Here is a 57284-nt window from a genome sequence, read left to right as displayed (position 1 = left end):
GGGCTCAGCCCGGACGTCGCGCTCAACCTGTCCAGCGCCGACTACTACGCCGCCATCGACGCCGCGCTGCCCGACGGGCTGGGCCCCGGCGCGTACACGATCACCGTGCAGGGGCTGATCGACGAGCACTTCGCCGCGCTGCGCACCGCCGAGGGCCAGCCGCCGCTGGTGGCGAAACTGCACCTGTACTGGCGCGACGCCAACACCTCCGTCGGCGCGTTCTTCACCAACCTGGTCGGCGTCAACGCCGGCCCGACCCCGGCCGAGCTGACCCAGGCGCTCGTCGCCGTGCTGCGGGTGACGAAGGTACGCCGACGCACCGGCGAGCGGACCTACGACACCGAGCTGACCCTCGTCGAGCAGGCGTACGCCCGGCTCGGACAGCGGGTCGCCGAACGGTTCGAGGCGGCCACCTTCAGCGCCGCGATCCGGGCCGTCGCCGAACGGACCAGGGTGGACATCGCCACCTGGGGCGCCAACCCGGACGGCACGATGACCTCCGGCGCCACCGAGGCGGCCGGTGACGAACGGGTCGCCTTCGGCGCCGGGCTGCTCTACCGCACCGCGCTGGAACGCATCGGCGGCGCGGTGCAGCAGTCGCTCAACGCGTACGGGCGGGGGATGCTGCTGATCCGCGACGGCACCGTGCACGTCGGTAGGCGGCCCATCCCGTATCCGGAGGGGGAACCGAAGCCGCTGACCCTCGCCACCGGCCTGCTGGAGTGCACCGAGAACGGCAGCCAGGACACCGACCCGTACGCGGCCACCGAGTCCGGTGGCACCGCCGCGCCACGCCGTCGGGCGTGGACGCTGACGCTCAAGGGCCGCCCCGACCTGAAGCCCGGCGACCTGGTGTGCTTCGACCCGCCGGCGGTGGACGAGGCCACCACGCTGGGCAGTGTCGGCGCGGCACTGCTCGGCTCGTTCGCGGCGCCGTTCGCCCCGTCGACCGGGGAGTTGGGCGCGGGGGCGAAACTGCTCTACCTCAGCGCCGCGCGGCACACCCTGTCGCGTACCGCCGGTTTCGTCACCGTGGTGCAGGGCGTCGAGGTCACCTCGGGCGACCAGGCGTGGGACAGCTGGAGTGACGCCTCCGGCGTGGGCACCGCCGAGCCGGCCGGCCCGGCGTCCTCACCCGGGGTGGCCGCCGCCGAGGCGGTGCGTCGCGCGGCCCGCGCCGCCCGGGGCGAGACCCGTGGGCTGGAGATCGGTGAGGTACGTGCGGCGGCCACCAACGCCAGCGGTGCCGTCGAGCCGCCAGCCCAGACCGAGACGGTGTGGGAGGGCCTCGCCCGCCCGGACGGCCGCCCCAACGGCGCCCGCCGCCTGCCGGTACGCCGGGAGCAGCCCGCGCCGCTGCCCGGGGTGACCTACCTGACCCCGTTCGCCTGGGGTGGCTGCGGGCTCATCCTGCCCCGCTACCCGGGCACCCGGGTGGCGCTCGCCTACCGCAACGGCGCACCCGACGACCCGGTGGAGGTGGGCGCGCTCTGGCCCACCGGGCACGCCCCGGTGTCCCAGCCGGGGGACTGGTGGCTGTCCCTGCCGGTCGGGGTGGCCAGCAACAGTCGCTCGTCGGTCGGCGACGCGGTGGTGCCCGCCGACCACGACGGCAAGGTGGCGCACGACCTCACCGACGGCGACGGCAACCGGGTCATCGAGCTCGGTGAGCTGACCGTGCGGGTGGGCCGGGCCCAGTTGCAGGGGCGGGGTCAGCGCCCGGCCCGCGCCGACGAGGCCGACAGCATCACCATCGAGCACGCCGCCGGCGGGTCGTCGATCGTCATGAAGCAGGACGGCTCGATCACCATCACCGGCACCCGAATCGACCTGGACGCGGGCAACGGCGCGGTGAACATCAGCGGCGGCACCGTGACCATCGCCGCCGACGACGTCGACGTGCAGGTCGACAACGCGATGAACGTCCACTGAGGGGAACGCTATGGCCTTCGTGCTCACCACGTCGAGCGACGTGCACTGCCCCAGCCAGGGAAAGGTCACCCCGGGCGGGCAGAGCAAGCTGACCGTCGACCACGTCGCGGTGACCCGCCCGGACGGGATCAGCGGCAGGTCGGTGGCCGGGTGCACCATCACCACCAGCAACTCCACGAAGCAGTGCAGCACGGTGACCACGGCGACCGGAGCCGCCAGCAAGCTCAAGGTCGGCGGGGTCGGGGTGGCCCTGGACTCGCTCAACGGCGCCACCGACGGCAGCACCCCCGGTCTGGCCGCCACCGCCGGGCAGAGCAAGCTGAAGGCGGTCTGAGATGGACCGCACCGAACGGGAACGGCAGGCCGCCCAGCGCCGCTACCTCGGCTGGGGCCTCGCCTTCGAACCCACCATGCCCGGCGTCGACCTGGCCCGCGACATCGTCTTCGACGACGGCCCGAACGGCCGGGTGCTGGCCCTCGTCGCCGGCACCGACAACGTCGCCCAGAGCCTCGCGGTCGCGCTGACCACGCTGCGCGGCTCGAACGTCTTCGACGCCACCTTCGGCTTCGACGGGCTCAACGCCCTCGCCGAGCAGATCGAGCCGAACCTGATTCGTGAGCAGGTACGCATCGGCATCATCACCCTGCTCGACCGCGACCCCCGCGTCCGCAAGATCGTCGACGTGAACCTCGACGACGGTCGGCTCGGCGCGGGCCGGGCCGACGACGCGGCGGCAGCCGCGCTGCGCTCCGCCCGCACCCTGCAGGTGCAGGTCCAGTTCGAAACCATCACCGACGACCGGCTCTCGGTGCATCTCGGGGAGCTGCCCAGTGTCTGATCCCACCCTCCCGGCCGAGCTGGCCGACGTCCTGGCCGTCGATGCCGCCGCGCTGCGGGCCACCGGCTCGACCGGCTTCGGCATCGTCGAGAGCGGCTTCGTTCCCAAGTCCTTCGCCCGGCTGCTCGCCGAGAAACTGGCCACCGCCCGGCTGCTCTTCGGCGACGACGTCGACCTGACCAGCGGCGCCGTGCTGCGCAAGGTCCTCGAACTGGCCGCGCTGGAGGACGCCCGGCTGTGGGCGGCGCTCGGTGCCGTCTACGACAACTCGTACGTGGTGTCGGCCACCGCCGACGCGCTGACCCGCCTCGGCGAGGAACTCGGCATCCCCCGCCCGTACCTGCCGGCGAGGGGCACGGTGAAGCTGAAACTGAAGGCCGCCCTGCCCACCGGGCGCACCCAGCTCACGCTGCCCCGGGGCGCCCGGCTGTCCACACCCGGCGGGCACCACGTGGCCCTGGACGAGACGGTGGTGCTGTCGGCCGCCGTGGGCGAACGGGTGCCGGCCGTCGCCGCGTTCCATCCCGGCCCGGCACACAACCTCGACCCCGCCCAGCCCAGCCAGAAGATCGACAGGTGGAACCGGGCCGACACCCTGCTGGCCGACCTGGACGACGCCGAGCAGGCCGCCGGCAAGGAGCTGGTGGAGATCACCCACACCGTCGCGCTGACCGGGGGTGAACAGCAGGTCCCCGACGCCCGCTACCGGCAACTGCTGCTGGCCGCACCCCGCTCCATCTGGACGGCCGAGGCGATCGGCCTGGCCGTGGCGACAGTCCCCGGCGTACGCCAGGTGCAGGTCTTCGACGGTCGCGGCGGGCTGGACCTCAACCAGTCCATCTTCGGCAACTTCTCCTTCATCGAGCGGGTCTTCAGCACCGAACGCGACCTGGGCAACCCGTACTACGTCACGGTCCTGGTCGCGCCGACCGCCGCGGCCATCTGGGACGGCCCGGACGGGCTGCACGCCGCCGTCGAGTCGGTCATCGAGGACCTGCGCCCGGTGGGCATCTTCGCCTCCGTGGACCGGGCCGACGAGGTCGGCATCGGTGTCGAGGCGGACCTGGTGATCCGGGGCCTGCCCCTGCCCACCGGCTCCAAGGAGACGGTGAACGCGTCCACCGCCGCCACCGAGCTGCGCGCCCGACTGCACGCCCGACTGCGCCGCTACGTCGACGAGCTGCCCTTCGGCGAGCCCGTCCGCGCCGCCGAGGTGATCTGGACGCTGATGAACGAGCCCGGCGTCGCGGACGTCCGCGCCCTGCGGCTGGTCCGCTTCCCGGCCGACTCGGCGGTGGTCGTGACCGGCAGCGCGCCCACCGGCGACGGGGTGCAGCGGCTACCGGTCGGCGACAACGCGGTGCTCGCCGCGAACCAGGTGCCCGTCTACGTCGACCGGGACGATCCCCGGCCGTTCCGGATCGTCTGAGCGGGGGACCGATGACCGACCTCCGGGTACCCGTGGACGGCGCCGACCCGTCCGTCGAACGCAACCTCGTCGACCAGTTGGAGGGCCCGTACCCGGGGACCGTCCGGCGGGTGGTGGTGCCGGTCGCCGCCACCGGCGCGGCGGTGGTGGACTGGACCAGCCGGCACCCGCTGCTCACCGTGGTGCTGCGCCGCGACCTGGTCGAGGAGACCGTCCGGGTGACCGTCACGGTGGACCCGGGCGGGACCGGCGAGCGGGTGTTGCCGCCGGTGCTCTTCGCGCCCTGGTCGGCCGCTGGCGCGTCGGTGCCCGCGTACGTGCCGGACACCGTCGACGAACCGCTTGTCGCGTCGTTCGCCGTCGCCGTGACGGCCGAGCGGACCATCGAGGGCGCCGCCGCCACGGCGGTCACCGGTACGGCGCTGACCGGGTTGGTCGAGCTGGCTGTGCTGGAGGGCAACCTGGGTCGGCTGCTCTACCTGGTGTCGTACGAGAAGCACCGGCTGCGTCGCGCGGCCCGGGAGGTGCACGCGTACCGGACCCTCGCACACGCCCGACGCGACGCGCTGGACCGCATCGGCGCGGACGTCGGGGTGGCCCGCTTCGTCGACGAGCTGGTGCACGAGCCGGCCAGCGGTGAGGTGTACGCCCGCCGGCTCGCCCCGCCGGCCCGCGAGCCGGACGCCGCGTACGCCCACCGGCTCGGGCTCTACCGGAGGTTCCTGCTGCCCACCCCGGGCGCGGTACGCCACCTGCTCAACGGCCCCGGCGCGGACACCGACCCGAACGCCGGGCTCTTCGCCGACCTGCCCGGCGGCGCCCGGTTCACGCTGCGCGAGGACGACGACCGGTTCGCCGTGGCGATCCGGCTGGTCGCGGCCGGCGACCCGCAGCACCGCACGAACTTCCTCGCCCACCTGCGCCGCGACCGACTGGTGCTGCCCGCCAACACCCCGCCGAACAACACCGTGCACGCCGGCCGGGCGCTGCCGAGCAACCGACTGACCGAGGTCACCGCGCTGCGGGCCAGCCTGCGCCAGTCGTACGCCTTCGACAGCGCGCATGCCATCGCGCCGCCGCTGGCCGCCGCCCTGGACCGGGCCGGGCGGGTCTGTCGGGCGCTCGGCTCGACGATCGTGTGGCAGGTGACCCGGGCCCAGGACGACGCCGGTGGCAGCCGCTACGAGCTGGGTCTCGGCGTCGACGTGAGCTGGCCGACCCCCGCACAGGCCACCGACCTGCGCAACCGGGTGCTGGACACCACTCGGGCGGTCACCGACGACCGGACCGCCGAGGCGCTGATCGCCGCCGCCCGCGCGGCCGGGGTACCCACCGTGGCGGCCGACGGCGAGCTGGCGTGGCTGTGGCGGGTGTGCGGGTTGGCCACGACGCACCGGGTCAGCACCACCCGGATGTACCTGTCACACCTGCCCACCCGAGGCCTGGCGGTGACCGCGCCGCTGAGCGCGGCGATCGGCGCGGACGCCGCGATCGAGGCACAGTTCCACGCCCCGGGTGATCCGGGCGGTAACGCGTTGCTGCTGGCCGGGCTGACCGCGGCCGGGGCGGCCTGGACCACCGCCGGGGAACCGGCGTGGACGCCGCTGACCGACGCGGCGGCCCGGACGCGGTGGGCGGCGGTACCGACCCGACCGGCCGGGCAGCCGGTCGACCAGCTGCTGGCCGCCGCCGGCCTGCCGGCGGTACGGGACCCGGCACCGGTGGTGGCCGCGCTGAACCGGCTCCCCGACGAGCTGGTGGAGACCATCGAACTGCCGGCCGCGCTGGCCACCGCACTGATCGCCGGTCAACCCGCCGCCGGTGACCGGCTGGCCCGGTTGGTCGGGCTGCTGCGCGACCAGCACCTCGCCGCCGCGCTGCCGCTCGTCGAGACGGGCAACCGGATCCTGCTGGTGTGCAGCGTGATCGGCCTGCCACAGGCCGGGCTGAACCTGGCCGAGCGCCGGGCCACCGGGTTCCGCTGGTACACCGTGGGGCTCGGCGGCGGCACCGCGGAGATCAAGGCGGTCGGTGCGCGGACCGCGCTACGGCCCACCCACGCCGGGCTGGTCGCGGTGGTGGCGCTCTCCTACGTGCGGACCGGCCGGACCGACCCGTACGAGTTCCGGGTGGAGCTGCCCGACGGGGTCACGTTGACCCTGGAGCAGTACGAGCGGCTGATGAACGCGCTGACCCGGGTCTGTCCGCTCGGCGTGGAGATCAACACGTTCGGCATTCGCCGCGACCACGTCGACCTCGACGCCGACGGCACCGCCGAGCCGCTGCGCCCGGCGGTGGCCCGGACCTTCCGCACGTTCCAGCAGCGCCGGCACCGCGGCGTGTACGACCAGCTCTGAGAGGGACACCACCATGGCGAGTGAGATCAATTACGACGGGGTGACCGTCACCGAGCTGTACGAGGCGTTCACCAAGCACGGCATTCCGGCCTCGGACGCCAGCGTGCTGGTCTCGTCCTGGATCTACGAGAACGTGGGCACCGCGAAGCGCGTGTTCAGCTACGCCGAGTCGTTCCCCGCCGTGGAGCCGGGCTGCGCGCCGCCGCCGTTCGCCCGGACCTTCGCCCACACCGACTGGGTCGACGGCGAGGACGTGGTGCAGGCCGGCGAGACCCCGGGGGAGCAGGGCTTCAACGAGCGGTTCCACCGCATCGAGCACGACCTGGACCACCTCGGCACCGATCTGGCCAAGGCGTTCTCCTGCATGGCGGCGATGCGGGTGAGCCTGCGCCGGCTGCTCGACGAGATCCGTGCGGAGATCAACCGGCTGCACTCGACGGTGCACGAGACCAAGGTCAGCCCCGGTCCGTACCAGCTCGAACAGATCCCCAATTACATCGGCACGCTGGACTTCGGCAGGTACATGGGCACCACGATGTTCATGGACAAGAAGGTCAGCATCTGGCAGACCAAGGCCGGCACCATCGTGCTGCCCGCCGTGGAGACCCTCGGCGTGGACGTGGTCGTCGGCCCGAAGGTCCGGGGCGCCGCCTACCTGGAACGCTACGCCGCCGAGAACGGTGACGTCCGGCAGCGCTTCCCGCGCGAGGTGGAGCTTGTGGAGTTCATCCGCTTCTTCGGCGAGGACGAGTTGGCCGACGGCCGGACGGTCCGCGACGTGCTCAAGGTGCTGCCGGCGGACACCGCCTACCCGAGTGTGGACGCCATGTTCGGCGAGGTGAGCGAACGGGAGGCGGTGATCGTCCGGACCACTGTCGGCGCCCAGTCGGCGGTGGCCGCCGCACTCGGCATCGAGGCCGAGTTGGAGAACGTCGCCGACGCCGACATCGCGATGCTCGCCGGGGTGCCGACCAAGGCCCGCGCGGCCCTGACCCGCGCCGGGATCAGCACACTGGGCAAGCTGGCCGACGCGAAGCCCGAACAGGTGCTCGGCATCATGAGGGAGGCCGGGGTACGCGCCGAGGTCGGCGACGCCGCCGAGTGGACCGGGTACGCCCGGACGCTGAGCAAGCTGCGCTGATCGGCCGGAACCGAATCCGGCGAACGGTTGATCTCCGCCGCGCGCCGGGTCGGTGTGACGACACTGCGCTGGCGTGCCGACCGTCCACACCCGAGCGTGGAACTGCCACGGGGATCGGGTGCGAAAGGCGCGGGCATGGTTGTTCACGAGGTGACGCACGACCTGCACGCCGGGGGGTACGAGGCCACGGCCGAGCAGCCGGCCCGGTACGCGTTGCGGCTGCTCGGCGGCTTCGGCCTGGAACGCGACGGGCGGGTGGTGGCGGTGCCCCAGGGCGCCCGCCGACTGCTGGCCTACCTCGGCGTACGCCAGCGCTGTGCCCGCTCGGAGGCCGCCGGGACGCTCTGGCCCGGCTCTCACGAGGACCGAGCCCGGGCCAACCTGCGCACCATGCTCTGGCGGCTACACCGGGTCACGCCGGAGCCCCTCGTCGAGGAGGACGACCGGCTGGCCCTGGCCACCGGGGTGACAAGTGACGTGGCCGCCCTGAGCGCGGCGGCTGCCGTCCTGCTGGGCGGCGGTTCACCGGTGGGCACCGTGCTGACGGTGGCGACGGGCGAGTTGCTGCCCGGCTGGTACGACGACTGGGTCCTGACCGAGCGGGAACGGCTGCGCCAAACCCGGCTGTACGCGTTGGAGGCCCTCGCCGAGCGGCTCACCACGCAGGGCCGGTACGGCGAGGCGGTGCAGGTGGCGTTGACCGCCGTGCACCTGGAGCCGCTGCGGGAGAGCGCCACCCGTGCGTTGATCGCCGTGCACCTGGCCGAGCGCAACATCAACGAGGCGGTACGGCGCTTCGAGCTGTTCCGCGCCGACCTCGGCCGGGAGCTGGGCGTCGCCCCGACACCCTGGCTGGAGCGCCTGGTGCAGGCCGGCAGGTCCGGAACCGCAGTCCCGCATCCCTGAGCGGCCCCGCCACCCATCCCGGCGTCCCGCCCTGCCCCGACTGCCCTGCCCCCGCTCCGTCCGGCCGGCCTCGCCCCGTCCGGCTCGCCCGCTCCGTCCGGCCCGCCTCGGCCCGCCTCGGCCCGCTCCATCCGGCTTGCCCCGCGCGGCCCGGCGACGGTCAGCGGTCCCCACGTCCTTTGCTCTGCACCCGCGGAGGCACCAGCTACAGACCGTGAGTGTCGCCTCCGCGGGTGCAGAGCAAAGGACGCGCCCCAAGGTGGGGTGGGGAGGGGCTGCGCAGAAGGTGGGTTGGGGTTGCGGCAGGGCAGGGCTGGGCCGGGCTGGGCCGGGCTGGGCCGGGCTGGGCCGGGCTGGGCCGGGCTGGGCCGGGCTGGGCCGGGCTGGGCCGGGCTGGGCCGGGCAGGGCTGGGCCGGGCAGGGCCGGGCCGGGCCGGGCCGGGCCGGGCAGGGCTGGGCTGGGCCGGGCAGGGCTGGGCCGGGCAGGGCCGGGCCGGGCCGGTCAGGGCGGGATGGGGTGGGGTGGGGTGGGGCCGCGCGCAAGCTGGGGTGGGGCTGGTTGGTGGGGGCGAGGTTGGGGGTGGCCGGCGGTGCGGGTGGTGTCACCCGGGCCGCCGGCCATCCAGGTCAGTGGGTTGCGGGTGGGATGCTCTGCTCGTACTGGAAGACGTTGTGCGGGTCGTACTTCGTCTTGATCTTGCGCAGCCGCGGGAAGTTGCGTCCCCAGTAGGCCTCCTCCCACTCCGCCATGCCGATGTTCGGCACGTTGACGTAGGCGCCGTCCACGTAGGGCCGCAGCGCCAGGCTGAACTCGGCGATCCAGGCCTGGGCGATCGGGGTGACGGCGTCGTCGCTGTCCGGCTCGCCGCGAGTGCCCCAGCCCGCGCCGGGCTCGGAGTAGAAGAGCGAGTCGCGGTGCGCGAACGCCGCGCCGCCGAAGGGCTCCTGCCGTTGGGCTCCCCGGCCGAAGGCCTGGGCGAAGAAGTTGCTGTCCGGCGACGGTGCCTTCTCCATGAACCGGCGGACGATGCTGATCGCCTCTGCCGGGAAAGGCTCCCTGGTGAACTGTGAGTAGAACTTCCACTTCCCCGGATCTTCGTCGCTCGGGACCTGGAATCCGGCGTACGTCTCGCCCCAGCCGCCGACCCGCACGGTGACCTCGGGGTTGCCGATCGAGAGGAGCGGCTCCAGCAGCCTCCTCGCCTCGGCCTCCGAACCCTCGGCGAGCACCGCGAAAAACAGGATCTCGCCCGGGTGGACCTCGACCTGGGTGCCGAGACGGGGGTCGGCGAACGGCGCGGTGTGCTGCCAGAGGTCGAAGATGTCGTGCAGGTTGTCGAGGCCCGGCCAGGTCGCCTGCAGGTAGGCGACGCTCTCCAGCGGAGCCACCTGGTAGGTCAGGGACGTGACGATCCCGAAGTTGCCGTTTCCGGCGCCGCGCAGCGCCCAGAGCAGGTCCGCGTGGTTCCACGGGTCCACCTGGAGCACCTTGGCGCCGTCGGCCCCCGCCGCGACGACGATCTCCACGCCGATCAGGTTGTCGCAGGCCATGCCGATGTAGCGGGTGAGGAAACCGAGACCGCCCCCGAGGGTCGCACCGGACAGGCCGACGGTCCCCTCGCCCCCGGTCGTCGCCGCGAGGTCGTACTCCCCGAGTGCGGCGACCGCCTCGGACTGGGTGAGCCCCGCGCCGAGCTTCGCCTTGCGGGAGGCGGGGTCGATGTGGACGTCCTTCAGCTCACTGACGTCGATCACGATGCCGTTGTCGACGTTCGACCAGCCTTCCAGACTGTGCCGGCCGCTGCGTACCCGCAGCGCCACGTCGTGCTGCCGAGCCCAGGTGAGTGCGTTGACGACGTCCTGGGTCTCCTGAGCGAAGACGATCACCAGTGGGTAGCGCACGAACAGTTCGTCCCAGCCGAGGCTCGCCTCCGCGTAGTTGGGACTCTGCGGACGGACGATCCGGCCGGTCAACGTGGCGGGCGGGAACTTCTCACCACCCAAGGACGGGCCGTCCGCCGCCAACGCCGAACTGCCGGCAATCACTCCGGGGAGGGCGACCGCTCCGGCGCCGACGGCCGTCGCCTTGAGCAGGTCGCGACGAGAAAGGTCGCGCATGGTCCGAGTCCTCTCGATCGGGGTTACGTCAGAACTTCGATCGAGAGGACTTATGCCTCCCAACTGACGCAAAACCACCGTAATGCCGCAGGTTGCGGCAAAGATCCGAGAACTTGTCACGGAACCCGGTCGGGTGATGCGGCAGCTCAGTTGGGGTGCGCGGGCTGGTCCAGGATGGCGCTGAACCGCTCCTCGGCGAGGTCGAGCTGGCCGAAGATGTGCCGCTTCACCGCCGGCGACAACGGAGTGTCCGGCCGGCCGATCAGGTCCCGGAAGAGCGGCACCAGCGGCCGGTACTTCCGGGCCGACGAGACGACCTTCGGCCCGACCGTGTGGATCACCCCGACACCGTTGTCGGTGAAGTCCGACACCTTGATCACCCGGGCCCAGGGCTCCCGGTCCAGGCTGACCGCCAGGTGCTCCCGGTACTGCGTGTTGCGGTCCCGCTCAGGGTCGTACACCGGGTTGGTGACGGCGGCGACGAGCGTCGCGACGCGCGTCCCGAACCGCGCGGTGAGCGCGGCCAGCGCGGCCGCGGTCGGGTCCGGGCCGGGGTGGCCGTCGGCCAGCTCGGCCGGGTGGTCCTCGACGGCGTCGTGCAGCAGGCCGGCCACGATCACGTCCACGTCGCGCACCTGGTAGTGGTGCATCAACCGGATCGCCACCCGCAGCAGGTGGTTGAGGTACGGCTCACGAACGCGCCGGTCGTCACGGTGCAACTCGGCGGCCAGGTCGAGCGCGGCGGTCAACCGCCCGCGGGCGGCGTCGTCGAACTGCTGGACCTCCAACCGGAAGCGCTCCAGCAGGCCCGGTTCGCCGTGGATCTCGGTGATCGCGTGCATCGGCATGCTGCCCAGGTGCGGCGGGAAGTCCATGCGTCACTTATAGCCGATCTTCACCACATCGATGAGCCCTTACGTCGCCGACCCGACCGCGCGATCAACGGCTGGCCGCGTGGTGCAGACGTCAGAGCGGCAGCCAGTCGGCGCCCGCGAGCGGATTCACCACGAGCGGAACCAGCGGCGTCGGGAGGACGGGATCACGGCGCAGGGTGGGCGTCCAGCCCGCGTCGGCGCCCAGGTCCGGGTCGTGGGTCGCGTTGTACGCCGCCAGCAGGTCGACCGGCCGGGCCGGACCGCCGCCCCGGCGCACCCAGGAGCCCCGCTCGGTCAGCGCGGTGCCACCCCAGTCGTAGAGCAGGTCCGCCGGGTCGAGCGACGGGTCCAGGGAGAAGAAGTTGTTCTGCGCGTGGATCGCCGACTGGACACCGACGCCGAGCGCGTACTGGAAGTCGTCACCACCGAGCCGGTAGTGGTTGTTGTAGACGTCGACCTGACCGAAGCGCACCCGGGGCAGCCGTTGCAGGACGCCGTCAAAGAGGTTGTGGTGCAGGGTGACCCTCAGTCGGCCCAGGTCCGGCCCGACGGTGTTGGAGGAGCCGATCAGCATGAGCTTGTCCCGCCCGGTAAAGCGGTTCCAGGACGCGGTGACGAGGCTGGCGGTGTGTGTGACGTCCAGCGATCCGTCGTGCACCTGGTAGCGACGTCCGAAGTGGACCGGCTGGGTACTGTCCGGGTTGTCGCCGTCGGAGAAGCTGTTGTGGTCGACCCAGACGTTCTCGCTGCGGCGGACCGAGATCTGGTCGTACTGGCTGTTCCAGTTGCCGTTCTCGCCGTCGGTCGGAGACCAGGCGGGGAAGCAGTCCCGGGTGTCGACGAGAGTCAGATTGCGGACGATGACGTTCGACGCCCGGTCGATCATGAGGGTGAGCCCGGTCAGTCGGGCGCCGTGCAGGCCGACGATCGTGGTGTTCGGGCCGACGTTGATCTGGGTCTGGTGGGTCTGGTTGGTCACCGAGCGCACCCGGGCCTCCTCCAGCGGCCCGCTCGGCGCCACCCGACCCCACACCGCCGGGTCGTACGCGGCCAGGTAGGCGTCCAGCCGGTACGCCGGGTCGGCCAGCTCGGCGCAGCTCAGCGGGGTGCCGTCTGGCCCTTCGAAGCCGTCGATGGCGCCGTCGACGTAGATGAGCTTCGGCGTGGCGTCGGTGGCGTTGCTGGCATTGTCGCCGCCCAACGCGGCGACCAGGTCAGCCCTGCTGTGGACCACGGCGGTCCGTTCGGGGGTGGCCGCCGAACCGCCGGTCGTGCCGGCGCCCTCGGCGGCCCAGCCGTCCCGCTCGGGCAGGGTCTGCCGTCCGAGTTGGCGGGCCAGCCAGGGGAGCCGGTCGACGGCGGATGGTGCGAGTCGCGGGACGGGGCCGGGCGGTGCCTCGGCGCGGACGGCGGCGCTGGCCGGGGCGGCACCGAGCAGGAGGGCGATCACCGTCGCGCCGGTGAGGGTTCTGCGCATCGACTCTTCCCATTCGCTGGTGGTGACAGGGCAGTCACCAGGAACGGTAGGTTCGCAGTTTTATGCAGGTCAATATGAATAGTGTGCAGGAATGTTGCAGTCGCCTCCTATCCCGCCAGCTCGGCGCGGTACGCGGTGGCCGCCCACGGCACCGCCAGTTCGCTCGGGAGAGCCCCCCGCTCGGCCGCCCGGCGCAGCACGTCGACCACCCCCCGCAGGTGGCGGACCCGCTGCCCACCCGCCCCGACAGTGGTCACCAGGTCGCCGTCGAGCAGTCGGGGCTCCGGGGCGGCCCGCAACGCGTCCAGCAGCGCGGTGAACGGCGCGGTCCGGGCCAGCGGGGCGATCAGCGGCACCCCCGACGGGTCGACCCGGTGCGCGAGCAGGTTCTCCAGCAACCCCTGCCGCCCCGGCACGCGGCGGGTCACCACGTCCCCGGGCATCCGCAGCCGGTCGGTCGGGTATTCCAGCACCGCCTGGCCCGCCGTGCCGGTCACCACCACCTCGCCCGCCACGAACTCCTCAGCCGCCAGGGTCACCGCCACCAGCACGGGTGGGCCGGCACGGAACAGGACCCGCAGCACGGCGGTGTCCTCCACCTCGATCGGCCGGACCCGGTAGCGCTCCACCTCGATCACGGCCGGCCAGGGCGTCGCCCCGCCGAGCGCCTCGCCGATCGCCAGGCACTGCATCACGGCGTGCGCGAGCGGGTTGACAAGTGCGCCGTCCAGCACCGGCCGACCGTCCAGGCTCCGTCGACCGGCCCAGGGGGAGCGGGCGTAGTAGGCGTCCGGCCGTTGCCAGGCGGCCACGCTGGAGATGCCGGTGACCGTACCCAGCCGGCCGGCGGCCAACGCGTCGGTCAGCGCGGTGAGCGCCGCCGAGCCGAGCGCCTGGAAACCGACCTGGGCGACCCGGCCGGCGGCGGCGAGAGCCCAGGTCAGCTCCTCGTGCTCGGCCAGCGACAACACCGGCGGCTTCTCCAGCAGCAGGTCAGCACCGGTGGCCAGGGCGTCCCGGGCGATCGCCAGGTGGGTGTGCGGCGGCGTGCAGATCACCACCACCTCGGGGCGGGTGGCGGCGAGCATCACCTGGTGGTCGGTGAACACCCCGACCCCGGGTGGCACCGGCGCCGCCGGATCGTCCTCCACGGGCCGGACGTCGACCAGGGCGACCAGCCGTAACCGGCCGGTGGTGTGCAACGGCGCGAGCACCCGGCGGTGCCAGCGGCCGTGTCCGTTCGCCCCGATCACCGCCACCCGCGGCGGCGTCGATCTCACCCCGCCGCTCACCGCGCACCGGCCGGCCGTGGACTCACCGGGCACCGACCCGCGGTGGATTCACCGGGCACCGGCCGGCGGTGGACTCACCGCGCACCGGCCAGGGTGGCCTCGACACCGTGTCGTCCCAACGCGGTCAGCCAGGCGGTCACCTCGGCGCGGACCTCGTCGTCGGCGGCCACCTCCGCCGGGATGACCTCGCCCAGGGCGAAGACGGCGTCCACCGCGCCGGCCGGGGTCTGCGCGCCGGCGTCCAGGGCGGCCCGGATCGGCCCGGCGAGGGGGTCCTGCAACGGCAACGGTCGGCCGTCGTCGGCGTACCCCAGCGCGAAGCGCAACCAGGACGCCACGACCAGCGCGCCCCAGCGCGCGGACCGGCCGGACGCGCGCAGGTCGACGATGGTGTGCAGGATTCGTTGCGGCAGCTTCTGCGAGCCGTCCAACGCCACCTGCAGGGTGCGGTGGTGGATCGCCGGGTTGCCGAACCGGGCGAGGACCTGCTCGCCGTAGTCGACCACCCCGACCCCGTCCGGCGGGGTGAAGCTGGCCGCGACGTCCTCGGCGATCAACCGACGCAGCACGTCGGCCAGGTGCGGGATCTCCAGCGCCTCGGCGATCGTCTCCCGACCGGCCAGGGCGCCGAGGTACGCCACGGCCGAGTGCACGCCGTTGAGGGCGCGCAGCTTCAACCGCTCCCACGGGCCGGCGTCGCCGGTCAGCACCGCGCCGGCGTGCTCCCAGCCGGGCCGGCCGCCGGGAAAGTCGTCCTCGATCACCCACTGCGCGTACGGCTCGGCGGCCACCGCGGCCAGATCGGTCACGCCGAGCGCCCGGCGGGCCGCCTCGATCGTCTCCGGGGTGCTGGCCGGCACGATCCGGTCGACCATGGTGCCCGGGCAGGTGACGTTGCCGGCCACCCACTCGACAAGCCCGGCGGGCACCTGAGCGGCCCGGCCGACCGCCTGGTCGAGCATGCCGCGCAGTCGTCGCCCGTTGGCCGGCAGGTTGTCGCAGCTCACCAGGGCCACCGGCCCGGCGTCCGCGGCGGCCCGCGCGGCCAGCCCCCGCAGCAGCAATCCGGGCACGGTGGTCGGCGGTCGACCGCCGGCCAGGTCGGCCGCGAGCGCCGAGTCCGGGGACAGCCGGCCGGTCACCGGGTCGAGCTGGTAGGCCTTCTCGGTGACGGTCAACGTCACCACTCGCACCGCCGGGTCGGCGAGCAGCGCCACCACGGCGTCCGGGTCGCGAGGGGCGTGCCGTACGCCGCTCAGCGCGCCCACCACCCGGGTCTCACTGGCGGCGGCGGAGAGGGTGCTGACACTGAACAGGTTGTCCTGGGCGGCGAGCGCCTCGACCACGGCGGTGCTGCGCGGTGCGACGGCTACGATGCCCCAGTCGCCGCCGGCCGCGCCGACCGCCGCCTCGGTGTAGACGGCCTGGTGTGCCCGGTGGAACGCGCCCAGCCCCAGATGGACGATGCCGGCCGGCACGGTGCCCGGCCGGACCAGGGGGCGGGCCTCGGCGGGCAGTCGGCGCAGCACGCCCAGGCCGAGTCGGGAGGCGCCGAGTGTCACCGCCATGCCGGACCGTCCGGGAAGCGGAACTCGGCGATCGACGCCGGTTTCATGGTGGCGCTGTAACCGGGCCGCTCGGGCGGCAGGTAACGGCCACCGCGGGTGCGGACCGGGTCGACGAAGTGCTCGTGCAGGTGGTCGACGTACTCGATCATCCGCCCGTCCAGGCCGGTGCCCACCCGCAGGTAGTCGAAGATCGCCAGGTGCTGGACGTACTCGCAGAGGCCGACGCCACCGGCGTGCGGGCAGACCGGCACCCCGAACTTCGCCGCCAGCAGCAGCTCGGCGAGGACCTCGTTGACGCCGCCGACCCGACACGCGTCGACCTGCATCACGCCGATCGCCTCGGCCTGCAACAACTGCTTGAAGATCACCCGGTTGGCGGCCACCTCGCCGGTGGCCACCCGGCACCGCCCGCCGGTCAGCTCGTCGACCGCGCGGGCGATGCGGGCGTGCCCGAGGATGTCGTCGGCGTGCGTCGGCTCCTCGATCCAGTACGGATCCGCCTCGGCGAGTGTGGCCATCGCGGTGATCGCCTCGTCCACGTCCCAGACCTGGTTGGCGTCCATCATCAACAGCGCGTCCGGGCCGATCTCCGCCCGGATGATCCGGGCCCGCCGCAGGTCGTCGGCGAGCGGACCGCCGACCTTCATCTTCATCGCCCGCCAACCGTCGTCGTACGCCTGCCGGGTCAGCGCCCGCACCTTGTCGTCGGGGTAGCCGAGCCAGCCGACCGAGGTGGTGTACGAAGCGAAACCGTCACGTTCGAGCGTCGCCAGCCGGTCGGCCAGGCCGTCGCGCCCCTTGTCCAGGATGGTGGCCGCCTCGTCCGGGGTGAGCGCGTCGCTGATGTGCTTGAAGTCGACGCTTGCCACGAGCTCGTCGGTGGGCAGCTCGGCGAGGAACCGCCACATCGGCTTGCCGGCCAGAGTGGCCCGCAGGTCCCAGACCGCGTTGACGAGCGCACCGGTCGCCATGTGGATGACGCCCTTCTCGGGGCCCAGCCACCGCAGCTGCGCGTCGGCGCTGAGCGCGCGGCAGAACGCCACCGGCTCGGCGGCGATCTCCTCGATCGTGCGTCCCCGCACGTGGTGGGCCAGGGCGCGGACCGCCGCGCAGGTGATCTCGTTGCCGCGACCGTTGGTGAAGGTGAACCCCGCGCCGGTCGCCCCGGCGTCGGTGCCCAACTCCACGTACGTCGCCGAGTAGTCGCCGCGGTTGATCGCGTCGGAGCCGTCGCCCCGGGCGGCGGTCGGGAACCGCACGTCGTGCACCTCGACGGAGGTGATGGTGATGCTCACGTGTTGATGCCTCCGAAGTTGAAGACCCGTTTGGGCAGCCGGTACGCCAGGTCCACGATGGTCTCGGCGGCCTCGTCCATCGGCAGTCGGTGCTCGGCCACCAACCGGGCCAGGAAACCGGCGTCCACCCGACGGGCCACGTCGTGGCGGACCGGAATGGAGCAGAACGCCCGGGTGTCGTCGACGAACCCGGTGGTGTTGTAGAAACCGGCGCTCTCGGTGACCGTCTCCCGGAAGCGGCGCAGCACCTCGGGGGAGTCCAGGAACCACCAGGGCGCGCCGAGCAGCACCGCGGCGTACCCACCCGCGAGGGGCGCCAGCTCGCGGGTGAAGGTGTCCTCGTCCAGGGTGTAGAGCACCAGCCGCAGCCGGGGATCGTTGCCGTAGCGCTCCAGCAGTGGGGCGAGCGCGTGCACGTACTCGGTGGCCTGCGGGATGTCGCCGCCGACGTCACGGCCGTGCCGGGCGTGCAGCCACCGGTTGTGGTTGCGGACCGCGCCGGGGTGCAGCTGCATGACCAGGCCGTCGTCGAGCGACATCCGGGCGAACTCCACGAGCATGTGCGCCCGGAACGCCTCCGCGTCGGCGGCGTCGGCCGCGCCGCGCCGGCCCCGGTCGTACAGCCGCTCGGCCTCCTCGGGCGTGAGGTCCAGCGTGCGCGCGGTGGGGTGGCCGTGGTCGGAGGACGTCGCGCCGGCGGCGATGAACGCGGCCCGCCGGGCCCGCAGCGCGGCCAGGTAGCCGGCGTACGTGCCGGTGTCCTCGCCGGCCCGCTCGCCGAGCCGGTCCACATTGCCCGCCCAGCCGTCGTACTCCATGTCCACCACGTCGTCCGGGCGGAACGTGGTCACCACCCGCCCGCCCGGCCCGCCCCAGCCGTCGGCGGCGAGCTTGGCGTGCTGGCTCAGGTCGTCAAGTGGCGACTCGGTGGTGGCGAGGACCTCGATGCCGAACCGCTCGAACAGCGCCCGGGGCCGGAAGTCCGGCTCGGCGAGCCGGGCCGCGATCTCGTCGTAGAGGGTGTCGGCGGTGGTCGGGCCGAGCGGCGTGTGCACCCCGAACACGGTGCGGAAGGTCTGCTCCAGCCAGAGCCGCGACGGGGTGCCCCGGAACAGGTGCCAGTGCGCGGCGAAGCGTCGCCAGATCACCCGGCCGTCGGTCTCCACCGGGCTGCCGTCGCGGGTGGGCACACCCAGCTGCGCCGAGGGGACGCCCTGGCTGAGCAGCATCCGGGTCAGGTAGTGGTCCGGCACGATGAGCAGCCGTGCCGGGTCCGGGAAGGGTTCGTCCGCGGCCAGCAGGGCCGGGTCGACGTGCCCGTGCGGCGAGATGATGGGTTGCTCCGCCGCGAGGGCGTACAGCTCCCGGGCCAGGGCGCGCTGGCCCGGTTCGGAGGGCAGGAGCAGGTCGGTGTGGTCGGACGTCGGCACGGGGGATGGGCTCCTCGTCTCCAGGTCAGTGGGGGGTGAGCAGGTCGGCGACCCGGACCGGTTGGCCGGTCTCGAAGGACCGGTTGGCCGCCAGGCCGGTGAGCAGGGCCAACGCGCCGTCGTCGGCGGTCGCGGCGCGGTCCAGCGGGTCGGGTCGACCCCCGAGGAGCACCCCGGTCATCCGGGCGTCCGCGCCACCGTGGCCCTGCCGGGTGCGGCCCTCGACGGGGATCTGCCGGGGCGGTGCCCAGAACGGGCGCAGGGTGAGTGTCGCGCCACCGCCCTCGGCCGGCGCCTCGGTGCCGTGCAGGGCGGCACCCTTGACCGCGCCGGCGGTGCCCCGGTCGACGAAGTCGTTCTCGGTCACCTCCAGCTCCAGCCGGCCGCGACTACCGTTGATCATCACCCGGTAGCCCTCCCAGGGAGCGTAGGCGGTGAGGTGGTACGTCATCGTGGCACCAGTGGAGTAGCGGGCGAGCACCGCCATGTCGTCCTCGATGGTGACTCCGGGGGCGAACACGTTGCGGTCGCGTTGGTAGCCGTCCTCGGCCTCGGCATCGAGGTACAGCTCGCGCAGCCGGGGGTGGGCGTCCAACCGCAGCGCGAACGGGTCGTCGACCGCGTCGGGGGAGCCGTGCGCCCGGTCGTAGTCGCGGGCGTAGCCGTGCCGGCGGCCACCGTCGCCGTAGAAGAAGAGCCGGCCGGCCGCGTACACCTGCACCGGGGTGGCCGCCAACCACCAGTTGACCAGGTCGAAGTGGTGACTGGCCTTGTGCACCATCAGCCCGCCGGAGGTGGCCTTGTCGCGGTGCCAGCGGCGGAAGTAGTCCGCGCCGTGGCGCACGTCGAGCAGCCACTCGAAGTGCACCGAGCCGATCTCGCCGACCGCGTCCTCGGCGAGCAGCCGGCGGACCTGCTCGTGCAGCGGGTTGTAGCGGTAGTTGAACGCCACAGTCACCCGACCGCCGGTCTCGGTGACGGCGTCCAGGATGCGCCGGCAGCGCGGCGCGTCCACGGTCATCGGCTTCTCGGTGATCACCTCCCGGCCGGCGCGCAGAGCGGCCACCACGTACTCGTCGTGGGTGACGTCCACGCTGGTGACCAGGACGACGTCGACGCGTTCGGAGTCCAGCATGGCCGCGAAGTCGCCGGCCGGGTAGGTCGGCACCGGGCGGTGGCCCAGCTCGGCCAGCCAGCGGTTGTGCGCGTCCATCCGGGCCTGGTTGACGTCGGCGAAGGCGACCAGCTCGGTGGTGTCGGCGTGGTCGAGCACCAGCGCCCGCACGAACATCTCCGCCCGTGCGCCGGTGCCCACGATGGCGTACCGGACCCGCCCGTCGGCTCTCGGTGACATGCGCTCGCCTTCCCGGTGATGCTGCAAAGGTTTGCAGTGAAGTAATCACGATCAATGTGATCGCGTCAACGACGACGCTGCGATCGGTGGTAAATATCCGCGTTTGTGGGGCGGAACGTCACGGAGTGAAACACGGGCGTAGCACGTCCGCAGACATTGACCGTTGACACTGGCGCAACCGTTTGCATTAATGGGCCACACCCCCGTCACCGCCACCACATCGGACGAAGGGCCCGCCGTGCCAGTCACCATCCGGGACGTCGCCCGGGCGTCCGGTGTGCACATCTCCACCGTGTCCCGCACCTTCTCCGCTCCGCACCTGGTCAACCCGGACACCCGGGTCCGGGTGTTGGCGTGCGCGGAGGATCTGGGCTATCGACCGAACCGAGCCGCCCGCGCACTGATCACCGGGCGTACGCACAACATCGGGCTGATCATCGCCGACATCGCGAACCCGTTCTTCCCACCGCTGATCAAGGCGGCGGAGAGTCAGGCCCGCCGCCGCGACTACCACGTCTTCGTGGCCGACACCAACGAGGACCCGGCCACCGAGGAGGAGTTGGTCCACGCGTTGGCCAAGCAGGTGGACGGTGTGTTGCTGTGCAGCCCGCGGATGAGCAACAGCCTGATCGAGCAACTCAGCCGTGAGGTGCCACTGGTGGTGGTGAACCGCCAGGTGACCGGCCTGCCCTGCGTGCTGATGGACGTCGGGCAGGGCGCCCGCGCGGCGGTCGAGCACCTGGTCGGCCTGGGTCATCGCCGCATCGCGCTGCTCGGTGGCCCGCGCAGCTCGTGGACCAACCGGGAGATGCGCCGGGCCGCCGGCACGGCCGCCCGGGCCGGCGGCGCGGAGCTGACCGTGCTCGGCCCCAACGCGCCCACCGTGACCGGCGGTTCCGCCGTCGCCGAGCAGGTGCGACGCAGTGGTGTGTCGGCCGTGCTCGCCTACAACGACCTGATGGCGATCGGCCTCATCGAGGGGCTGGACGCGCTCGGGGTCAGGGTGCCGCAGGAGGTGAGCGTCGTCGGGGTCGACGACAGCACCCTGAGCCGGCTCACCCGCCCCAAACTGACGACGGTGGCCACCCCCACCGCGACCGCCGGCCGGACGGCCGTCGACATGCTGCTGCAACAGGACATCGAGTCACCGCGCGGCGCGCGGGGGCCCGGTGCCGGCACGGCGCTCGACGTCCGTCGTACCACCGCACAGGTAATGCTCCAGACCGACCTGGTCATCCGCGACTCGACCGGCCCGGGCCCGCACGCCCGACCGGCCCGTCCCCCGGCCGCGCCGCTCGGCCCGGACCCGCGTCGCCCCGCGGGCCCGAACAATCCCGAGCACGGCCACCGGTGACGTCGTCGCCTCCTACCGCCGAGGAGTGAGCGCACATGCACCCCACCACTGACGCGCCCGTCGGGCGCATCGACCGTACCCCGCTGTCTCGGCGGCGTCTGCTGCGCGGCCTGCTCGCCCTGACGGTCGCCGCGCCGCTGCTGGCCGGGGCCGCCGCGTGCGGCGACGACGACGGCGGTGCCGCCGACCCGAACGCCCCGGTCAAGCTCTCCGTCTTCTGGTGGGGCGGCGACGCCCGGGCCAAGCTGACCGAGGATGCCCTGGCGCTCTACACCAAGAAGCACCCGAACGTGACATTCGAGACGACCTGGCAGGCCAACCAGGGTTACTTCGACAAGCTGGCCACGCTCACGGCGGGCGGCAACCCACCGGACCTGTTCCAGATCGACGACAACTACCTGGCCGAGTACGCGGCCCGCAACACCACGCTCGACCTGACCTCCTACCAGAAATCCGGAAAGCTGGACACCTCCAGGTTCCCGGAGAGTCTCTGGCAGTACGGCGTGGTCGACGGCAAGCTCGCCGGGCTGGCCTCCGGGGAGAACACCCAGGGCCTGGTCTACAACAAGACGCTGCTGGCCAAGCACAACCTGCCCGAGCCGACCACCGGGATGACCTGGGAGCAGCACATCGCCTGGGCCGAGCAGGTCACCGCCACGACAAAGGTGCCCGGCACGCAGGACCCGAGCGCCGACTACAAGGCGTTCTGGGTGTGGCTGCGGCAGCAGGGCAAGGATCTCTACAAGGGTAAGGAGCTGGGGTTCACCGCCGAGGACGTGACCACGTGGTTCGACCTGTGGAAGGGCGCCCGGGACCGGAGGGCCACACCGACCGCCGACGTCATCCACGAGGGCAACTCCAGCGACGTCACCAAGCAGCTGGTGGTCACCGGCAAGTCGGCGACCTCCTGGGTGTGGGCCAACCAGATGCCGGACCTGAAGAAGAACACCAAGGACGAGTTGGGCGTCATCGCGTACCCCGGTGATCCGAGCGCCCAGTGGGCGCGGGCCTCGATGTACTGGTCGGTGTTCCGGGGCAGCAAGAACAGGGACGTCGCCGTCGACGTGATCAACTTCCTGTACAACGACCAGGAGGCGGTCACGCTGCTGGGCACCGACCGGGGCCTGCCGTCCAACCTGGACCTGCGCCGGCTGGTCAGCGAGGGCACCACCGACCCGGCCATGAAACAGTCGATCGCCGTCGAGACCGAGCTGACCCAGAAGTTCGGCCCCTCGCCGCAGGTGCCCATCAAGGGGCACAGCAAGGTCAAGTCCGAGCTGATCAAGGCCGCCGAGAACGCGCAGTACGGCCGCGCGAGCACCGCCGAGGCCGCCGCCCAGTTCCTCGAGGCGTGCAAGTCCGCCATCGCCTGAGTGCCCACCAGCCGAGGAGAGGAGCCGTTCGTGGCGTTGACCACGGCGTCCGACCCGACCCGACGCGGCCCCGGAGCCGCCCGCGCCCGCGGCCGAGGGCCCGGACGCGTCCGGCACGGCGAGGGTCGGGCGGGGTACGTCTTCCTGTCGCCGTGGCTCGTCGGCCTGCTGGGGGTCACGGCGATCCCCATGCTGCTGTCGCTCTACCTGAGCTTCACCAACTACGACATCCTCACCCCGTTCGCCGAGGTGCAGTGGGTGGGGCTGGCCAACTACGAACGGATGTTCACCGCCGACCCGTCGTACTGGCACGCGGTGCGGGTGACAGTGACCTTCGCGCTGATCGCCGTACCGCTGAAGCTGGCCGCGGCGCTCGGCGTGGCGCTGCTGCTCAACCGTGCCTGGCGCGGCGTCGGGCTCTTTCGTGGGCTGTTCTACCTGCCGTCGCTGCTCGGCGGCAGCGTCGCGCTGGCCATCGTCTGGGTCAGCATGTTCAACCGCGACGGCGCGTTCAACTCGCTGCTGAGCCTCGTCGGCATCGAGGGCAAGCCGTGGGTCAACGACCCGGACTGGGCCCTGGAGACGCTCATGGTGCTGGCCATCTGGCAGTTCGGCGCACCGATGGTGATCTTCCTGGCCGGGCTGAAGCAGGTGCCCACCGAGCTGTACGAGGCGGCGTCGGTCGACGGCGCCGGCCGGTTCCGACAGTTTCGCAACGTCACCCTGCCGATGCTCTCCCCGGTCATCTTCTTCAACCTGGTGCTGGAGACGATCAACGGGTTTCAGGGCTTCACCGCGGCGTTCGTGCTCAGCAACGGCACCGGCGGCCCGGTCGACTCCACGCTGATGTACACGCTGAACCTCTACATCACCGGCTTCACCGATCTCCAGATGGGTTACGCCTCGGCGATGGCCTGGGTGTTCCTGCTCGCCATCGCGGTCATCACCGCGATCTTCTTCAGCACCGGGCGGTTCTGGGTGCACTACTCCGACGCGGAGGACCGGTGACGGTGACCCAGGGGCCGGTCGCCCCGCGACGCCCGACCGGCCGGCCGGTGCTGCGACTGCTGATCCTGGTGGCGATCCTCGCCGTGGTGCTCTACCCGCTGATCTGGATGGTGGGCACCTCGGTGAAGTCCCAGGAGGAGATCGTCAACAACGTCGGCCTGCTGCCGGAGCGCTTCTCCCCGGGCAACTACACCGCCGGGTGGTCCAACTTCGACGTGAGCTTCGGCCGGTTCTTCCTCAACAGCGCGATGGTCAGCCTGCTCACCGTCGTCGGCAACGGGCTCTCCTGCCTGCTGGCCGCGTACGCCTTCGCCCGGCTGCGGTTCCGGCTGCGCGGGGTGTGGTTCGCCGTCATGATCGGCACGCTGCTGCTGCCGCAACACGTGCTGATCGTGCCGCAGTACATCCTGTTCCGCACGCTCGGCCTGGTCGGCGGCGAATGGCCGTACCTGCCGCTGCTCATCCCGCAGTTCCTGGCCACCGAGGCGTTCTTCGTCTTCCTGATGGTGCAGTTCATGCGCGGCATTCCCCGCGAGCTGGACGAGGCGGCCCGGATCGACGGCGCCGGCCCGTACGGCATCTTCCGGCACATCATCCTGCCGCTGAGCCGCCCGGCGCTGGTCACCACCGCGATCTTCTCGTTCATCTGGACCTGGAACGACTTCTTCCGCCAACTGGTCTTCCTGTCCGAACTGGGGGACTACACCGTGCCTGTCGCGTTGACCCTGTTCATCGACTCGACCAGCCAGAGCGCGGTCGGGCCGATGTTCGCCATGTCGGTGCTGTCGCTGCTGCCGGTCTTCCTGTTCTTCGTCGCCTTCCAACGGATGCTCGTCGAGGGGATCAACACCGGTGGCATCAAGGGCTGAACCGGCGGAAACCGGCGGCCGGCGGGACTGGCGCGACGTCCTGCGCGACGCCGCCGACCTGGCGTTGCTCGGCATCCTGCTGACCCTCGCCGCGGCACCGCTGCTCACCGCGGCGGCGTCGGCCGGCACGGCCAGCGCGGCGGTGCACGACTGGACCCGTACCGGAAGCTGGCCGTCGGCACGTGTCACCCTGCGCCGGTTTCGTCGCGCGGCGCTGCCCGGCGTGCCGGTGAGCCTGCTGGCGCTCGCCGTGGCCGGGCTGCTCGCCGCCGACCTGGCGGCGTTGGCCACCGGCCGGGTGCCGGGCGGCCCGCCGGCGCTGGTGGTGACCGCGCTGGTCACGGCCGGTCTGACCGGGTACGCCGGGCTGGTCGTCGTCGAGGTAGGCCGCAACGGGGGTGGGCGGTGGCGGGCGGCGGCCCGGTCCGCCGCCCGTGCCTGCCTCGACGCGCCCACTCGCTGGGCCGCGTTCACCGGGGTGACCGCGCTGGCCGGGCTGCTCGCCGTGCTGGTCACCCCGGTCGCGGTGCCGATCCTCGCCGGCTACACCGTGGCCGCCCTGCACGCCGTCGCAGCCCGCCGGCCAGTCTCCGCCGGTCTCGTCGCCCGCCGGCCGGTCCCTGCCGGTGTCGTCGCCCGCCGGCCGGTCCCTGCTGGTGTCGTCGCCCGTCGGCCGGTCCCTGCTGGCGGCGTCAACCGTCGGCCGGCTACCGCCGACCCGGAGTCGCCGTGAGCGCCGAGCGGGAGCCGGTACGGCTGGTGGTCGGGGCGACGGAGGTGGCCCGGTACGTGGTCGACCCGGCGCTGGACGCGCGGCACGGGCCGCGACCGTACCTGCATCCGGTCCGCACCCTGGGTGGCACGGTGGTCACCGACGCGCTGCCCGCCGACCACGTGTGGCACCTCGGCGCCTCCCTCGCCGTGCAGGACGTCAACGGCAGCAACCTCTGGGGCGGGCGCACCTACGTCCGCGACGTCGGCTACACCTGGCGCGACGACCACGGGCGGATCGCGCACACCGGCTGGGCGCAGCGGTCCGCCGACCGGCTGGCGCACCGACTGGAGTGGCGCGACCCGCACGGGGCGGTGCTGCTCACCGAAGTCCGTCGACTCGACGCCGTCGCGCTGACCGGGGACGTGTCGGCCTGGCGGCTGGACCTGGACTACACGCTGCGGGCCCCGGCCGGGCAGGACGTGCGGCTGGGCAGCCCGGCCACCAACGGGCGCCCCGACGGCGCCGGCTACGGCGGGTTCTTCTGGCGGGCGGTCTCGAGCGGGCCCGCGTCGGTGTTCAGCGCCTCGGCGACGGGGGAGGAGGCGGTGAACGGTTCCGCCGAGTCCTGGATCGCGCTGGTCGGGACCGGGCCGGACGGGCGGGCGTACACCCTGGTTTTCAGTGGTCTCGGCGACGGCGACAGGTGGTTCACGCGGACCGCGATGTATCCGGGCGTCGGGGTGGCGTTCGCGTTCGAGCGGCCGGTGACCATCGCGGCCGGCACACAGCGGCGGGGCCGGCACGCGGTGGTCGTCGCCGACGGTGCCCTGGACCGCGCCACCGCCGCCGCCCTGGCCGCGAGACCGGGGCCGGCGCCGCCGCGTCCCGCGACCTGACCGGGGTACGGGGCTCGCTTTCTCGGCATCCCCGCCCCGACGGGTCCGCGGCCACCTATCCTCGGGAGGATCGCCAACCGTGGGCGGGTGCCGTCCGCACGGCGGCGTGCAGGAGGCCGAGATGAGTGGGACAGATCGACCCGAGGGCATCAGCCCGACAGCGGTGCAGGGGGCACCGGGACTGTGGCGCGTCGATCTCCAGAAACACGATCTCAGCATTCCTGGCCGGGAGGTCATCCAGAGTCGGGTGGAGTTCACCCCCGACTCGCCGCCGTTCAAGCACTTCCATCCCGGCGAAGAGATCATCTGCGTTCTGCAGGGCACCCTGGAGTACACCCTCGAGGGCCAGCCGCCGATCGTGTGCAATGTCGGCGACGCGCTGACCGTCCCCTACGGCGTCCACCACCAGGCCCGCAACGTAGGCGACGGCATAGCGGTAGAGCTGGCCACCTACGTGGTGGAAAAAGGCAAACCCCTCCTAACCAAGGTGGACTAAACCCGCCGCCGGGCCACGCGTCTCGCGCGTCGATCATGGAGTTGTTGCCACGACACGCCGCTCGGGAGGGCAATAACCTCATGATCACCGGGGGCCACCGGGGGCCACCGGGGGGCACCGGGGGGCACCGGGGGGCACTGGGGGCGGGAGGCGGGTTACCGGGGTGGGTGGGTGGTTGGCAGGGCGGCTGTTACCCGGACGGCCTTGACGATCGCCGGGATCGACCCGATCAGCAGCACCAGCCCCCAGATGATCGCGATCACCGCGAAGACCAGCGCCGCCACGTCGTCGACGATGCTGACCAGGATCACCGGTACCAGGTGGTGCAGGAACTCCAGGACGACAGTGCACAGCAGGGTGGTGAGGATCAGCAGGACGAGGCCCTTGTTCTGCAGGAAGCGCGGCTGGGCCAGCACCAGCAGCCCGGCCCACACCAGCTTGAGCAGCAGCACCAGCCCGAGCAGCACCGCCGCGTCGCCGACCGGGAAGAAACCCCACAGCGCCAGGTACGCGAGCGTGCCGAACGGGACAGCCAGGAACAGCGACACCATGATCATCAGCTCCACGAACGCGATGACGAGCGCGACCAGCCCGACGATGATCAGGATGATCGAGAAGATCAGGCTGGCGACCCCCTGCACCCGACCCTGGACCCGCTCGGGCAGCAGCATGCCCAGGCAGAACAGCCCGGTGCTCCAGACCGCCACCGCGTCGATCAACGCCAGGTAGCCGGTGCCCCGGCCGGACGGTTCGCTGACCCCGGACACCTCGTCGAGGTCCACGTCCAACGCGCCGGCACTGTCGGCCAGGGCCGCGCCGGCGTCAGCGCCGCCCAGCAACAACCCGGCACCCACCTCGACGCCGAGCGCCAGGACGATGGCGAGCATCGCCAGCAACAGGAACGGCTTGCGCAGGTCACCCATGTCGGCACCTTCCCTCGGGTCAGGACGTGGCCACGACGACCGTGCAACCACCGAGGCCGGGGCAGGTCAGGCCCACCTCGGTGGCCCGGTCGACGGCGACCTTCGCCACCGCCCCGGTGCCGTCGGACGCCGGCTCGACCTCGTCGCGGATGGTGAGCTCGGCGTCGCCGGGCGCCGGCGCGACGACCGTGAACCGCGCCGCGCTGCGCAGCACCAGAGTGCGCAGCCCACCCGGGTCGGCGACCCGCACCACGCACCTGCCGGAGAACGTCAACCGGCCGTTCCCGTCGGCGCAGTCGGCGTCGACGGTGGCCGGGTCCACCGCCGCGCGCTCGCCGGCCAGCGCACCCAACCGGTCGACCAACCCGTGTCGGGCACCCGGGTCACCCCGGTCGTCGCGGCCCGCGCCCACCGCGACCACGAACAGCGCCACCAGCAGCACGGCGAGCAACCCCAGCAGCGTCTTCTGCCGACCACTCATCGCGCCACGGCCTGCGCCACGACCTCGGTGAACCGGATCGTGTCCACCCCGGCGAAGTAGGAGCTCGTGCCCTGTGTCTTGCCCACCACCAGCAGCGTGACCTGGTGCGGCCCCTTGGCCAGCCGGACCGTTCCGACGTCCAGGAAGTCCGTCTTCTGCACCTTCGGGGTGAAGCCGAGGAACGTGCCGCCGACCTGGTTGCCGTCGATGGTGAAGACGGTGTTGGCGTAGTCGGGGGCCGTGGTCCGGGCCGTGGCGAACCGCCAGGTGCCGTCGGCCGGGATCTGCACCGTCACCGTCACCCGGTCGCCGATGGCCAGCCCCGTGAAGAACAGTTGCTTGTCGTCGGACCAGGTCACCCCGCAGCAGTTGGGCTGCGCCCCCACGGCCGCCTTGCTGTTCGGCGGCGACTTGACCACCACCGCGCCGTCCACCAGGCTCTCCGCCTCGACCGTGACCACCCGCGGCTCGCCGGGGGCCGGCTCGCCGTCGCGGGTCAGCAACACCACCGCCACGGCCACCACCACCAGCACCAACGCCGCCGCGGCGGCGATCCACAACCAGGGGGTACGCCGTGGCGGCGCGACCGCCCGCACCTCGTACGTGACCCGGCCGCTGGACCGGGAGCTCTCCTCCGGCGCGGTGTTCGCCGAGTACGCGAACCCGGTCATGTCGTAACGCCGCGGTGGCGTGCCCGCCGGCACGGCGAGCGTGACCAGGAACGACACCGAGCCCTGGCCGGGCACCACCCGCTGCGGCTCGGCGACGGTGAACCACGCCCGCTGGGAGCCGTCACCGGGCGCCACGTCGAACACCACCGTGTCCGGTGCGGTGCCCGGGTTGGAGACGGTGAAGGTCAGCTCGCCGCTGTTGCGCGGGTCGAGGGTGAACTGCTCGGCGGCGGCGACGACCGCCCATTCGGTGGTCATGACGACTCCTCTTCCAGGACGATCTCGACGGTGGTGGAGGCGGGTTTCTCCGCCTCGACGATGCGGGTGAGCACGGCGAGTTGGCCGGCGGCGGCAGCCGGGACCCGCACCACGACGTGGAACGGCTGCTCGGCCGGCTCGTCGATCGCGAAGCCCGGCACCCCGGTGGCCAGCTCCAGGGCCCGCCGCATGCCGTACGGGGTGCCGCGCCACCGGGCCAACAGCGCGGCGTTGGCCACCAGGTCGCGCAGCCGGCCCACCGGCAGCGGCAGGGGCGCGTCCGGCCGGGGCGAGGCCACCACGTGGTCCATCGCCACCCAGCGGGTCAACCGCACGACCAGCCCGTCCGGCGCCCGGTACGGGTCGAACAGGGCATCCACCTCGGCGAGGATCGCCTCGTCCGGGGCGTGCAGCCCCTCCATCACGTCCAGCAGTGCCCAGAGCACGCTGCCGGGCACGCAGGCCCGCTGGTAGGCGGCGGGCAGCAGCCGTTCAATCGCCGAACGTCGCATCCTGGCGCACCACCTCTATGTCGTGCTCGCCGGAGCAGAGCAGCCAGGTGTCCGGAACGGTCACCACGTCGGCGGTGGCCTGGTTGGCGCTGGGCGTCCAGTCCACGGCGGTGGCGCTGCGGTGCACACCGCGTTCGCCGCCGGCCAGGATCAGCCGCTCCGCCGCGCCGGAGCCGCCGGCCGTACCCCCGCCGGCCGTGCCCGTCGTGCCGCCGCCCGTGCCCGTCACGCCGGAGCCGCCGGCCGCACCGCCGGCGGTCGGACCGCTCACCGCGACGGCGTCGACAGGCACGAACCGGGTCCGGTCCCGCAGCGGCAACCCGCAGTTGACCGACACCGACTGCCACTGCGGCTGCGCGCCCAGGGTGTCCAACCGCAGCACCCCGCCGCTCTGCGTCGCCGCCACCGCGAGCTGGCCGGCGAACGCCAGGTCACGGCAGGTGCCGCCGACCCAGCCGGTCTGCACCGGCTGCCACTTCACGTCGGACTCGAACAACCGGGTGCGGTGGCAACCCTGCCCGGGCTTCTTCGGGTCCGGCTCGCCGGCACCGCTCCACAGCAGCGTCGCCGGGCCGTCGTACTGCACGGCGAGCACCCGGTTGTCCACGTTGGCCAGACCGACGTGCGCGAAGCTGCCCGGTCGGCCGCCGGCGGTCGACAGGTACACCCCGAAGCTGGCCTGCGCGGCCACCGCCACCCCCGGCGCACCCCGCTCCGAGACGAACGCGCGCACCGCGTAGAACCCCCGGTCGGCGTCGGTCGGGTCGACCAGGATCTGCAACGGCACCGCCCCGGGCAGCAGTGACACCTCGTACAGGCCGGTGTCGGTGGCCACCAGCAGCGCGCCCGCGCCGTCGCGGTCCAGCCAGGCCACGTCGGAGATCCGCGCGTCCAGGTCGGTCAGCAGCGACCAGGTCTCGCCCAGGTCGGTGCTCAGGTGCACCCGGGAGCCGCCGGAGGACCGCAGCGTCACCACGGCCACCGAACCGGGGCGCGCGACGATGCCCGGGCGCACCGGCGCCGGCGCGGGCGCCACCCGCAACACCGTCTCGTCGTCGAACCGGCCGGCCGGCTCCCACCCCGCGCCGCCGTTGCTGGAGCGGAACAGCACCGGGCCGCGCCCGGCGTACCAGGTACGCGGCTGGTACTGGTCGACGGCGAGGGCGCGTACCTCGGCGTCGGGGGCCTCGTCGACCACGAACCGCACCGACTCGACGTAGCGCACCCCCGGCTCGGCCTGCTCCAACAGTCGGTACACGTTGGACGCCCGCAGTGGCTCCCCGAACGGCCAGCCGGTCGGGTTCAGCGCCGTCGGCAGCGGGCTCAACGTCTGGTGCAGCCGGTCGTGGATTCGGCGGCGCACCGCGTCGGCGTCCTCCTCCCGGCGGACCACCACCCGGGCCCGCACCGACACCGCCTTGAACCGCGCCCAGGTGGCCCGGGACCGGATGCCGACCATCCGGCGTTCCTCCAGGTCAGCCTCCACCCGGCGACGTGCCTCGGGCACCTCGTGTTCGCGCAGCACCGCCACCGGCAGTCGGCCACCGGGGCGGGCCGCCGACGGCACGTACGGCACCAGCACCACCTCGACCTCACCGGGCCGGGCGAAGCTGTACACCGCCGCGCGGGTGAACGCCCGGGCCCGCGCCACCGCGCCGGAACTGGTGGCGAGGACCTCGAAGTCGCGGGCGGTGACCGCCCGTTGTTGGGCGAAGAACTCGTACGGGCCGCGCAGCAGCACCGACTCCAACGCCTCCATCTCCCGGCCGCCGGCCGCCGGCGCGGGGTTGTCGACGCGTACCCCGGGCAGTGGGTCGCGCAGGCTGGTCAGCGTGCCCGCCGCCACGTTGCCGGTGGGCCCACCGCCGGCCCGGTACCAGAGCCGGACCTGCCGCCCGGCCGGCGGCACCGCCGCCACGGTCACCGGGACGGAGGGCGGTGCCGGCGCCGTGTCGCTGGCCGTTGCCGGCGGTCGCAGGTCCAGGGCCGGGGCGAAGGTGACGGTGCCCGAGCAGCGGTCCACCAGGTACGCCTTGGCCTGCGGGCCGAGCCCGGCGAAGCTGTCCACCGGTCGCCAGATCTCGAACGTGCGGCCGTCGTGCTCGCGGGCGGCCGCGCCCAACTCGACGGTCCCGGGCGGCACCTCCACGCCGAGGAGCAGGTCCAACGCCTCGGCGGTGTGCGTCAGCGGGGCGTGGGCGGCGCGCAGCACCTGGCCCGGTTGGCCGGTGCCCACACCGAGCAGCTCCGCGTCGATGAGTTCGCAGTGGTGCATCCGTACCGTCACCGACGCCTCGTCGGCGGGCAACAGGGTCGGCTCGGTGGTGACGAACACGACCGGCCGGGGGTCCGCGCCGCGCGCCGCCGCGACCCGCAGGCCGGCCGGGATCCGGACCGCGGCGCGGTCGGTGCCGCTGCGGGTGAACCGGACGTCCGCCCAGGCCGCGGTGGGTGCGTGCCGGGCGACCCCGAGCAGGTTCAGAAACGAGACGTACGCCTTGTCCGGCAACTGGTTCAGCCGGTAGATCATCACCTCGGTCAGGTGCGCGAACGCCTCCACCAGGGCCATCCCGGGGTCGTGCGCCGACAGGTCGGTCCACGCCGGGCAGGACTGCCGGATACGTTCCCGGGCCTCGGTGACGAGGTCGAGGAACCCGCGATCGTCCAGGTGCGGCACGGGCAGCGTCATGAGGGTCCTCCCTGCGCGGGTTCGTCGACCGGGAGCAGGTCCACGGAGAACACCAGTTGCCCGGGGGTCAGGCTGGCCCGCACCCGGTAGTCCAACCGGATCACCAGTCGCCACGCGTCGTCCGGGTCCGGCCCGGCATCCACGTCGATCACCTCGACCCGCGGCTCCCACCGGGCGATGGCCTGTCGGACGTAGTGGATGGCCAGCCCGGCCGTGGTGTCGTCGTTGGGCGCGAAGACGAGCCGGTGCAGCCGGGAGCCGTACCCGGGTCGCATCAACCGCTCGCCCGGCGTCGTCGACAGGAGCAGGAACAGCGCCTGCCGTACGCTCTCGTCGCCCTCGGTCATCGCCAGGCCGCCGGCCGCGGTGAGCGCCAGACCGCCGCCCCGGCCGGCGTCGAAGCCGGCGCCGACGAACCGGAAGGCCCTCACCGGTCCGCCCCCACGAGGCGCTGGCGCGGGTCGCGCACGACGTGGTCTACCGCGTTGGGCGGGGTGCCGTTGGTGAACCCCTTCAGGTTGTCGAGCACCACCCGGTGCCCGTCGACCCGCAGCCAGTCGCTGTAGCCGACGCGGAGGCTCTCCGTCCTCGTGCACGGCTTCACGGTCGGGCCGTAGTTCGGGCAGGCGACGATCGTGCGTCCCTCCGGGTCGTCGTCCACCAGCACGGGCACACCGGTGACGGTCACCCACTGCTGCGAGGGTCGGTTCTCGACCCGGCCGTCGTGATCGCAGGTGATCACGGAGTCACGGTGGATCCAGCGCATCAGCCGCCTCCTTCGTGGTGGGCGCGGGCCAGCGAGCGGGCCTGCCGCGCCGCGGTCGTCGGATCCTCGGTGGACTCGGCTCGCAGGAAGTCCACGCTGCGGGCGCGGACCACCATGGCCCGGCCGGGTGCGGAGATCACCAGATCGGACGCCGCGTGCAGGGTGGCCAGGTCCGGGGTCAGTTCCAGGAAGCTGCCACCCTCGGTGGCCAGCCGCAGACTGCGCCGCACGTCGTCGACGACTATCGACTGCCCGCCGGCGGTGCGCAGCGTCCAGCGGCGGGCCTTCCCGTCGTCCACACCCGTGTCGTACGGCTCGACGGTGCCGAACAGCGAACCGAGCACGATGCCCGCGGCCGGCTCGCCACCGGGCAGCACCACCAGCACGGTGTCGTCCGGATCCGGCAACGCCACCAGACCCTTGCCCCGCCCGGCACCGGGGCAGAGCACGGCGAGCCAGCCGGCGTCCAGATCCCCGTAGGCCGGCAGGGTCAGCCGGACCCGGCCCAATCCGTCCGGGTCGGCGACGTCGGTGACGGTGCCGAGGGTGACCACCGCCGCGCCGGGCGGGGCCGCCGGGGTGGCCGGCGGCACCGTGGAGAACCGCGTCAGGTGCCCGTTGCCGTCGACGGTGTGCACCACCTCGGTCAGCACGTACGCCCCGGCGACCGGCTCGGGCACCCCGCTCAGGTCGATCCGTCGGCCCGGCCGCAGTGCCGGATCACCCTCGGCCACCCCCTCGGCGGTGACCAGGGTGGCCGCCCGGGTGTCCAGCCGCGCCTGGGCCAGCGCCGCCAACTCGTCGTCGCTGCGACCCGGTTGGTCCACGGCGGTGCGGACCCCGTCGGCGCCCACGTCGGCCGGGTCCGGTCGGTCGAACGCCGGCCGGCCACAGCGCGCCTCGTCGACCCGCTGGCTGATCACCTCGGCCCGCTGCGGGTGCCAACCCAACGCCGCGCTGGCACCGCTGGCCTGGTCGGCGTTCGTGGACAGGCGCAGGGTGTGCACGTCCGCGCCGAGGGTCAGCGCGACCGGCTCCCCGTAGCCCGCGAGAGTGACCAGCCGGACCCCGTCGCCGTCGGCGGCCAGGTGCAGCCCAGCCCGGCCGGCCACCTCACGCAGCAGCTCCAGATCGCTGTGCCGGTGCTGCGACAGCCGCTCCAACCGTGGCCCGTCGACCTCCGCGCTCACCTCCAGCCCCACCGCACCGCACAGCTCCCGGGCCAGCTCGACGGCGGTCACCGAGGTGAAGACCCGCAACCCCTGCCGCTTGCGCAACCGGTGCAACCGGTCGTACGCCCGCAGCCGCAGCACCGCCGCCCCGTCACCGGCGTACTCCACCTCCACGGCGGTGACCTCCCCGCCGAACAGGGCGTCGGCATGATCGGCCAGCCGTACGTCGAGGGTCGTCCCGAGGCGCACCGCCGGGTCGAACGCACCGACACCGGCGGCGGTGGCGAGCACCAACTCCGCCTGCGTGGGCTGGTCGAGCCGCGCCGCCACCCGCAGCGAGCGGACCCGCTGACGGGCCGCGCCGGCCAGCTCGACGCCGTCGAGCAGGACGACCAACGCCGGGGGCGCGACGCTCGTCACGGCGTACCCCCGGGGTTGGTGCTGGTGGCGGTGGGGCCCGACGGGCCCCAGGCGGCGGGCGCGGTGGCGATTGAGGCCCCGACGAACGATGCGCCGGCACCCACCGCGCCGGCCAGCGCCCGCGCGACTCCGGTCACCGCGTCCACCACCGATCCGCCGCCGCTTGGCGCACCGGGTGGTGGCACGGCGAGGGTGGTGCCGGCCGGCACGGCGAGGGGGTCGGTGATCCGGTTGTGTTCGGCCAGCAGACGCCAGCGCAGCGGCGAACCGAGGGCGTCGTTGGCCAGCAGGTCGAACCGCACACCGGAACGACCTGGCTCGGCCGCGCCGTCACCGGCCGCGATCACCGCGCTGCCCGGCGCGGCGGTCGGGGTGTTCGCGGCGGCCAACTCCTCGGCGAAGCCGGCCTCGGCCTGGTCGGCGGTCTCGGCGGCGCGGACCAGCTTCAGCCGCAGCCAGGAACGCCGGGGCGAGCCGGTGCCGGTGAACGCGTCGAACCGTTCCGCCACCGCGACGATCACACCGGGCACGTTCCAGGTCTTTCCCCACACCAACCGGACCAGCGGCGGGCGCAGCCACCCATGCTCGGCTGTCGAGTTCTCCGCGAGCATCCACAGCGGACGGGTGAGGACCCGCACGTCGGCCGGCCGAACCTGCGTCTGGACGAAGTCGACGTCGAAGAGCAGGTCGAGCACCAGCTCGGTCCGGCCGCCGCCGGTGAAGACCAACGGATCGTCGGCCAGCCCGGCCCCGGAGAGCTGCCCACCGGCGACACCCCGATGGCGTACGCCGGCGAGCCGGGTCACCTGCACCGTCTCCGGATTCAGCAGGCAGTCGACACGTTCACCGGAGGAGTCGATGAGGAAGGCGACACGTTCCATCAGCCACCCGCCTGTTCCCGATCCAGCCGGGTCAACTGGGCAGTGTCCAGCGCCGCACCGGCAACCGACCACAGTGTGGTGTCGTCGGGCAGCGCCGGCCACCTGTCGAACGCCGTCGCGTCGGCCTGGTACGCCGCGCCGTCCGGCCCTCGGCCGCCGCCCTGATCGCGGTGCGTCGAACCGATCCAGGGCACACCCACGCCCGGACCGGTGCGGGGTGCGGCGTGCTGCCCAACCCGCTCGCCAACCTGCTGCCCCGACCGTGCCCGCTCGTCTGGCAGGGCCGGCCAGTGACCGCCGCCAGCCGCCGCCCCACCGCTGGCTGCCGTCCCGCCGGCGGCTGATCGCCCGTCCCGAGCTGCCGCACGGTCCGGCCTCGCCCCGCCGACATCGGCGGAGTCGGTTGTAGACCTTGGAAGGAAAGTGCCCTTGGAGGGGCCGAAATCTTCCAAGATCTCGGCAGGGGAGGTGCGGAGGCGAGAATTGGCCGAGGTGGTTGGCTCTCCGAGTCGGGGCCGCTCCTTCGTGTCGGTGGCCGGAAAGTCGTCCGGCGCCGGTCCTGTCGCCGCGCCCCGTCGGGCTGCGCGCAGGCGCCAAGCGTCAAGCAGCCGGCCCGGCGAACGTCGGCCCGCACCCGGTGCGAGGGGCGTGTTGGCGAACACCGCGACGGCGGAGGCATCGTTGCCGCCCCGGGGGCTGGTGCCACCCATCCGTGGGCCACCGGACCTGTCGTCTGCCATCGACGCGTACGTCGACCTTCCGGTCGCGCCCGTCGAGCGCGACCCGTCCGGCCTTCCCACCCCCCTCACCGCCTCCGGCCCGTCGACGCCGTACGCCACGTCCACCGTGCCGTCGTGCCCGACCGTGCCGTCACCCACCGTGCCCGCTCTGGCAAACGCCGGGCGGTCACGCCGGTAGGAGTGCGCGTCCGGGTCCGGGCCGCTCACGCTGGCTCCGCGGCCGTGCCCACCACCCGTGCCGTGCCCACCACCCGTGCCGCGCGCATGACGGCCCACCATGCCAGGGGCACGACGACCCACCGGGTCATCAGGCAACCAGGCATCCTCCCCGGCGGCCCGAGGTGGTTGCGTCACCGCGGTCCACCGGTCCGGTCCGCCGCTATCGACTCGATCGCCGAAGCCCGAGCCCGAGCCCGAGCCCGAGCCCGAGCCCGAGCCGGAGCCGGAGCCGGAGCCGAAGCCCGAGTCGGAGCCGGAGCCCGAGCCGAGGCCGAAGCCCGAGTCGGAGCCGAAGCCGCCGGTCGGGTCATCGCGCCCCTCCGTCGGTGCGGCAGCGGGCCGATCGAGGTCCAGGTCGTGCAGCAGGCCGGGCGCGTGGGCGGCGACCAGGTCCAGCCAGTGCTGTGGTGGTTCCCCGAAGCGGCGCGGTGAAGCCGCGGGCGTCTCCGGCGATGGCTGCGGCACCCGGTCCGCGGCGGGCGCCCAGTGCCCGGCGGGCGCACGGTCCTCGGCGGGTTCGACCCGCCCGGCGAGGCGCTGCGCCGCTCCGGCCGCCGCGCGTAGCCGGCCGGCCAGCCAGTTACGCGGGTGTCGGCGCGGTGGCACCGCCGGTCTCCAACTCCAGACTCTCGTAGCGCAGGGTCAACGCGGCGATGGCGATCTCGTGGCTGAGGGTGTTGAGGTGCGCGCCGCGCCACCGGGTGGGCCAGGCGTCGATCAGGTTCCACCGCAGCACCTCGGCGGTGCCGACCGAGTCGAGCAGCACCACGGAGACGTTGCGGCGGTTGAGGGTGCCCTGCGCGGTGGCGTTCACCCAGTCCCACAACTCGCGGGAGGCAGTGAGGCCGAAGTGCAGCGTCACCGGCTCGTACTCGGCCTGGCCGGGCACCATCCGCATCCGGCCCAGGCCGTGCTCCCGGTACGGCTGGCCGGGGATGTTCACCTCCAGCCCGGTCATCTCGGTGAAGTGGCCGTTGGTGACGCCGTTGATGAGCAGCCGGAAGTGGTACGCCCGGTACGGGTCGGCCGGCGCGCCGGGCTGCGGGGTGGCTGTGGTGGGCATGTCAGCCTCCGATCGTCTCGGTCTCGGTGCCGCCGGCCCACTGGCTCAGCTTGAACACCACGAACTCGGCGGGCTTGACGACGGCGATGCCGATGTGGGCGATCACCATGCCCGCGTCGCGGACGTCGACCGGGTTGGTCTCCTCGTCGCACTTGACGAAGAACGCCTCCTCCGGGCTGCGCCCGAGCAGTGCGCCGTCGCGCCACACCCGGGTGAGGAACGCCCCGATGTCGCGCCGGATCGAGCGCCAGAGGGTGAAGTCGTTGGGTTCGAAGACCATCCACCGGGTGCCGTTGGCGATGGCCTGTTCGATGGCGATGCTGAGTCGCCGGACGTTGAGGTAGCGCCACTCGCTGGCCTCGGCGGCGAGCGTACGGGCGCCCCAGACGCGGATGCCCTCGCCGGCGAAGTAGCGGATCACGTTGACGCCCTTGGGGTTGAGCACGTCGTGCTCCGGTCGGGTGACCAGGTAGGCCAGGTCGACGGCACCCCGTACGGGCTCGTTGGCCGGTGCCTTGTGCACGCCGCGCAGGGCGTCGGTGCGGGCCCAGATGCCGGCCAGGTGCCCGCTCGGCGGGGTCAGTTCCAACTCGCCGCTGATCGGGTCGCGGACCCGCAGCCAGGGGTAGTAGAAGGCCCCGAACTCGGACTGCCGGGGTCGGTACGCGGCACCCTCGTGCCCACCGGAGCCGCCCGGCTGCGCCGAGCCGCCGCCCGAGCCACCGCCCGAGCCACCGCCCGAGCCACCGCCCGAGCCACCGCCGGCACCGCCCGAGCCACCGCCGGCACCGCCCGAGCCACCGCCGGCACCGCCCGAGCCACCGCCGGGGCCGGCCGAGCCGCCGGCCGTACCCTCGGCGGGTTTGGGGGGTTTGCCGGAGGACGGGGTGGCGACCCGGGTCAACGCGGAGATGTCGTCGATGTCCGGTGCCGGGTCGCAGATCGCGACCATGGTGCGGGTGCGCTCGGCCATGCTCAGCAGCGCCTCGTGCGACACCACGTCGTGGAAACCGGGCGCGGCGATGATGGAGATCTCGTCGATGGCCTCCAGCAGTTGCAGGCCACCGCGGCGTTGTCCGGTGCCGGTGATCGCGCCGCCCGCGCCGACGTTGACCACCCAGCAGCGGGCGCCCCCGTTGTCCAGGAAGCCGAAGACCGCCCGCGCCAGCGGCGTGCTCTCCACCCGTTCCCCGGCGGCGAAGAGTCGCAGGAACTCCGTCCAGTTGTTGACCGGCACCGCCCTGCCCAGGTGGGCGTCGCGGTCCGGGGCGAGGCCGACGAAGGCGGCGATGCTGGTGCTCGCCGGGCCGATCGGTCGGGCGCCGCTCGGGACCTCCTCGACATAGATGCCGGGGGAGAAGTAGCTGGGCATCGGTCCTCCTGTGCGGGTGGGCGTCAGTGGGTCGGTGGCGCGCAGACGATGACGATGTCGTCCTCGTCCGCGTCGACGTCGGCGGTGAGGACGAGCCCGCGCCCGGTCAGCCGCAACCGGACCGGGCTCGGGTGTTCGGGGTCGTGCGGGACGCCGACGATCCGGAACCGGCCCTGTGGGTCGGTGCGGGTGGCGGATCCGGTGCCGGGAAGCTCGACCCGCATCGCGGCCAGTGGTTGGTCCTCGGGACCGACCACCCGGCCGGCGAGGGTCCGCACCTCGAGTTGCCGCAGCCGCAGCGGTCGTAGCACCGGCGGCGCGGCCGGGGTCGGGTGGTCCACCTGCGCGGCCACGTCGATCAGCAGCGCCGGTCGGGGTGCCGTGTCGAACGCCGTCCAGAGTGGTGGGTCACCCGCCTCCAGGACGACCGCGTAGGTGCCGTCGGTGGTCGTGGCGGTGAGCACCCGGTCCAGCCGGGGCAACCCGCCCGGCCCGGTCACGCAGAGCAGGAAACGGACCGTGAACCGGTACGGCTCGCGGACCGCGCCGCTGGAGCGGGTCTGCCGGGCCGGACGCAACTCCAACGGCCAGAGGGTCAGCCCGTCGGCGTCGTCGAACGGGCGGGGCGGGCCGATCGGGACGGGTTGCCCCGCCGAGCTGGTCAGCCAGGCGGCCAGCTCGGCGGTGGCCGTCTCGATCGGCCCGCGCCCGTCGGTGCTCATCGCGGCGGCGTCCCCTGGATCCGGTACGCGATGGCCTCGTTCCACACGTGCGGGTAGACGCCGATCTCGAAGTACCTGGTGAACCGGTTGATCGGGGCGTTGGTGTGGTCGTGGTAGAGCAGCCACACCGGGGCGATGGTGAACAGGACGTAGTTCGCCAGCACCAGCGGGATGTAGAGCGGCCCGAGCAGGCGGCCCTGGAAGATGTGGACGTCCTCGTGCCGTTGGATGCCCGAGCTGGAGCCGGCGCAGACGGTGCCGATGGTGGTGGCGTAGCGGGGCGAGACCCCCTGCACCACGCTGACCCGGCCGCTGCCGGCCGAGGTGGGCCGGTCCAGCGAGTGCCCGAAGACCAGGTGCACGGTCAGGTAGATGGCGCCGACGACGGTGTTGAGCAGACTCCAGGTGTGGTCGACGACGAAGAGGAAGATGCCGCGGGCGTCCGGGGCGTACACCCCGGCGGAGGCCACCGCCCAGCCGAAGATCGCGCCGACCAGCAGGCCCACGACGGTGCCGACCACGAGCCCGATCGGGCCGCCGGCGAGGAAGCCGAACAGGGCGCCGAGGATGACCTGGACCGCCGCGCTGAGAACTCCGAAGACCATGACGTCACCCCCCCTCAGACCCAGGAACGGAAGACTCGGGGCTCGCGACCGCTCGCGACCTGGGTGGGTGTCGCCTGCCGGTTGCCGGGCGGGAACTGGTTGACGCCGAGCGCGGCGGAGAAGATGACGAGCGCGTTGAAGAACGCGATGACCCACTTCTCACCGCCGGCCTCGTCGGCGAACGCCGCGGTCAGGTAGGACAGCAGCAGCGCGATGGCGATGGCGATCCACTTGCGGAGTTTGTCGCCGCTCGGGCCGATCAGCCCGCCGATGACGTTGGTGGCCAGCAGGGTGGCGGCGCTCGCGCCGGCGATGGTGCCCAGGGCGGCCCAGGTGAAGAGATCGTTCATGGCGATCCCCCTTTTCTGCGATGGTGCGACCGGGATGTGGTGGAGGTGCGGTGCTCCCTCGGGGGAGCACCGGGGCCGGTCGCCGTCGTCGCTGGGGGCGGCCGGGGCCGGGCGTGGCCGGCTCAGCCGGCCACCGGGTGGATCAACCGGGCCCCGGGGCGCCGGCGGGCGGCCCCGGCGGTGTCGGACCGGGCACGGTCGGGCCGGGGGCGGCCGGCGCCGTGGGGTGCCGGCGTCGCAGCAGGAGTACGCCCACCGCGGCGAGCACCAACAGGAGCAGGAGTACGCCGCCGACGATCAGCGGCCAGCCGATTCCGCCGTCGTCGTCACCGGCGGCGGCCGGCGAGGCGGACGGTCGAGGTGGCGCCTCGGCGACGGCACGCAGCTCGGTCGGCTTGTCCTGGTTGGAGTTGACCTTCCAGCTGACCGACCGGCCGTTGACGGTGCCATTGCTGTCGATCACCCGGCCGGGAAATGTCACCGAGATCTCGAACGACATCAGCTTGAGGAACGCCTGCTGTTGCTGCGGATTCTGCTGCGCGACCTTTCCGCCGTATTTCGACGGGTCGAGCGGCAACGTGAAACGGTACAGGTCGCCGTCCCGGACCAGTTTTACGCTCTCCGTGTCGAAGCCTGCCAGCGGCGCTTTTCGATAACTGATCTGGGAGCCGAAGAGTTTGTCGTCCTCGTAACGGGTCTCTTCTCCCGCGGGTAGGGCGGGAATGTTCTGCCGAAGCTCCGCGAAGGCCACCGGGATGTTCTTGTTGCGCGAGGTCAGCAGGGACTTCTCGGCGGTCAGCAGGAGCTGCCCATCGACCGTGTCGTCGGCGTTGACGGTGAGCCCCATGTTGAGTTGCATGCAGCCGCTGAGCGCGGCGACCAGAAGGAGACACACCGCGACGCGGAGTGCCTTACCGCGGTTGACGCTCCTGTTCATGGGCTCAGTGTGTGTGATCCATTTCACCACGAGCAGTCAGCCATCAGTCACAACGCAGTCGCCGATTGTACCGACGCGCTGTCATATGTGACCGAGGCGAATCGGGGCGCATTTGACTACTCTGGAGCTTTGGGGCCAAGAACAGTTTCCCGGTGATGATCCCCCGTGTGGGGGTGGTCGGCCCGGGTCGGGGTGCGGCAGGCTGGATCGCACCTGTTCGACCACCCCCGAGGACCACGATGACGCCGGCTCAGCGCCACACCCCGAAGATCGAACTGCACGTCCACCTGGAGGGAACGGTCCGCCCGGCGCTGCTCGCCGCGCTGGCCCGCGGCCATCACCTCCCGGTGCCGGCCGAGACACCTGGCCGTTTCGACGACCTGTACGACTTCATCGCCACCTGGAACGCGATGACGGCCGTGCTGCGGACACCGCGGGACTACCAGCGGGCGTTGCTGGCCTACGCCGCGGAAGCCGCCCACGACGGCGCCGTCCACCTGGAACCGATCGTGGACGCCGAGGAGCGGATCGGGTTGCCCGGCTGGGCGGACGTGCTCGCCGCCCTGGTCGACGCGGCGGCCGAGGCCCGCGAGTCGTACGGGGTGTCGATCGGGTTGACCCCGCAGGTCTGCCGGGGTCACGACGTCGACTTCACCGAGGGCGCGGCCCGGGTCGCCACCCGGTTCGCCGGGCGGGGCGTGGTCGGTTTCGGGCTGTCCGGTGCCGAGGGGCGGCACCCGACCACGCCGTACACCCGGATGGTGGAGCTGGCCCGCGACGGCGGCCTGCCGTTCGTGCCGCACGCCGGCGAGGCGGCCGGGCCGGAGGCGGTCCGCGAGGTGCTGGCGATGGGCGCGGTCCGGATCCGGCACGGGGTGCGGGCCGTGCAGGATCCGGAGTTGGTCGCCGAGTTGGCCGGGCGGGGCGTCGTGTTGGACGTGACGCCCACCTCCAACCTGCGCCTCGGCGTGGCCCGAGCAGACCTCCCGCACCCGTTGACCGTGCTGACCGACGCCGGGGTCGCCTGCTCGGTGTCCACCGACGACCCGGCCATCTTCGACATCACCCTGGCCGACGAGTACGCGTTCGCCGCCCGGCTCGGGGTGGACGCCGCGACCGCCTACGCCGCCGGGCTGCGCGGCCTGCTCGGGGACGCCGCCGACCGCGCGCGACTGGTGGCGCTGGGGGAGCGGGCGTACCGGGGCGGCACGCCCGCCTAAGCTGAGCCGGTGATCGTCGTCGCGTGTGTGCTGCTGGTGGATCCCGAGGGGCGGCTGCTGCTGCAACTCCGCGACGCCGACGCGATGTACCACCCCGACGTGTGGGGGCTGCCCGGCGGCCACGCGGAGGCGGGGGAGACGCCGGAGCAGACCGCCGAACGGGAGCTGTGGGAGGAGACCGGCCTGCGCGCCGACGGGCCGCTGCGCCTGATCACCGTGCAGCCGCGACCCGAGCTGGACCGGGAGATGCACTACTTCCTCGGCCGCACCCGGGCCCGACAGGAGGACGTGGTGCTCGGTGAGGGCGCGGCGATGGTCTTCGTGCCCGGCGACGAGGTGCTCAACGGTCGCCCCTGGACGCCGGGCACCCAGGAGGTGCTGACCCGCTTCCTCGCCGCGCCCGACCACACCGCGGCGTTCACCGGCCGCCCGCCCACCGAGCCCACCGGGCCGGCCGAGCTGGCGGAGCCGGCCTAGCCCACCGAGCTGGCCGGGCCGGCCTAGCCCACCGAGCTGGCCGAGTCGGCCGGGGGGCGCCAGTCCGCGTACCGGGCCATGCTCCGCAGCATGACCCGGGCCGGGGTGATCCGCAACGCGGTGTTGCGCGCCGCGAAGGCGATCGGGTTGTGCAGCTGCTGTCCGAGCCGCCCGGCGACGTGGGAGGCCCGGGCGACGGACTGACTGCGCCCTCGACGCTGCCTGTCGTACGCGGCCAGGGCGGCGGGCACCCCGCCGGCGCCGTCGGCGCAGACCGCGCCGAGCACCACCGCGTCCTCGATCGCCTGCCCGGCGCCCTGCCCGAGGTTGGGCGTCATCGGGTGGGCGGCGTCGCCGAGCAGCGCCACCCGTCCGCACACGTACGAGGGCAGCGGGACGGGCAGGTGGTGGATGTCGTTGCGCAGGACGACGTCGGGTGGGGTCGCCGCGAGAAGCGCCGGGATGGGGGCGTGCCAGTCACCGAAGTGCTCCCGCAGGATCGCCAACTCGTCGGGGGCGCGGCCGCCGGGCGGGGCGTTCAGTGCGCCGTACCAGTAGAGCTGGCCGTCGCCGATCGGCACCATGCCGAACTCGGCTCCCGGTCCCCAGGTGATGGCGGCCGGGATCGGGTGCGGGAACGCGATGGCCGCCCGCCACGTCGTCGAGCCGGCGTACACCGGGCCGGGGTGTCGCGGCCAGAGCTGGGCGCGGACCCGGCTGCGCAGGCCGTCGGCACCGACCACCAGGTCGGCTTCGAGGGTGTGCGGGCCGTCGGGCCGCTGGTAGCGCACCTCGGCGTGGTCCGGGCCGGACTCGACGTGTTCCACCTTGGCGTCGGTGTGCAGCCAGGAGGCCGGCAGGGCCTCGCGCAGGGTGCGGTGCAGCGTGGCCCGGTGCACGCCGAGCGCCGTGGTGCCGAGCTGCCGGATCATCTCCGCGGCGTCCACCCGGGACAGCCACCGCCCGTGCCGGTCGCGGATGCCGCCGGGCGCCTCGCCGTGGCCACCCCGGCGCAGGGCCGGGCCGAGGCCGAGGGCGTCCAGTCCGCGCACCGCGTTGGCCATCAGGCTCAGGCCGGCACCGACCTCGCGCAGCTCGGCGGCGCGCTCCAGGACGGTGACCCGCCACCCGCGCCGGTGCAGGGCGAGCGCCGCGCTCAACCCGCCGATTCCGCCGCCCACCACGACCGCGTGTGAGTCGTTCATGTCGACCACCCTTCTACATCTGTAGAAGAGCGATACTACCTGCGGACCCCGAGAAGAAGGAGTGCCATGACGGCGCGGGCGAACCGGATCGCGACGCTCACCGACGCGGCCATCGAGTTGATCGCCGAGGGTGGCATGCGGGCGCTGACCCACCGTGCGGTCGACGGCCGCGCCGGGATGCCGCCCGGCACCACCTCCGCGTACCTGCGCACCCGACAGGCGCTGATCGAGGCGGTGGTGGGTCGGCTCGCCGAACGGGACCGGGCCGACCTGGCGCGGCACGACCTACCGACCGGCCCGCCGCCCCCGACGGCCGCCCCCCGCCTCGACGGAAACGACCTCGACGACCTCGCCGCCGGTGTCGCCGAGGTGCTCGACCGCTGGTTGACCACCGGGCGCAGCCGGGCCCTGGCCCGCTACGCCTGCCTGCTGGAGGCGGTGCACCGGCCCGAGCTGCGCGGCATCCTGCAACACGGCACCGGTCTGCGGGTGCAGGCCCGGGACCTGCTCACCCGGGCCGGGGCCGCCGACCCCGATCGGCAGGGCGACCAGTTCGTCGCGTTCGTGGACGGCCTGCTCTTCGACCGGTTGGTCGGCGCGGGCGCGCTCAGTGCCCCGCAGCCCGGAGGCGCGGCCAGCCGTGCCGACCTGAGCGCCGCCGTCCGTACGCTGCTGCGCGCCCTCACCGGCAGCTGACCCGCCGTCCCGGTCGGCGATCGCGCCCCCGGCTTCGTGGTGTAGTGATCAGGTGATGAAAAGTAGGTCGAAAGAACTCCTGAGACCTACTTTTCATCACCTGATCACCGTTTGGCGGCGGGTGGGGAGGAGGGTGGCGGTGATGCGGTTCAGTGGCCTGCGGACGGCCGGTGGGCGGCTGCGGCACGGTTGGCGGCCGGTGCTGGAGGCGACAGTCGCGGCGACCGTGGCGTGGCTGCTGGCCACCCGGCTGCTCGGGCACCCGCAGCCCTTCTTCGCACCCGCCGCCGCGCTGATCGTTCTCGGTCAGGCTCGTGGTCAACGGATCCGCCGGGCCGTCGAGGTCGTGCTCGGCGTCGCCGCCGGGGTGCTCGTCGCGGACCTGGTGGTGCAGGCACTCGGCCCGGGCAGCACCTGGACCGTCGGCACGGTCATCCTGCTCACCGTCCTGCTCGCGGTGGCCTTCGGCGCCACCGGTGTGACGCTGGTGCAGGCCGCGGTCTCCGCGCTCTACCTGGTGGTGGTCGCCCCGCCGGACGGGTCGTTGGTGCCGTTCCGCTTCGTCGACGCGCTGGTCGGCGGTGCGGTCGCGCTCGCGGTCAGCCTGCTTGTCGACGCCCGGCACCCCCTCGCGCCGCTGGTCGCCGAGGTGCGGCGGACCTTCGACGACCTCGCCGGGCTGCTCGTCGAGATCGCCGACGCGCTGGACCAGCGCGACGAGGCCGCCGCGGTCGCCGCGCTGACGCAGGCCCGCGGGATGGACGCCCGGGTGGACGGGCTGCGCGACGGGGTGCTGGCCGCCGGTGAGGCCCTGCGGCTCAACGTACGCCGACGTCGGCACATCGGCCGGCTGAGGTCGGTGGACGAGTCGATCCGACAGATCGACTACGCGGTCCGCAACGTCCGGGTGCTGGCCCGTGCCGGCGTGACGCTCAGCCGGCTGCACACCCCGGCGCCGCCCGAGCTGGGCGCCGCGCTGCGCTCGCTGGCCGAGGCCGTCCGCCAGGCCGGTGCCGCCCTCGCCGCCGACCTCGACGGCCAGGACGAGACCGCCGACCGGCACGGCACCCGCGCCGACGAGGCGGCGTTGGCCGCCGTGCACACCGCCGGGCAGCTCTTCGGCCCCACGCAGACCCTGCCCCTAGCCATGATCATCGGTCAGGTCCGGGCCACGGCCATCGACCTGCTGCGGGGCGTCAACCCGGAGGACGACGCCGCCGTCCTCGCCCGCGTCGACGAAGCCCTCGGCCTGCCCGCCGTCTGAGGGCGGCACGGGGACGCCCGGAGGGTGGGGTGCGGCGGTGAGCCATCCGGTGGCACGGTCGCGAACCGGTGCGGGGATCTCGTGGCCGCCGGGGAACTCCTCGTAGGTGACGTCGTAGCCGAGGCCGCGCAGGTGGGGCACGAGACGGCGGCTGCACACGTCGACGGGCAGCACCCGGTCGTCGACACCGTGCGCGACGAACAGCCGGGGTCGGCCGTGGGTGGTCGGGGGCGCGGCGAAACCGGGGGAGAAGGCCACCACCGCCTCGACCAGGTCGCCGTTGGCCAGGCCCAGCGACAGCGCGTACGAGGCGCCGTCGGAGAAGCCACCGAAGGCCACCTCGCGTACCGGGTAGCTGTCGAAAACGGTCGTCAACAGCCCGTCGACACGCGTCACGTCCGCGCCGAAGCCACCGGCGACCAGGTCCCAACTGGCCGCCGACGACTGTGGCGCCACCAGCAGCAGGTGGTGCGCGTCCGCGACGGGCAGCAGCAGGTCCAGGCCCTGCCGCGCCGAGCCGCCCGCACCGTGCAGCAGCAGCACCAGCCGGTACGCGGACCCGTCGGTCGCCGACCGTGGGGCGTACGCCATCGCCAGCCGTTCACCGTCGGGGCCGGTCATCGGCACCAGCCCGGTGGGCCCCGGTGCCACCGGTGGGTGGGGACGCGCGGTCAACCGCCCGAGCCGGGGATCCCGGCGCGGCTGCGCGGAGTCGGACACGGCCTGCGCTCCTCGCGGTCGGCGGAAGGTCCGACGCGGTTACCCGGCCCGCCAGGGGTTAACCGTCGAGGCTCAGGTGCTGGACCGGGCCACCAGGGTGGACGGGAAGAGGGGCACCCGGGTGGCCGGACGCCCGTCCAGCAGGGCGGTGGCCGCGGCGGCGGCGATCCGCCCCACCGGATGGCTCGCGGTGGTCAGCGCCGGTGCGGTCATCCCGGCCAGCGGAATGTCGTCGAAGCCGGCCACCGCGACGTCGCCGGGCACCTGCACGCCGACGTCACGCAGCCCGGCGATCACCCCGAGGGCGCTGTCATCGTTGATCGCGTAGATCGCGTCGACGTCCGGCCAGCGCCGCAGCGCCACGCCAGCCGCGGCCCGACCGCGTGCCGCCGTGAAGTCCCCGGGCAGCACCCGCTCCGGCAGGCCCGCCTGGTGCATGAGTCGGCGGTACGTCTGGACGGGGCGCTGCGCGCAGGGCAGCCACCGGGGGCCGGTCACCATGGCGATCCGGCGGCGACCCGTGGCGTACAGGTGGCGCAGCACCGCCTCGGCGCCGGCGGCGTTGTCGACGTCGAACGACGGCACGGTCGCCGAGCCGTAGCCGATCGAGACCACCCGACCGCGCAGCGACGCCGGCACCGCCGCCAGCAGGTCCTCGGTGGTGTTGACCAGGAGCACCCCGCAGACGGTGCGATCCTCGCCGAGTTGGTGCAGGCCACGGGTGTCGCCGAGCGGCAGCCAGTGCAACGCCACCCCGACACCGGCGGGCGTGCACACCCGGGCGGCCGACCCGACCACCTGATGCATGTACGGGTCGTCCAGCACCGCCGCGCTGGTGCCCATGACGGTCACGACCAGTCGGAGGCCGCCGCCGCGGACCAGCGCCCGGGCGGCCGGGTTCGGCACGTAGCCGAGCTGGTCGACGGCGGCCGCGACCTGTTCCCGGGCGGCCGGCGACGCGAACCCGCTGCCGGCGATCACCCGCGACGCGGTGGACCGCGAGACCCCGGCGATCCGGGCGACGTCCTCCAGCGTGGCCGGTCGCTGTGCCGCTGTCGTCATCGTCGCCTCCCCGCGCCGGCCCGTCCGGTCGGACAAACGCCTGTTCACATCATGCCCCGGCCGGTCCACCGCCGGTAAGGGGCGGTGCCCGGTTGTGGTGGTAGCGCTCTCAGGTGTGCGATCGTGCCAGAAGATCACCCCGAGGAAGAGGACCGACCCCGTGAGCGCCCCCACCAGCAGACCCGTATCCCCGGACACCGCACCGCCCGCGCGGGCGGTGCTGATCGCCCGCAACGGTGTCGCCGTCACCTTCACGCTCAACGGGCTGGCCGTCGGCAGCTGGTTCTCCCGGGTGCCGGCGGTCCGCGAGGCGTTGGACCTCTCCGCCGGCCGGCTCGGGCTGCTGCTGCTGGCGATGAGCGTCGGCGCGCTGCTCGCCATGCCCACCTCCGGCCTGCTCGCCCAGCGACTCGGCGCGGCCCGCACCGTGACCCTGGCCACCGTGCTGGTCGCGGTCGGCCTGACCGTGGCCGGGCTGGGTGCCACGCTGGCCGGGTCGTTCGTCGTCGTCGCCGTGGGGCTGGTCGCCCTCGGCTACGGCTCCGGCGCCTGCGACGTGGCGATGAACATCGAGGGCGCGGCGGTGGAACGACGACTCGGGCGCACGATCATGCCCCGTTTCCACGCCGGGTGGAGCCTCGGTTCGGTGGCCGGAGCGGGGCTCGGCGCCGCGGCGGCCCGCTTCGACGTGTCGGTCGGCGTCCACCTCGCCGCCGTCGCGGTGGTCGTGTTGACCGGCACCGCGCTCGCCGCCCGGACGTTCCTCCCCGCCGCCGGCGATCACGCCGGCGACCCGGCGGACGCCACCCCGGCCGGCCGCCGCCGGGCGCAGCTCGCCGCCTGGCGGGAGCCGCGCACCCTGCTGATCGGTCTGTTCGTGCTGGTGGCGGCGTTCACCGAGGGCGCGGCCAACGACTGGCTCGCCGTCGCGTTCGTGGATGGACGGGACCTGAGCGAGGCGGCTGGTGCCGCGGTCTTCGGTGTCTTCGTCGTGGGCATGACCGCCGGGCGCACGGCGGGCACCGTCGCGTTGGACAGGTGGGGTCGGGTGCCGGTGCTCACCGCCACCATCGGGCTCGCCGTGGTCGGTGCCGGCCTGGCCGTGCTGGCCGGTCCGGGGCCGCTGGCCATCGTCGGCGTCGCGCTGTGGGGCCTCGGTGCGTCGCTGGGCTTCCCGGTCGGGATGAGCGCGGCCGCCGACGAGGAGGCCCACGCGGCGGTGCGGGTGAGTGTGGTCGCGGTGATCGGCTACACCGCGTTCCTGGGTGGGCCGCCGCTGTTGGGGCTGCTCGGCGACCAGGTCGGCACGCTGCGCGCGCTGCTGGTGGTGCCGCTGCTGCTGCTGCCGACCCTGCTGTTGGTGCCGGTGCTGCGTGCCCCGCACACCGCCGAGCCGGCTCCGCCAGTACACAAAAACTAGCCCACAACGCCGCCGGGCGGTATCGGGTGCGCGGCCGACTGCGCCGCGTACCCGCGCTGGTTAGGGTCGCCGAATGCCAATCGACGAGATCACCGCCGCCGCGGCGGGCACCTGGACCCTTGGCGACCGCACCGTGCGCCGGATGGGCTTCGGCTCCATGCGGATCACCGCCAACCCCGACCCGGACCAGGCCGTGGCCCTGCTGCGCCGCGCCCTGGAGTTGGGCGTCAACCACATCGACACGGCCGCGTTCTACGTCTCGCCCGGCGGCACCCTGCGGGTCGGCACCGGCCCGGCCCGCTACGCCACCGAGCTGATCCGCGCGGCGCTCGCCCCGTACCCGGACGACCTGGTGATCGCCACCAAGGTCGGCTTCGGGTACGACCCGGAGGCCGGCTTCACCGAGGCGTTCACCCCGGCGCAGTTGCGCGCCCAGGTCGAGGAGAACCTGCGGCGGCTCGGCCGCGACCAGCTCGACGTGGTGAACCTTCGCCTCGGCCGGGGCCCCGGCGCGGTACCGCTCGTCGACCGGTTCGGTGCCCTGGCCGAGTTGCGGGCCGCCGGGCTGATCCGGCACCTCGGGCTCTCCGGTGTCCGGCCCGAGCAACTGGACGAGGTGGCCGGCATCGCGCCGGTGGTCTGCGTGCAGAACAACTACGGGGTGGACGCCTACCGGGCGCAGGACGGGCTCGTCCAACTCTGCGGTGCGCGGGGGATCGCCTTCGTGCCGTTCTTCGCGCTGGCCGGCACCGGTCGGGAGAGGGGCGCGACCGCCGCGCAGAGCGAGGCCGTCGAGGCCGTCGCCCGCGCCCACGGCGTCACACCGCAGCAGGTACGCCTGGCCTGGACGCTGCACCAGGGCCCGCACGTGCTCGCCATCCCCGGTACCGCGAACCCGGACCACCTGGCGCAGAACGTGGCGGCCGGAGCCCTCCGCCTCACCCCGGCGGACCTGGCCCAGCTCGGTTGAGCGCCCACCGCGCCGAGGCGCACGGTGGGCGCCCGACCTCCCGCCCGGTCAGGCCCGCACGACGTGCACGACGATCTCCTGGCCGTCGCCCACGGTGCCGGCGAAGCCCTCCGACAACGCGTTGACCACCGTCAGCGTGCGCGCGAGGGTCTCGTGCGCGATGAGCGACTGATGCGTGGCGATCGCCGCCGCGACGTCGGCGGGCGCGGCGATCGCCACCGTGATCCGGTCGGCGACCTCGAAGTCGGCGTCGCGGCGGGCCTGCTGGACGAGGCGGACGACGTCGCGGGCGACGCCCTCGGCCGCCAGCTCGGGGGTGATCTCGGTGTCCAGCGCGATCGTCACCCCGCGCTGGGACTCCACGACCCAACCGGTGCGCGGCACCTCCGTGACCAGGATGTCGTCCAGGCCCACCTCGACCTGGGCGCCCTCGACCGACAGCGGGAACGACCCGTTCGCCCGGACACCGTCGACCAACTCCCGACCGGCCACGGCGGCGATGGCCTTCGCGACGTGCTGGGTGCGGTTGCCGTACCGGCGGCCCAGGGTCCGGAAGTTCGGCTTGACCCGCACGTCGATGACCCCGCTCTGCGGGTCGAGCAGATCGAGGACCTTGACGTTCAACTCGTCGCCGATGTCGTCGAGCAACACCTGCGGCAGCACGGTGCCGGCCGGCAGTCCCACCAGCGCCCGGCGCAACGGCTGACGGATCCGCAGACTGCTCGTCTTACGCGCCGACCGGCCCGCCTCGGCCAACGCCCGCGCCGTGGCCACCTGGGCCGACAACTCCGTGTCGATCAGGCTGCTGTCGGGTGTGGGCCAGGTCGCCAGGTGCACCGACTCCGGTGCCGAGGCGTTGCCGCGCCGGACGACCTGCTGCCACACCTGCTCGGTGACGAAGGGAACGAACGGCGCGAGTAGCCGGGTGAGGATGTCGAGGCACTCGTACAGGGTGGCGAGCGCGTCGGGGTCGCCCTCCCAGAAACGCTGCCGCGACCGCCGGACGTACCAGTTCGACAGGTCGTCGATGACGTCGGCGAGCAGCCGGCCGGCGCGCGCCGTGTCGTAGTGGCGCATCCGGTCGTCCACGGCGGCGGCGAGGGCGTGGACCTCGCCGACGATCCACCGGTCCAGCACCGGGCGTTGGGCGACCGGCTGCGCCAGGTGCGGCGCCCACGTGCAGTTCGCCGCGTAGAGGGAGAAGAACGCCGCGGTGTTCCAGTAGGTCATCAACACCTTGCGGACGATCTCGTCGAGTGGGCCGGGCCCGATCCGGCGCGGCGACCACGGCGAGCCGGAGCAGGCCATGAACCAGCGCACCGCGTCGGCGCCGTGGGTGTCCATCAACGGGATGGGCAGCAGGATGTTGCCCAGGTGCTTGCTCATCTTGCGGCCGTCCTCGGCCAGGATGTGCCCGAGGCAGACGACGTTCTCGTACGGGGACCTGTCGAAGACCAGGGTGCCCACCGCCATCAGGGTGTAGAACCACCCCCGGGTCTGGTCGATCGCCTCGCAGATGTACTGGGCCGGGTAGCTGCGTTCGAAGGCCTCCGTGCTGCCCGGCACGTGGGGATAGCCCAACGACGCGAACGGCATCGCCCCGGAGTCGTACCAGGCGTCGATCACCTCGGGTGCCCGGGTCGCGACCTGGCCGCAGTCCGGGCAGGCGAAGGTGATCTCGTCCACGTACGGGCGGTGTGGATCCAGCTCGGACAGGTCGGCGCCGGCCAGCTCGCCGAGCTCCCGGCGGGAGCCGACGGCTGTCACGTGGTCGTCCGGGCAGCGCCACAGCGGCAGCGGGGTGCCCCAGTATCGGGAGCGGGACACCGCCCAGTCGATGTTGTTCTTCAGCCAGTCGCCGTAGCGGCCGTGTTTGATGTGCTCCGGGAACCAGGTCGTGTTCTCGTTCTCCCGGGTCAGCTCGTCGCGTACGGCGGTGGTTCGGATGTACCAGGACGGCTGGGCGTAGTAGATCAGCGGGGTGTGGCACCGCCAGCAGTGCGGGTAGGGGTGCTCGAACGGCTCGTGCCGGAACAACCGACCAGAGGCCCGGAGTCGGTCGATGAGCAACGCGTCGGCGTCCTTGAAGAACACCCCTCCGACCAGGTCGATGCCGTCGTTGAACCGCCCGTTGGGGGCGACCGGGTTGACCAGCGGCAACCCGTAGGCGCGGCAGACGGCGAGGTCGTCCGCGCCGAAGGCCGGTGCCTGGTGCACCAGGCCGGTGCCGTCCTCGGTCGTGACGTAGTCCGCGAGGACCACCCGGTGCGCGTCCGGGATGTCCACCAGGTCGAACGGCCGCTCGTAGCGCAACCCCTCCAGGACCGACCCCGGCACCGTCGCCAGGATCTCCGCCTCGTCACCGAGGACCCGCCGGGTCAGCGGTTCGGCGACGACGAACGTGCCCCGCTCGGTGCGCGCGAGGGCGTACGTCACCGTGGGATGGACGGCGACGGCGGTGTTGGACACCAGAGTCCACGGGGTGGTGGTCCAGATCAGCAGCTCGACACCGCTGTGGCCGGCGACCGCCCCCCGCACCGGGAAACGCACGTACACCGACGGGTCGGTGACCGTCTCGTACCCCTGGGCCACCTCGTGGTCGGACAGGGTCGTGCCGTCGCGGGTGCAGTACGGCGCGACCCGGAAATCCTCCACCAGGCGCCCGCTGTCGTGGATCTGCTTCAGGGACCACCAGACGCTGTCCACGTACTCCGGTGACATCGTCTGGTACGGATGCTCCAGGTCGATCCAGTAACCCATCCGCTCGCTGAGCTCGACGAACTCGTCCACGTGCCGGAGCACCGAGGCGCGGCACCGGGCGTTGAACTCGGCGACGCCCAACTTCTCGATGTCGGGCTTGCCGCCGAGCCCCAGCTCCTTCTCCACCGCGAGCTCGACCGGCAGGCCGTGGCAGTCCCACCCGGCGCGGCGGGGCACCGAGAAGCCGCGCATGGTCCGGTACCGGGGAAAGAGGTCCTTGAAGACCCGCGCCTCGATGTGGTGGGTGCCGGGCGTGCCGTTGGCAGTCGGCGGGCCCTCGTAGAACACCCACGGCGGGCCGTCGGCGGTCTGCGCCAGACTCCTGTTGAACACGTCGTTGGCCTGCCACCACTGGATGACCGCGCGGTCCAGCGCCCCAAGATCGATCTTGGTGGGCAGTGGCACGAATGGTGACTTCGACGGATCGTCCGTCATCGACGCTCTCCCTACACTCCACATCCGCTGGCGTGGGCATCAACGCACCGCCCACGCGGGGACGAAGTGTCGGGCGTATGGCCAGGACTCCGCGGTACCACCCCGCTTGCGCCCCGATGGTGCGGGCGCCGCTCAATTCCCACGACGTGACGTGCCGCTACGTCCGGGTCTACTGGGGCGGTTGAGCTGCCCGTTCTTCCGGAGGCTCCCCGGTGATGGCCGGATCGGTGCCGATGCCGCCCAGCATAGCCGTCGGAAGGCGGACCCAGGGCGTCGAGGGCGCGGACCCAGGGCGTCGAGGGCGCGGGCGGCAGCGCGCCCGGTGCGCCCGAAGCCCTAGGGGTGCAGCCAGACGCGCAGCGGGCCGGTGGGGGTGAAGCCGGTTTCCAGGGCGGGGGCCAGGTCCGCTGTGGTTTCGTAGCCGACCAGCGACGCGCCGGGCACGGTGGCGCACACCGCGCGCCAGATGTCGTGGGCGCGGTCGGTGCGGGCGAACAGGTTGGAGACGCCGCACGGGCCGTCGCCGCTGAGCACCGCTCCGCCGGTGAGCACGCTCCGATCGTCGTGGTGGGCGAGCACCCGGACCCGGGGGTCGGCCAGCAGCGTGGGCCGGAACACCTCCCCGCCGCCGTGGGCCGCCGCCCAGGCCGTCAGCTCGTCGGCGGTGGTGACCGGGGTGAGCGGTTCGCCTGCTCCCGGCACCGCCGGTGGCCGGTGGATCCACTGCGCGTCGAAGAGGACCCGGAACCCGTACCCGGACAGGTCGACGTCGGCGAAGCTGTCCTTCACCGACGCGCCGGGTCCGACGTCGATCCGGGCCAGCAGGGCCTCGGCGTCGACGCCCGGCCGCAGGGTGACCGCGTCCGGGTACCACGGTGGCGAGCGGTGGGGGACCGACCAGGCGTCGGCGTCGGTACGGCCGGCCAGCCCGTGGCTGCCGCAGACGATGTCGCACCACTCGGCGTTGTTGCGGGCCGCGGCCACCCGCGCGTCCTCCCGCACTCCCGGAAGCCTAGGGCGCGCGGTCACGGGGCGTAGACCAGGTCCATCGTGTCGGTGTGCCCGGACCAGCGCAGGTCGAAATGCCAGCACCCGGCCTGCGGCATGTCGATGATCGACGGCCCCGGACCGCCGGCGACCTCCCGGGTCACCCGGGTGTCGGTGCCGTCCAGCGTCGCGGTGATCACCAGGGTCGCCGGTGCGGTCGGGTCGGGCGAGGTCGTGGCGGCGCGGGCCACCCACAGGATCTTGTTGTTCGACCCGTCCTCGCGGACCTGGCGCAGCGGATGAGCGAACAGCGCCGCCACGATGTCACCCTTCGCGCCGAAGACGTGCGGAATCCGCGCGTCCCCGCTGAACCCGGCGTCCGCCCACTCGGGCAGCGACGTCGTCTCGACCGGCGAGTGACAGCCCGTCGCGGCGCTCACGCTCGGCGCGCTCGCGCTGTTCGTGGTGCTCGTCGTGGTGGCGCTCGGCGCGGCCGACCCGCCGCTGGCCGTGCTCGTGCACCCCGCCAGCAAAACCACAGACGCTGCCAGCAGCAACCCGCCCCGTGAACCCATCTCGCCCCTTCCGGTACGCCTCGACGGCTCGTCGCATTGTCATGACACCGGTCACGCCCGTCAGGTTCCGAACCACGCTCCGTGATGCCAAGAAAGTGACCTGGTTCTTCGCGGTCAACGTCTCGTAGTGTCGCCGCATGACGACAGTGCTCTGCGTACCACAATGGCAAGGGTCCGATCCCGCAAGGCGTCGCAGTTGATGGTCGGTGCCCGTCGTGCTGCCCAACTCGTTCCGGCCGCCGAGGTAGTCACCGTTCCGGTACTGGAGACCAGTGGGGAGAAGGTCGCCGGGATTCGTGCGCTAGTACTCCAGCCGGGGATCGTGATCACGGCTGGATGAGGACGTGCGAGGTGTGATGGCTGTCATGGGCTGGGTTTGGTTACGGCGCCGGCCGTGTATTCAGAGAAGATCTCACCGAGGATGCGCTGCGAGTTCGCGGATCCGTCCGCGTCTTCGGGATCGTCGAGCGTGTAGGAGTAGGTAGCGAGGGTCTTCCAGAGGGCCCAGCCACGCCCGCGCGCCCACGTCGTCTCATCGACCGATAACCGCTTGCGGAATGCCTGCCGTCCGTCGGCGGTCACCAACGTCCAGGCGATCGCTAGATCACAGGCTGGGTCGCCGACGCCGCATGTCCCGAAGTCGATGACGGCCGCCAGCCGCCCGTCCTTGAGCAGAAGGTTGCCTTCGGCTATGTCACCGTGGAACCAGCGGTCAACACCGTCCCAGCGGGCGTCGAGCGCGCTCGCCCAGATCTCGCGTGCCAGCTCGGCATCGACGTGGCCGTCCAACTTTGTGAGCGCCCGCTCAACCTTCTCGTCGTAGGTGCGCAAGGTGCCGCCCCGGAACCAGTTGTGGATTCCCGGCTGCGGACCGTCAGCGGTGTCGACGCTCTGCAAAGCCGCTAGGAACTCGGCCAGTTCGAGCGCGAATCGCCTCGGGCCCGCGATACGGTCCACGGTCGCAGGTTCGCCGTCGAGCCACTGGTAGATCGACCACGGATAGGGGTAGCCCGCGCCGGCCTTGCCTTTCGCCAGCGGGGTAGGGATGGGCAGCGGCAGCCGAGCGGCGAGGGCCGGGAGCCACCGATGTTCCTTGTCGACCGCCAAGGCGTACTCGGCTGCGCTGGGTAGACGTACCAGCATTTCGGGGCCGAGGTGGAAGGTCCAGTTGTCCCAGCCGCCGTCGGCTACCGGCTCAACCGGGAGGTCGCCGAACTGAGGGAACTGGTCGGCGACGAGCCGCCGCACCTGATCCACGTCGACTGCCATACGCTGCGGCACAGGACCGAGATCCGGAACATCACTCACCGAGCCATCCTCATCTGACCATAGACGTTGAACGCGATGTGGTGCGGAAATGAAGGCGGCCACCGTCGATCATGGAGGTCACCGCCGGGCTGCCCTGCCGGTGGGCGGCCGGTGACGAGGCCTACGGCAACGATCCCGCCTGGCCGCACGGCTACGTCAGCTGCGACTGGGCTACGCCCTAGTACTGCAACGGCAGTTGGTCAGGGGTAGCCGTGTCGTCGGTAGTGGCAGGTTCGGGCTTGGTGTTGGCGTCGTCCGCGCCATCGGGAGACGCGACAGCGGGTATGAACGACGGTCGAGATGATCGCCCGGTTGCACAATAACGTGGCCACCGACTCGGGCGATGAGCGAGAAACCGCGTAGGCCGCGGCGAACCTGTGGTCGGGGTTCGGCTACTTGGACGCCCGGTCAGGTCTTCGGGACCGGGGCATGAAACGTGCGTCGGTAGTGCTGCGGCGTGACTCTCAGCGCCGCGTGTAGGTGTTGTCGCAGCAGGGTGGCGCTGCCGAAGCCTGCTTCGGTGGCGATCCGTTCCACCGGCAGGTCGGTGCTCTCCAGCAGGGTCCGGGCGCGGTCGATGCGTCGGGCGATCAGCCATTGCAACGGTGTCACGCCCATCTCGGCGACGAAGCGTCGGCTGAAGGTCCGCTTCGTCATGGTGGCGTGCTGGGCCAGGTCGG

At 72.9% G+C, this 57284-nt stretch carries 51 protein-coding genes and 1 pseudogene (1 of these 52 running past the window's edge); 20 read left to right on the top strand and 32 right to left on the bottom strand.

Going from position 1 to position 57284, the window contains the following annotated elements:
- From AB0B57_RS00260 to AB0B57_RS00230, 7 genes are all read left to right on the top strand, one after another.
- Positions 1-1932, top strand: partial view of a hypothetical protein gene (locus AB0B57_RS00260; protein WP_357063283.1) — the 3' portion only. 96 nt of this gene lie to the left of the window's left edge; only the last 1932 of its 2028 coding nucleotides appear in the window; its start codon lies beyond the left edge, outside the window; it ends in the stop codon at positions 1930-1932.
- A gap of 10 nt (positions 1933-1942) precedes the next feature.
- A complete protein-coding gene (locus AB0B57_RS00255) occupies positions 1943-2266 on the top strand; it encodes a hypothetical protein (RefSeq protein WP_357063281.1) in 324 nt (107 codons plus the stop codon).
- 1 nt (position 2267) lies between these two features.
- A complete protein-coding gene (locus AB0B57_RS00250) occupies positions 2268-2771 on the top strand; it encodes a hypothetical protein (RefSeq protein WP_357063278.1) in 504 nt (167 codons plus the stop codon).
- Positions 2764-4200 (top strand): baseplate J/gp47 family protein, encoded by a 1437-nt coding sequence (locus tag AB0B57_RS00245; RefSeq protein ID WP_357063275.1) that lies wholly within the window; start codon positions 2764-2766, stop codon positions 4198-4200. Before AB0B57_RS00250 ends, AB0B57_RS00245 begins: the two co-directional genes overlap by 8 nt.
- Before the next feature lie 11 nt (positions 4201-4211).
- On the top strand, positions 4212-6557 hold the full coding sequence (locus tag AB0B57_RS00240) for a hypothetical protein (protein WP_357063273.1): 2346 nt from the start codon (positions 4212-4214) through the stop codon (positions 6555-6557).
- Between the two features lie 13 nt (positions 6558-6570).
- Positions 6571-7698, top strand: coding sequence for a hypothetical protein (locus AB0B57_RS00235; RefSeq protein WP_357063271.1), 1128 nt, complete (start codon positions 6571-6573; stop codon positions 7696-7698).
- Positions 7699-7833: 135 nt separating this feature from the next.
- Positions 7834-8604, top strand: a complete 771-nt coding sequence (locus AB0B57_RS00230) for a BTAD domain-containing putative transcriptional regulator (RefSeq protein ID WP_357063268.1) — start codon at positions 7834-7836, stop codon at positions 8602-8604.
- Between the two features lie 627 nt (positions 8605-9231).
- Here the strand turns inward: AB0B57_RS00230 and AB0B57_RS00225 are convergent.
- The 8 genes from AB0B57_RS00225 to AB0B57_RS00190 all read right to left on the bottom strand — a co-directional run bounded on the left by AB0B57_RS00225 (position 9232) and on the right by AB0B57_RS00190 (position 20013).
- On the bottom strand, positions 9232-10722 hold the full coding sequence (locus tag AB0B57_RS00225) for an FAD-binding oxidoreductase (protein ID WP_357063266.1): 1491 nt from the start codon (positions 10720-10722) through the stop codon (positions 9232-9234).
- 146 nt (positions 10723-10868) lie between these two features.
- Entirely contained in the window at positions 10869-11597 is a 729-nt protein-coding gene (locus tag AB0B57_RS00220; RefSeq protein ID WP_357063263.1) for an HD domain-containing protein, read from the bottom strand.
- A 91-nt stretch (positions 11598-11688) separates the two neighbouring features.
- The gene (locus tag AB0B57_RS00215; protein WP_357063261.1) at positions 11689-13074 is read right to left on the bottom strand and encodes a polysaccharide lyase family 1 protein; all 1386 of its coding nucleotides are present in this window, start codon (positions 13072-13074) and stop codon (positions 11689-11691) included.
- Between the two features lie 107 nt (positions 13075-13181).
- Positions 13182-14354 (bottom strand): Gfo/Idh/MocA family oxidoreductase, encoded by a 1173-nt coding sequence (locus AB0B57_RS00210; RefSeq protein ID WP_357063258.1) that lies wholly within the window; start codon positions 14352-14354, stop codon positions 13182-13184.
- A gap of 86 nt (positions 14355-14440) precedes the next feature.
- Positions 14441-15934, bottom strand: coding sequence for a mannitol dehydrogenase family protein (locus AB0B57_RS00205; RefSeq protein ID WP_357063256.1), 1494 nt, complete (start codon positions 15932-15934; stop codon positions 14441-14443).
- Positions 15925-17229: an enolase C-terminal domain-like protein gene (locus AB0B57_RS00200; RefSeq protein WP_357063253.1), complete on the bottom strand. Its 1305-nt coding sequence runs from the start codon at positions 17227-17229 to the stop codon at positions 15925-15927. The genes AB0B57_RS00205 and AB0B57_RS00200 overlap by 10 nt, the downstream gene beginning before the upstream one ends.
- Positions 17226-18659, bottom strand: coding sequence for a glucuronate isomerase (gene uxaC / locus AB0B57_RS00195; protein WP_357063250.1), 1434 nt, complete (start codon positions 18657-18659; stop codon positions 17226-17228). The genes AB0B57_RS00200 and uxaC overlap by 4 nt, the downstream gene beginning before the upstream one ends.
- Positions 18660-18684: 25 nt before the next feature.
- On the bottom strand, positions 18685-20013 hold the full coding sequence (locus AB0B57_RS00190) for a Gfo/Idh/MocA family oxidoreductase (protein WP_357063248.1): 1329 nt from the start codon (positions 20011-20013) through the stop codon (positions 18685-18687).
- Between the two features lie 238 nt (positions 20014-20251).
- On the opposite strand from AB0B57_RS00190, the gene AB0B57_RS00185 reads away from it, so the two are divergent.
- The 7 genes from AB0B57_RS00185 to AB0B57_RS00155 all read left to right on the top strand — a co-directional run bounded on the left by AB0B57_RS00185 (position 20252) and on the right by AB0B57_RS00155 (position 26724).
- On the top strand, positions 20252-21367 hold the full coding sequence (locus AB0B57_RS00185) for a LacI family DNA-binding transcriptional regulator (RefSeq protein WP_357063245.1): 1116 nt from the start codon (positions 20252-20254) through the stop codon (positions 21365-21367).
- Positions 21368-21402: 35 nt separating this feature from the next.
- Positions 21403-22740 carry an extracellular solute-binding protein gene (locus tag AB0B57_RS00180; protein WP_357063243.1) on the top strand — a complete coding sequence of 446 codons (1338 nt, stop codon included), beginning with the start codon at positions 21403-21405 and terminating at the stop codon, positions 22738-22740.
- Between the two features lie 30 nt (positions 22741-22770).
- Positions 22771-23748 carry a sugar ABC transporter permease gene (locus AB0B57_RS00175; protein WP_357063240.1) on the top strand — a complete coding sequence of 326 codons (978 nt, stop codon included), beginning with the start codon at positions 22771-22773 and terminating at the stop codon, positions 23746-23748.
- Positions 23749-23750: 2 nt separating this feature from the next.
- A complete protein-coding gene (locus AB0B57_RS00170) occupies positions 23751-24617 on the top strand; it encodes a carbohydrate ABC transporter permease (RefSeq protein WP_357064475.1) in 867 nt (288 codons plus the stop codon).
- A complete protein-coding gene (locus AB0B57_RS00165; protein WP_357063237.1) occupies positions 24601-25350 on the top strand; it encodes a hypothetical protein in 750 nt (249 codons plus the stop codon). The genes AB0B57_RS00170 and AB0B57_RS00165 overlap by 17 nt, the downstream gene beginning before the upstream one ends.
- Positions 25347-26228 carry a PmoA family protein gene (locus AB0B57_RS00160; protein ID WP_357063234.1) on the top strand — a complete coding sequence of 294 codons (882 nt, stop codon included), beginning with the start codon at positions 25347-25349 and terminating at the stop codon, positions 26226-26228. Before AB0B57_RS00165 ends, AB0B57_RS00160 begins: the two co-directional genes overlap by 4 nt.
- A 121-nt stretch (positions 26229-26349) precedes the next feature.
- Positions 26350-26724 (top strand): cupin domain-containing protein, encoded by a 375-nt coding sequence (locus AB0B57_RS00155; protein ID WP_357063231.1) that lies wholly within the window; start codon positions 26350-26352, stop codon positions 26722-26724.
- Positions 26725-26879: 155 nt separating this feature from the next.
- Here AB0B57_RS00155 and AB0B57_RS00150 read toward each other — a convergent pair whose 3' ends face one another.
- The 16 genes from AB0B57_RS00150 to AB0B57_RS00075 all read right to left on the bottom strand — a co-directional run bounded on the left by AB0B57_RS00150 (position 26880) and on the right by AB0B57_RS00075 (position 41505).
- Positions 26880-27647 (bottom strand): hypothetical protein, encoded by a 768-nt coding sequence (locus AB0B57_RS00150; protein WP_357063228.1) that lies wholly within the window; start codon positions 27645-27647, stop codon positions 26880-26882.
- Positions 27648-27666: 19 nt separating this feature from the next.
- Positions 27667-28128 carry a hypothetical protein gene (locus AB0B57_RS00145; protein WP_357063225.1) on the bottom strand — a complete coding sequence of 154 codons (462 nt, stop codon included), beginning with the start codon at positions 28126-28128 and terminating at the stop codon, positions 27667-27669.
- On the bottom strand, positions 28125-29057 hold the full coding sequence (locus AB0B57_RS00140) for a hypothetical protein (protein WP_357063223.1): 933 nt from the start codon (positions 29055-29057) through the stop codon (positions 28125-28127). Before AB0B57_RS00140 ends, AB0B57_RS00145 begins: the two co-directional genes overlap by 4 nt.
- Positions 29054-29569: a phage tail protein gene (locus tag AB0B57_RS00135; protein ID WP_357063220.1), complete on the bottom strand. Its 516-nt coding sequence runs from the start codon at positions 29567-29569 to the stop codon at positions 29054-29056. Before AB0B57_RS00135 ends, AB0B57_RS00140 begins: the two co-directional genes overlap by 4 nt.
- Positions 29550-32258: a putative baseplate assembly protein gene (locus AB0B57_RS00130; protein WP_357063218.1), complete on the bottom strand. Its 2709-nt coding sequence runs from the start codon at positions 32256-32258 to the stop codon at positions 29550-29552. The genes AB0B57_RS00135 and AB0B57_RS00130 overlap by 20 nt, the downstream gene beginning before the upstream one ends.
- Entirely contained in the window at positions 32255-32689 is a 435-nt protein-coding gene (locus AB0B57_RS00125) for a GPW/gp25 family protein (protein WP_357063215.1), read from the bottom strand. The genes AB0B57_RS00130 and AB0B57_RS00125 overlap by 4 nt, the downstream gene beginning before the upstream one ends.
- Entirely contained in the window at positions 32686-33024 is a 339-nt protein-coding gene (locus AB0B57_RS00120; RefSeq protein ID WP_357063213.1) for a hypothetical protein, read from the bottom strand. The genes AB0B57_RS00125 and AB0B57_RS00120 overlap by 4 nt, the downstream gene beginning before the upstream one ends.
- Positions 33024-34616, bottom strand: a complete 1593-nt coding sequence (locus tag AB0B57_RS00115) for a contractile injection system protein, VgrG/Pvc8 family (protein ID WP_357063210.1) — start codon at positions 34614-34616, stop codon at positions 33024-33026. The genes AB0B57_RS00120 and AB0B57_RS00115 overlap by 1 nt, the downstream gene beginning before the upstream one ends.
- Positions 34613-35497: a hypothetical protein gene (locus AB0B57_RS00110; RefSeq protein ID WP_357063208.1), complete on the bottom strand. Its 885-nt coding sequence runs from the start codon at positions 35495-35497 to the stop codon at positions 34613-34615. Before AB0B57_RS00110 ends, AB0B57_RS00115 begins: the two co-directional genes overlap by 4 nt.
- Positions 35497-37062 (bottom strand): hypothetical protein, encoded by a 1566-nt coding sequence (locus AB0B57_RS00105; protein ID WP_357063205.1) that lies wholly within the window; start codon positions 37060-37062, stop codon positions 35497-35499. The genes AB0B57_RS00110 and AB0B57_RS00105 overlap by 1 nt, the downstream gene beginning before the upstream one ends.
- On the bottom strand, positions 37037-37519 hold the full coding sequence (locus AB0B57_RS00100; RefSeq protein WP_357063203.1) for a phage tail protein: 483 nt from the start codon (positions 37517-37519) through the stop codon (positions 37037-37039). The genes AB0B57_RS00105 and AB0B57_RS00100 overlap by 26 nt, the downstream gene beginning before the upstream one ends.
- A gap of 1 nt (position 37520) precedes the next feature.
- A complete protein-coding gene (locus AB0B57_RS00095; RefSeq protein ID WP_357063200.1) occupies positions 37521-38891 on the bottom strand; it encodes a phage tail sheath subtilisin-like domain-containing protein in 1371 nt (456 codons plus the stop codon).
- Between the two features lie 23 nt (positions 38892-38914).
- Complete coding sequence (locus AB0B57_RS00090; RefSeq protein WP_357063197.1) at positions 38915-39613, bottom strand: carboxypeptidase-like regulatory domain-containing protein; 699 nt, start codon at positions 39611-39613, stop codon at positions 38915-38917.
- Entirely contained in the window at positions 39610-40218 is a 609-nt protein-coding gene (locus AB0B57_RS00085; protein ID WP_357063195.1) for a glycine zipper family protein, read from the bottom strand. The genes AB0B57_RS00090 and AB0B57_RS00085 overlap by 4 nt, the downstream gene beginning before the upstream one ends.
- A 14-nt stretch (positions 40219-40232) precedes the next feature.
- Positions 40233-40568, bottom strand: coding sequence for a hypothetical protein (locus AB0B57_RS00080; protein WP_357063193.1), 336 nt, complete (start codon positions 40566-40568; stop codon positions 40233-40235).
- A 142-nt stretch (positions 40569-40710) separates the two neighbouring features.
- On the bottom strand, positions 40711-41505 hold the full coding sequence (locus AB0B57_RS00075) for a DUF3153 domain-containing protein (protein WP_357063190.1): 795 nt from the start codon (positions 41503-41505) through the stop codon (positions 40711-40713).
- Positions 41506-41744: 239 nt separating this feature from the next.
- On the opposite strand from AB0B57_RS00075, the gene AB0B57_RS00070 reads away from it, so the two are divergent.
- The gene (locus AB0B57_RS00070; RefSeq protein WP_357063188.1) at positions 41745-42725 is read left to right on the top strand and encodes an adenosine deaminase family protein; all 981 of its coding nucleotides are present in this window, start codon (positions 41745-41747) and stop codon (positions 42723-42725) included.
- Between the two features lie 9 nt (positions 42726-42734).
- A complete protein-coding gene (locus AB0B57_RS00065; protein ID WP_357063185.1) occupies positions 42735-43202 on the top strand; it encodes an NUDIX domain-containing protein in 468 nt (155 codons plus the stop codon).
- 23 nt (positions 43203-43225) lie between these two features.
- On the opposite strand, the gene AB0B57_RS00060 is transcribed toward AB0B57_RS00065, so the two are convergent.
- Positions 43226-44407, bottom strand: coding sequence for an FAD-dependent oxidoreductase (locus AB0B57_RS00060; protein WP_357063182.1), 1182 nt, complete (start codon positions 44405-44407; stop codon positions 43226-43228).
- A 66-nt stretch (positions 44408-44473) separates the two neighbouring features.
- Between AB0B57_RS00060 and AB0B57_RS00055 the strand changes: the two genes are divergently transcribed.
- Together AB0B57_RS00055 and AB0B57_RS00050 are read left to right on the top strand one after the other, a co-directional pair.
- Entirely contained in the window at positions 44474-45103 is a 630-nt protein-coding gene (locus tag AB0B57_RS00055) for a TetR family transcriptional regulator (protein ID WP_357063179.1), read from the top strand.
- A 142-nt stretch (positions 45104-45245) separates the two neighbouring features.
- The gene (locus AB0B57_RS00050; RefSeq protein ID WP_357063177.1) at positions 45246-46367 is read left to right on the top strand and encodes an FUSC family protein; all 1122 of its coding nucleotides are present in this window, start codon (positions 45246-45248) and stop codon (positions 46365-46367) included.
- Between the two features lie 84 nt (positions 46368-46451).
- Here the strand turns inward: AB0B57_RS00050 and AB0B57_RS00045 are convergent.
- Both AB0B57_RS00045 and AB0B57_RS00040 read right to left on the bottom strand, forming a co-directional pair.
- Positions 46452-46958 (bottom strand): annotated as a pseudogene (locus AB0B57_RS00045) (phospholipase); the annotation flags it as partial.
- A 201-nt stretch (positions 46959-47159) separates the two neighbouring features.
- Complete coding sequence (locus tag AB0B57_RS00040; protein ID WP_357063174.1) at positions 47160-48149, bottom strand: LacI family DNA-binding transcriptional regulator; 990 nt, start codon at positions 48147-48149, stop codon at positions 47160-47162.
- 160 nt (positions 48150-48309) lie between these two features.
- Between AB0B57_RS00040 and AB0B57_RS00035 the strand changes: the two genes are divergently transcribed.
- On the top strand, positions 48310-49569 hold the full coding sequence (locus tag AB0B57_RS00035; protein ID WP_357063171.1) for an MFS transporter: 1260 nt from the start codon (positions 48310-48312) through the stop codon (positions 49567-49569).
- Between the two features lie 73 nt (positions 49570-49642).
- A complete protein-coding gene (locus tag AB0B57_RS00030) occupies positions 49643-50539 on the top strand; it encodes an aldo/keto reductase (RefSeq protein WP_357063168.1) in 897 nt (298 codons plus the stop codon).
- Between the two features lie 48 nt (positions 50540-50587).
- Here the strand turns inward: AB0B57_RS00030 and ileS are convergent, their stop codons facing one another.
- The 5 genes from ileS to AB0B57_RS00005 form a co-directional block, all read right to left on the bottom strand.
- Positions 50588-53734, bottom strand: coding sequence for an isoleucine--tRNA ligase (gene ileS / locus AB0B57_RS00025; RefSeq protein WP_357063165.1), 3147 nt, complete (start codon positions 53732-53734; stop codon positions 50588-50590).
- A 336-nt stretch (positions 53735-54070) separates the two neighbouring features.
- Positions 54071-54736 carry a hypothetical protein gene (locus AB0B57_RS00020; protein ID WP_357063162.1) on the bottom strand — a complete coding sequence of 222 codons (666 nt, stop codon included), beginning with the start codon at positions 54734-54736 and terminating at the stop codon, positions 54071-54073.
- Between the two features lie 23 nt (positions 54737-54759).
- Positions 54760-55260, bottom strand: coding sequence for a hypothetical protein (locus tag AB0B57_RS00015; protein ID WP_357063159.1), 501 nt, complete (start codon positions 55258-55260; stop codon positions 54760-54762).
- A gap of 399 nt (positions 55261-55659) precedes the next feature.
- A complete protein-coding gene (locus AB0B57_RS00010) occupies positions 55660-56604 on the bottom strand; it encodes an aminoglycoside phosphotransferase family protein (protein WP_357063157.1) in 945 nt (314 codons plus the stop codon).
- A 408-nt stretch (positions 56605-57012) separates the two neighbouring features.
- A partial coding sequence (locus AB0B57_RS00005) for a helix-turn-helix domain-containing protein (RefSeq protein WP_357063155.1) occupies positions 57013-57284 on the bottom strand: 272 nt, incomplete at its 5' end.

Origin of the sequence: Micromonospora sp. NPDC049101 (genome assembly GCF_040648675.1) — a bacterium.
Classification (GTDB): Bacteria; Actinomycetota; Actinomycetes; order Mycobacteriales; family Micromonosporaceae; genus Micromonospora.
This window is presented reverse-complemented; position numbering and strand designations above follow the sequence as displayed.

Bases quoted from the DNA above. Each gene is read 5' to 3' on its own strand.
- AB0B57_RS00100 (WP_357063203.1), bottom strand. From the start codon at position 37,519: ATGCCCACCACAGCCACCCCGCAGCCCGGCGCGCCGGCCGACCCGTAC.
- AB0B57_RS00040 (WP_357063174.1), bottom strand. From the start codon at position 48,149: ATGACGACAGCGGCACAGCGACCGGCCACGCTGGAGGACGTCGCCCGG.
- AB0B57_RS00220 (WP_357063263.1), bottom strand. From the start codon at position 11,597: ATGGACTTCCCGCCGCACCTGGGCAGCATGCCGATGCACGCGATCACC.
- AB0B57_RS00255 (WP_357063281.1), top strand. From the start codon at position 1,943: ATGGCCTTCGTGCTCACCACGTCGAGCGACGTGCACTGCCCCAGCCAG.
- AB0B57_RS00075 (WP_357063190.1), bottom strand. From the start codon at position 41,505: ATGAACAGGAGCGTCAACCGCGGTAAGGCACTCCGCGTCGCGGTGTGT.
- AB0B57_RS00150 (WP_357063228.1), bottom strand. From the start codon at position 27,647: ATGGGTGACCTGCGCAAGCCGTTCCTGTTGCTGGCGATGCTCGCCATC.
- AB0B57_RS00240 (WP_357063273.1), top strand. From the start codon at position 4,212: ATGACCGACCTCCGGGTACCCGTGGACGGCGCCGACCCGTCCGTCGAA.
- AB0B57_RS00030 (WP_357063168.1), top strand. From the start codon at position 49,643: ATGCCAATCGACGAGATCACCGCCGCCGCGGCGGGCACCTGGACCCTT.
- AB0B57_RS00140 (WP_357063223.1), bottom strand. From the start codon at position 29,057: ATGACCACCGAATGGGCGGTCGTCGCCGCCGCCGAGCAGTTCACCCTC.
- AB0B57_RS00080 (WP_357063193.1), bottom strand. From the start codon at position 40,568: ATGAACGATCTCTTCACCTGGGCCGCCCTGGGCACCATCGCCGGCGCG.
- AB0B57_RS00225 (WP_357063266.1), bottom strand. From the start codon at position 10,722: ATGCGCGACCTTTCTCGTCGCGACCTGCTCAAGGCGACGGCCGTCGGC.
- AB0B57_RS00145 (WP_357063225.1), bottom strand. From the start codon at position 28,128: ATGAGTGGTCGGCAGAAGACGCTGCTGGGGTTGCTCGCCGTGCTGCTG.
- AB0B57_RS00230 (WP_357063268.1), top strand. From the start codon at position 7,834: ATGGTTGTTCACGAGGTGACGCACGACCTGCACGCCGGGGGGTACGAG.
- ileS (WP_357063165.1), bottom strand. From the start codon at position 53,734: ATGACGGACGATCCGTCGAAGTCACCATTCGTGCCACTGCCCACCAAG.
- AB0B57_RS00250 (WP_357063278.1), top strand. From the start codon at position 2,268: ATGGACCGCACCGAACGGGAACGGCAGGCCGCCCAGCGCCGCTACCTC.
- AB0B57_RS00050 (WP_357063177.1), top strand. From the start codon at position 45,246: ATGCGGTTCAGTGGCCTGCGGACGGCCGGTGGGCGGCTGCGGCACGGT.
- AB0B57_RS00090 (WP_357063197.1), bottom strand. From the start codon at position 39,613: ATGAGCACCGACGGGCGCGGGCCGATCGAGACGGCCACCGCCGAGCTG.
- AB0B57_RS00235 (WP_357063271.1), top strand. From the start codon at position 6,571: ATGGCGAGTGAGATCAATTACGACGGGGTGACCGTCACCGAGCTGTAC.
- AB0B57_RS00135 (WP_357063220.1), bottom strand. From the start codon at position 29,569: ATGCGACGTTCGGCGATTGAACGGCTGCTGCCCGCCGCCTACCAGCGG.
- AB0B57_RS00215 (WP_357063261.1), bottom strand. From the start codon at position 13,074: ATGCGCAGAACCCTCACCGGCGCGACGGTGATCGCCCTCCTGCTCGGT.
- AB0B57_RS00070 (WP_357063188.1), top strand. From the start codon at position 41,745: ATGACGCCGGCTCAGCGCCACACCCCGAAGATCGAACTGCACGTCCAC.
- AB0B57_RS00095 (WP_357063200.1), bottom strand. From the start codon at position 38,891: ATGCCCAGCTACTTCTCCCCCGGCATCTATGTCGAGGAGGTCCCGAGC.
- AB0B57_RS00130 (WP_357063218.1), bottom strand. From the start codon at position 32,258: ATGACGCTGCCCGTGCCGCACCTGGACGATCGCGGGTTCCTCGACCTC.
- AB0B57_RS00055 (WP_357063179.1), top strand. From the start codon at position 44,474: ATGACGGCGCGGGCGAACCGGATCGCGACGCTCACCGACGCGGCCATC.
- AB0B57_RS00190 (WP_357063248.1), bottom strand. From the start codon at position 20,013: ATGTCACCGAGAGCCGACGGGCGGGTCCGGTACGCCATCGTGGGCACC.
- AB0B57_RS00180 (WP_357063243.1), top strand. From the start codon at position 21,403: ATGCACCCCACCACTGACGCGCCCGTCGGGCGCATCGACCGTACCCCG.
- AB0B57_RS00205 (WP_357063256.1), bottom strand. From the start codon at position 15,934: ATGGCGGTGACACTCGGCGCCTCCCGACTCGGCCTGGGCGTGCTGCGC.
- AB0B57_RS00085 (WP_357063195.1), bottom strand. From the start codon at position 40,218: ATGGTCTTCGGAGTTCTCAGCGCGGCGGTCCAGGTCATCCTCGGCGCC.
- AB0B57_RS00120 (WP_357063213.1), bottom strand. From the start codon at position 33,024: ATGCGCTGGATCCACCGTGACTCCGTGATCACCTGCGATCACGACGGC.
- AB0B57_RS00110 (WP_357063208.1), bottom strand. From the start codon at position 35,497: ATGGAACGTGTCGCCTTCCTCATCGACTCCTCCGGTGAACGTGTCGAC.
- AB0B57_RS00155 (WP_357063231.1), top strand. From the start codon at position 26,350: ATGAGTGGGACAGATCGACCCGAGGGCATCAGCCCGACAGCGGTGCAG.
- AB0B57_RS00060 (WP_357063182.1), bottom strand. From the start codon at position 44,407: ATGAACGACTCACACGCGGTCGTGGTGGGCGGCGGAATCGGCGGGTTG.